The sequence below is a fragment of the Polaromonas sp. P1_F1 genome, from assembly GCF_056405795.1.
In genome coordinates, this window is the sequence record NZ_JBFUBJ010000004.1 from 387,731 (window position 1) to 442,622 (window position 54,892).

At 62.4% G+C, this 54,892-nt stretch carries 56 protein-coding genes (2 of these 56 cut by a window edge); 23 read left to right on the forward strand and 33 right to left on the reverse strand.

Features of this window, described 5'->3' with window-relative positions:
* Together nth and AC1DZE_RS14090 are read right to left on the reverse strand one after the other, a co-directional pair.
* On the reverse strand, positions 1–166 hold the start of the coding sequence (nth, locus tag AC1DZE_RS14085; RefSeq protein WP_477670976.1) for an endonuclease III. Its footprint begins 476 nt before the window's first position; the window shows 166 of its 642 coding nt (coding positions 1–166); it begins with the start codon at positions 164–166; the stop codon falls past the left edge of the window.
* Positions 167–286: 120 nt separating this feature from the next.
* Positions 287–1,333: a BLUF domain-containing protein gene (locus tag AC1DZE_RS14090; RefSeq protein WP_477670975.1), complete on the reverse strand. Its 1,047-nt coding sequence runs from the start codon at positions 1,331–1,333 to the stop codon at positions 287–289.
* Between the two features lie 242 nt (positions 1,334–1,575).
* On the opposite strand from AC1DZE_RS14090, the gene AC1DZE_RS14095 reads away from it, so the two are divergent.
* Positions 1,576–3,240, forward strand: coding sequence for an alkaline phosphatase family protein (locus AC1DZE_RS14095; protein WP_477672956.1), 1,665 nt, complete (start codon positions 1,576–1,578; stop codon positions 3,238–3,240).
* Here AC1DZE_RS14095 and AC1DZE_RS14100 read toward each other — a convergent pair.
* Genes AC1DZE_RS14100 through AC1DZE_RS14115 form a run of 4 tightly spaced genes read right to left on the reverse strand, consistent with a single transcriptional unit; the run spans position 3,235 to position 5,824 of the window.
* A complete protein-coding gene (locus AC1DZE_RS14100) occupies positions 3,235–4,224 on the reverse strand; it encodes an AraC family transcriptional regulator (RefSeq protein WP_477672955.1) in 990 nt (329 codons plus the stop codon). The two genes, AC1DZE_RS14095 and AC1DZE_RS14100, sit on opposite strands and share 6 nt — an antisense overlap.
* A gap of 39 nt (positions 4,225–4,263) precedes the next feature.
* Positions 4,264–4,674, reverse strand: coding sequence for a PaaI family thioesterase (locus AC1DZE_RS14105; RefSeq protein WP_477670972.1), 411 nt, complete (start codon positions 4,672–4,674; stop codon positions 4,264–4,266).
* On the reverse strand, positions 4,664–5,191 hold the full coding sequence (locus AC1DZE_RS14110) for an SRPBCC family protein (protein ID WP_477700205.1): 528 nt from the start codon (positions 5,189–5,191) through the stop codon (positions 4,664–4,666). The genes AC1DZE_RS14105 and AC1DZE_RS14110 overlap by 11 nt, the downstream gene beginning before the upstream one ends.
* 33 nt (positions 5,192–5,224) lie before the next feature.
* Positions 5,225–5,824 (reverse strand): TetR/AcrR family transcriptional regulator, encoded by a 600-nt coding sequence (locus tag AC1DZE_RS14115; RefSeq protein ID WP_477700206.1) that lies wholly within the window; start codon positions 5,822–5,824, stop codon positions 5,225–5,227.
* 132 nt (positions 5,825–5,956) lie between these two features.
* Between AC1DZE_RS14115 and AC1DZE_RS14120 the strand changes: the two genes are divergently transcribed.
* The 6 genes from AC1DZE_RS14120 to AC1DZE_RS14145 all read left to right on the forward strand — a co-directional run bounded on the left by AC1DZE_RS14120 (position 5,957) and on the right by AC1DZE_RS14145 (position 10,274).
* Positions 5,957–7,147 carry an aminotransferase-like domain-containing protein gene (locus AC1DZE_RS14120; protein ID WP_477700219.1) on the forward strand — a complete coding sequence of 397 codons (1,191 nt, stop codon included), beginning with the start codon at positions 5,957–5,959 and terminating at the stop codon, positions 7,145–7,147.
* Positions 7,148–7,265: 118 nt separating this feature from the next.
* Entirely contained in the window at positions 7,266–7,853 is a 588-nt protein-coding gene (locus AC1DZE_RS14125; RefSeq protein WP_477672952.1) for a hypothetical protein, read from the forward strand.
* A gap of 119 nt (positions 7,854–7,972) precedes the next feature.
* Positions 7,973–8,407: a hypothetical protein gene (locus AC1DZE_RS14130; protein ID WP_477688978.1), complete on the forward strand. Its 435-nt coding sequence runs from the start codon at positions 7,973–7,975 to the stop codon at positions 8,405–8,407.
* Between the two features lie 24 nt (positions 8,408–8,431).
* Positions 8,432–9,229, forward strand: coding sequence for an MFS transporter (locus AC1DZE_RS14135; RefSeq protein ID WP_477700207.1), 798 nt, complete (start codon positions 8,432–8,434; stop codon positions 9,227–9,229).
* A 360-nt stretch (positions 9,230–9,589) separates the two neighbouring features.
* On the forward strand, positions 9,590–9,736 hold the full coding sequence (locus AC1DZE_RS14140) for a hypothetical protein (RefSeq protein ID WP_477673130.1): 147 nt from the start codon (positions 9,590–9,592) through the stop codon (positions 9,734–9,736).
* A 97-nt stretch (positions 9,737–9,833) separates the two neighbouring features.
* Positions 9,834–10,274, forward strand: coding sequence for a VOC family protein (locus AC1DZE_RS14145; protein ID WP_477673129.1), 441 nt, complete (start codon positions 9,834–9,836; stop codon positions 10,272–10,274).
* 36 nt (positions 10,275–10,310) lie between these two features.
* Here AC1DZE_RS14145 and AC1DZE_RS14150 read toward each other — a convergent pair whose 3' ends face one another.
* The 4 genes from AC1DZE_RS14150 to msrB all read right to left on the reverse strand — a co-directional run bounded on the left by AC1DZE_RS14150 (position 10,311) and on the right by msrB (position 13,145).
* Entirely contained in the window at positions 10,311–11,411 is a 1,101-nt protein-coding gene (locus tag AC1DZE_RS14150; protein WP_477673128.1) for a Vgb family protein, read from the reverse strand.
* 93 nt (positions 11,412–11,504) lie between these two features.
* Complete coding sequence (locus tag AC1DZE_RS14155) at positions 11,505–11,738, reverse strand: DUF3606 domain-containing protein (RefSeq protein WP_477673127.1); 234 nt, start codon at positions 11,736–11,738, stop codon at positions 11,505–11,507.
* Between the two features lie 190 nt (positions 11,739–11,928).
* On the reverse strand, positions 11,929–12,645 hold the full coding sequence (gene msrA, locus AC1DZE_RS14160; RefSeq protein WP_477673126.1) for a peptide-methionine (S)-S-oxide reductase MsrA: 717 nt from the start codon (positions 12,643–12,645) through the stop codon (positions 11,929–11,931).
* Between the two features lie 2 nt (positions 12,646–12,647).
* Entirely contained in the window at positions 12,648–13,145 is a 498-nt protein-coding gene (gene msrB / locus AC1DZE_RS14165) for a peptide-methionine (R)-S-oxide reductase MsrB (RefSeq protein WP_477673125.1), read from the reverse strand.
* Between the two features lie 525 nt (positions 13,146–13,670).
* Here msrB and AC1DZE_RS14170 point away from each other — a divergent pair.
* Entirely contained in the window at positions 13,671–16,145 is a 2,475-nt protein-coding gene (locus AC1DZE_RS14170) for a penicillin-binding protein 1A (RefSeq protein WP_477700208.1), read from the forward strand.
* 109 nt (positions 16,146–16,254) lie between these two features.
* Here AC1DZE_RS14170 and AC1DZE_RS14175 read toward each other — a convergent pair whose 3' ends face one another.
* A complete protein-coding gene (locus tag AC1DZE_RS14175; RefSeq protein ID WP_477673358.1) occupies positions 16,255–17,376 on the reverse strand; it encodes an ROK family protein in 1,122 nt (373 codons plus the stop codon).
* A 141-nt stretch (positions 17,377–17,517) separates the two neighbouring features.
* A complete protein-coding gene (locus tag AC1DZE_RS14180; protein WP_477673357.1) occupies positions 17,518–17,730 on the reverse strand; it encodes a CsbD family protein in 213 nt (70 codons plus the stop codon).
* 256 nt (positions 17,731–17,986) lie between these two features.
* Here AC1DZE_RS14180 and AC1DZE_RS14185 point away from each other — a divergent pair, with 256 nt between their 5' ends.
* Both AC1DZE_RS14185 and AC1DZE_RS14190 read left to right on the forward strand, forming a co-directional pair.
* Positions 17,987–18,436 carry a surface-adhesin E family protein gene (locus tag AC1DZE_RS14185; protein WP_477673356.1) on the forward strand — a complete coding sequence of 150 codons (450 nt, stop codon included), beginning with the start codon at positions 17,987–17,989 and terminating at the stop codon, positions 18,434–18,436.
* A gap of 117 nt (positions 18,437–18,553) precedes the next feature.
* Complete coding sequence (locus tag AC1DZE_RS14190; protein ID WP_457278741.1) at positions 18,554–19,204, forward strand: FHA domain-containing protein; 651 nt, start codon at positions 18,554–18,556, stop codon at positions 19,202–19,204.
* 27 nt (positions 19,205–19,231) lie between these two features.
* On the opposite strand, the gene AC1DZE_RS14195 is transcribed toward AC1DZE_RS14190, so the two are convergent.
* A complete protein-coding gene (locus AC1DZE_RS14195) occupies positions 19,232–20,002 on the reverse strand; it encodes a PDDEXK family nuclease (RefSeq protein ID WP_477700209.1) in 771 nt (256 codons plus the stop codon).
* A 262-nt stretch (positions 20,003–20,264) separates the two neighbouring features.
* Here AC1DZE_RS14195 and AC1DZE_RS14200 point away from each other — a divergent pair, with 262 nt between their 5' ends.
* Positions 20,265–20,624, forward strand: a complete 360-nt coding sequence (locus AC1DZE_RS14200; protein WP_477672093.1) for a translation initiation factor Sui1 — start codon at positions 20,265–20,267, stop codon at positions 20,622–20,624.
* 2 nt (positions 20,625–20,626) lie between these two features.
* Entirely contained in the window at positions 20,627–20,836 is a 210-nt protein-coding gene (locus tag AC1DZE_RS14205) for a DUF3820 family protein (RefSeq protein ID WP_477667170.1), read from the forward strand.
* Between the two features lie 9 nt (positions 20,837–20,845).
* Here the strand turns inward: AC1DZE_RS14205 and AC1DZE_RS14210 are convergent, their stop codons facing one another.
* Entirely contained in the window at positions 20,846–21,250 is a 405-nt protein-coding gene (locus AC1DZE_RS14210) for a RidA family protein (protein ID WP_477670958.1), read from the reverse strand.
* A 152-nt stretch (positions 21,251–21,402) separates the two neighbouring features.
* On the opposite strand from AC1DZE_RS14210, the gene AC1DZE_RS14215 reads away from it, so the two are divergent.
* A complete protein-coding gene (locus AC1DZE_RS14215) occupies positions 21,403–22,335 on the forward strand; it encodes a LysR family transcriptional regulator (RefSeq protein WP_477670957.1) in 933 nt (310 codons plus the stop codon).
* Positions 22,336–22,389: 54 nt separating this feature from the next.
* The gene (locus AC1DZE_RS14220; protein WP_477670956.1) at positions 22,390–22,626 is read left to right on the forward strand and encodes a hypothetical protein; all 237 of its coding nucleotides are present in this window, start codon (positions 22,390–22,392) and stop codon (positions 22,624–22,626) included.
* 6 nt (positions 22,627–22,632) lie between these two features.
* On the opposite strand, the gene AC1DZE_RS14225 is transcribed toward AC1DZE_RS14220, so the two are convergent.
* On the reverse strand, positions 22,633–24,708 hold the full coding sequence (locus AC1DZE_RS14225) for an oxidoreductase (RefSeq protein ID WP_477672096.1): 2,076 nt from the start codon (positions 24,706–24,708) through the stop codon (positions 22,633–22,635).
* Positions 24,709–25,095: 387 nt separating this feature from the next.
* Here AC1DZE_RS14225 and AC1DZE_RS14230 point away from each other — a divergent pair, with 387 nt between their 5' ends.
* Positions 25,096–25,344, forward strand: a complete 249-nt coding sequence (locus AC1DZE_RS14230) for a hypothetical protein (RefSeq protein ID WP_477670955.1) — start codon at positions 25,096–25,098, stop codon at positions 25,342–25,344.
* A gap of 31 nt (positions 25,345–25,375) precedes the next feature.
* On the forward strand, positions 25,376–26,236 hold the full coding sequence (gene xth / locus AC1DZE_RS14235) for an exodeoxyribonuclease III (protein WP_477670954.1): 861 nt from the start codon (positions 25,376–25,378) through the stop codon (positions 26,234–26,236).
* A gap of 67 nt (positions 26,237–26,303) precedes the next feature.
* Here xth and AC1DZE_RS14240 read toward each other — a convergent pair whose 3' ends face one another.
* Positions 26,304–27,356, reverse strand: coding sequence for a quinone-dependent dihydroorotate dehydrogenase (locus AC1DZE_RS14240; RefSeq protein WP_477672091.1), 1,053 nt, complete (start codon positions 27,354–27,356; stop codon positions 26,304–26,306).
* A 133-nt stretch (positions 27,357–27,489) separates the two neighbouring features.
* Between AC1DZE_RS14240 and rpiA the strand changes: the two genes are divergently transcribed.
* Positions 27,490–28,161 carry a ribose-5-phosphate isomerase RpiA gene (rpiA, locus tag AC1DZE_RS14245; RefSeq protein WP_477672095.1) on the forward strand — a complete coding sequence of 224 codons (672 nt, stop codon included), beginning with the start codon at positions 27,490–27,492 and terminating at the stop codon, positions 28,159–28,161.
* Between the two features lie 67 nt (positions 28,162–28,228).
* Here rpiA and AC1DZE_RS14250 read toward each other — a convergent pair whose 3' ends face one another.
* The 3 genes from AC1DZE_RS14250 to AC1DZE_RS14260 form a co-directional block, all read right to left on the reverse strand.
* Positions 28,229–28,855 carry a glutaredoxin family protein gene (locus AC1DZE_RS14250; protein ID WP_477672094.1) on the reverse strand — a complete coding sequence of 209 codons (627 nt, stop codon included), beginning with the start codon at positions 28,853–28,855 and terminating at the stop codon, positions 28,229–28,231.
* A 100-nt stretch (positions 28,856–28,955) separates the two neighbouring features.
* Positions 28,956–31,025: a M3 family metallopeptidase gene (locus AC1DZE_RS14255; RefSeq protein WP_477670951.1), complete on the reverse strand. Its 2,070-nt coding sequence runs from the start codon at positions 31,023–31,025 to the stop codon at positions 28,956–28,958.
* Between the two features lie 117 nt (positions 31,026–31,142).
* The gene (locus AC1DZE_RS14260) at positions 31,143–31,619 is read right to left on the reverse strand and encodes a YhbY family RNA-binding protein (protein WP_477670950.1); all 477 of its coding nucleotides are present in this window, start codon (positions 31,617–31,619) and stop codon (positions 31,143–31,145) included.
* Positions 31,620–31,661: 42 nt separating this feature from the next.
* On the opposite strand from AC1DZE_RS14260, the gene AC1DZE_RS14265 reads away from it, so the two are divergent.
* The 4 genes from AC1DZE_RS14265 (at position 31,662) to glmM (ending at position 36,971) form a co-directional block, all read left to right on the forward strand.
* Positions 31,662–32,420 (forward strand): RlmE family RNA methyltransferase, encoded by a 759-nt coding sequence (locus AC1DZE_RS14265; RefSeq protein WP_477670949.1) that lies wholly within the window; start codon positions 31,662–31,664, stop codon positions 32,418–32,420.
* Positions 32,421–32,550: 130 nt separating this feature from the next.
* Positions 32,551–34,473 (forward strand): ATP-dependent zinc metalloprotease FtsH, encoded by a 1,923-nt coding sequence (gene ftsH, locus AC1DZE_RS14270; RefSeq protein ID WP_457278727.1) that lies wholly within the window; start codon positions 32,551–32,553, stop codon positions 34,471–34,473.
* Positions 34,474–34,667: 194 nt separating this feature from the next.
* A complete protein-coding gene (gene folP, locus AC1DZE_RS14275) occupies positions 34,668–35,525 on the forward strand; it encodes a dihydropteroate synthase (RefSeq protein WP_477670948.1) in 858 nt (285 codons plus the stop codon).
* A 114-nt stretch (positions 35,526–35,639) separates the two neighbouring features.
* Complete coding sequence (gene glmM, locus AC1DZE_RS14280; protein WP_477674124.1) at positions 35,640–36,971, forward strand: phosphoglucosamine mutase; 1,332 nt, start codon at positions 35,640–35,642, stop codon at positions 36,969–36,971.
* Between the two features lie 86 nt (positions 36,972–37,057).
* On the opposite strand, the gene AC1DZE_RS14285 is transcribed toward glmM, so the two are convergent.
* From AC1DZE_RS14285 to AC1DZE_RS14335, 11 genes are all read right to left on the reverse strand, one after another.
* On the reverse strand, positions 37,058–37,663 hold the full coding sequence (locus AC1DZE_RS14285) for a DUF6151 family protein (RefSeq protein ID WP_477700210.1): 606 nt from the start codon (positions 37,661–37,663) through the stop codon (positions 37,058–37,060).
* 29 nt (positions 37,664–37,692) lie between these two features.
* Positions 37,693–38,247 carry a hypothetical protein gene (locus AC1DZE_RS14290; RefSeq protein ID WP_477674122.1) on the reverse strand — a complete coding sequence of 185 codons (555 nt, stop codon included), beginning with the start codon at positions 38,245–38,247 and terminating at the stop codon, positions 37,693–37,695.
* On the reverse strand, positions 38,195–38,494 hold the full coding sequence (locus AC1DZE_RS14295) for a DUF705 domain-containing protein (protein WP_477670945.1): 300 nt from the start codon (positions 38,492–38,494) through the stop codon (positions 38,195–38,197). Before AC1DZE_RS14295 ends, AC1DZE_RS14290 begins: the two co-directional genes overlap by 53 nt.
* Positions 38,491–38,922 carry a hypothetical protein gene (locus AC1DZE_RS14300; RefSeq protein WP_457278721.1) on the reverse strand — a complete coding sequence of 144 codons (432 nt, stop codon included), beginning with the start codon at positions 38,920–38,922 and terminating at the stop codon, positions 38,491–38,493. Before AC1DZE_RS14300 ends, AC1DZE_RS14295 begins: the two co-directional genes overlap by 4 nt.
* Positions 38,923–39,030: 108 nt before the next feature.
* The gene (locus tag AC1DZE_RS14305) at positions 39,031–40,482 is read right to left on the reverse strand and encodes an aldehyde dehydrogenase family protein (protein ID WP_477673560.1); all 1,452 of its coding nucleotides are present in this window, start codon (positions 40,480–40,482) and stop codon (positions 39,031–39,033) included.
* A 19-nt stretch (positions 40,483–40,501) separates the two neighbouring features.
* On the reverse strand, positions 40,502–41,512 hold the full coding sequence (locus AC1DZE_RS14310) for an amidohydrolase family protein (RefSeq protein WP_477700211.1): 1,011 nt from the start codon (positions 41,510–41,512) through the stop codon (positions 40,502–40,504).
* Between the two features lie 30 nt (positions 41,513–41,542).
* Complete coding sequence (locus AC1DZE_RS14315; RefSeq protein ID WP_477700212.1) at positions 41,543–42,487, reverse strand: YncE family protein; 945 nt, start codon at positions 42,485–42,487, stop codon at positions 41,543–41,545.
* A 79-nt stretch (positions 42,488–42,566) separates the two neighbouring features.
* Positions 42,567–43,484, reverse strand: a complete 918-nt coding sequence (locus AC1DZE_RS14320) for a dihydrodipicolinate synthase family protein (protein WP_477700213.1) — start codon at positions 43,482–43,484, stop codon at positions 42,567–42,569.
* Positions 43,485–43,489: 5 nt separating this feature from the next.
* Positions 43,490–44,662, reverse strand: coding sequence for an L-rhamnonate dehydratase (locus AC1DZE_RS14325; RefSeq protein WP_477700214.1), 1,173 nt, complete (start codon positions 44,660–44,662; stop codon positions 43,490–43,492).
* A gap of 73 nt (positions 44,663–44,735) precedes the next feature.
* On the reverse strand, positions 44,736–45,779 hold the full coding sequence (locus AC1DZE_RS14330) for a 4-hydroxythreonine-4-phosphate dehydrogenase PdxA (RefSeq protein WP_477670938.1): 1,044 nt from the start codon (positions 45,777–45,779) through the stop codon (positions 44,736–44,738).
* A gap of 31 nt (positions 45,780–45,810) precedes the next feature.
* Entirely contained in the window at positions 45,811–46,773 is a 963-nt protein-coding gene (locus tag AC1DZE_RS14335) for a Bug family tripartite tricarboxylate transporter substrate binding protein (protein WP_477672417.1), read from the reverse strand.
* 121 nt (positions 46,774–46,894) lie between these two features.
* Between AC1DZE_RS14335 and AC1DZE_RS14340 the strand changes: the two genes are divergently transcribed.
* Together AC1DZE_RS14340 and AC1DZE_RS14345 are read left to right on the forward strand one after the other, a co-directional pair.
* Entirely contained in the window at positions 46,895–47,818 is a 924-nt protein-coding gene (locus AC1DZE_RS14340; RefSeq protein ID WP_477672418.1) for a LysR family transcriptional regulator, read from the forward strand.
* A gap of 225 nt (positions 47,819–48,043) precedes the next feature.
* A complete protein-coding gene (locus AC1DZE_RS14345; protein ID WP_477670935.1) occupies positions 48,044–48,541 on the forward strand; it encodes a hemerythrin domain-containing protein in 498 nt (165 codons plus the stop codon).
* 36 nt (positions 48,542–48,577) lie between these two features.
* Here AC1DZE_RS14345 and AC1DZE_RS14350 read toward each other — a convergent pair whose 3' ends face one another.
* From AC1DZE_RS14350 to AC1DZE_RS14360, 3 genes are all read right to left on the reverse strand, one after another.
* On the reverse strand, positions 48,578–50,026 hold the full coding sequence (locus AC1DZE_RS14350) for an efflux transporter outer membrane subunit (RefSeq protein ID WP_477672419.1): 1,449 nt from the start codon (positions 50,024–50,026) through the stop codon (positions 48,578–48,580).
* Positions 50,027–50,037: 11 nt separating this feature from the next.
* Positions 50,038–53,328 (reverse strand): efflux RND transporter permease subunit, encoded by a 3,291-nt coding sequence (locus tag AC1DZE_RS14355; protein WP_477700215.1) that lies wholly within the window; start codon positions 53,326–53,328, stop codon positions 50,038–50,040.
* A gap of 673 nt (positions 53,329–54,001) precedes the next feature.
* Positions 54,002–54,892, reverse strand: the final stretch of a protein-coding gene (locus tag AC1DZE_RS14360) for an efflux RND transporter permease subunit (RefSeq protein ID WP_477700216.1). The gene runs 2,214 nt beyond the window's last position; the window shows 891 of its 3,105 coding nt (coding positions 2,215–3,105); its start codon lies beyond the right edge, outside the window — the gene reads right to left on this strand; the stop codon is at positions 54,002–54,004.

The following is a 54,892-nucleotide window of genomic DNA, read 5'->3' on the forward strand; positions in this document are numbered from 1 at the left end:
GAAAAAGCTTGCGCGTCGCCTTGTTCACGCCCACGTCGGTCGCTTGCGCACTCAGCAGCACGGCGGCCAGCAGCTCAAACACGCTGGTGTATTCCAGCTCGGTCACCGGCATTGGGTTGGCCGCCTTCAGCGTGGCAAAGAATGGGGCGATGTCTTCTTTTTTCATGCCTCGCAGTGTATCGGCGTGCGCAGGCCGGCGCGCTAAGACCCGTCGGCGTAGCTAGATGCCGACAAACAAAAACGGGGACGCAGGGAAGCGGGGAAGCAGGGAAATGGGGCAGGGCGCTCAGGCCGCCATGCGCGGCACGTCCCATACCGAGCTGGACGGCGCACCGGCCCGATCCAGCTGGTCGCGCATCGTCTGCCATATGGCGCTGCAGTTGTCGGGCGTGGCAACGCCCCCGACGACATACTCCAGCTGCGCCGCCTGTGCCATGTCCTGCATGCGCTGGTGGGTCGTGGTGTCGCGGGCAACCCCCACCAGCACCGGCTTCGCAGGCAGGCCGTCGCAAGCGGCGATCATGCGGGCCATCAGCGCGTCGTCAAATTTGGCCGAGCCGCAAAAAAGCATCACAAAATGCGGCCACTCCGGAAGGAAAGCCCGGCGCAGCCCGTGCGTGAGGCCGTTGCGCGCCACGGCAATCAGCCGGCATGGGTAGCCGCCTTCCATGAAGTCGACATACTCGCTGCTGCCGTCAAAGTCTGTCTCGCCGGCAAAGCGCCGTTTGGCGACCACCCCGCCGGTTTTTTGGGCCAGCCAGCCCACCATGTCGAAAGCCTCGGTGCCGCTGGCCGAGCAGATGCCCATGCGGTGAAAGGCTTCGGGGTCTGCCAGTGCCTGCGCCTGGGCAAGTTGCATGGGTGCCGACAGGCGGCGAAGCACCGAGGAGGGCGAATACTGTTTGCCCTTTTCAAGTTGCTCCCGCAGTGCCATGACCCGGCGGCCGAAATAAACCGCCGACTCGGTGGCCTGCGACATCGCCATGGACCACGGTGTCGGCAAAAGCCGCCGCCCCTTACTGGTGTGCAGGGTATGGGGTGAATGGTGGCGCGGGTCGTGTTGCACAACATGCTGCAGCAAGTCCCGCACGGCCGCCGAAGGCCCTTCGACCCAATGCACAAACCAGCCGCTTTGGTAATGCAGCACGACGTGCAGGCCGAGGGGCGTGTTGTGGCGCAGCGACTCCGTGCGGATGTTTTCCATCTGCGCGAAGATGCCTTCCCGCATGTTGCACATGCTCGCCGTCACCACGCGTTCAACCTCCGTCTCCCCTGGAGCGGCGACATATGGCGCTACGTTGGGCGCCGTGTCCGGCGCTGCGTTGTTGGTCATGAATGCATCCTGCCCCACAACCGAAACGCACGTCAATCCTTTGGCATTGAAACCAAATGTGAACGAGACAGAAGTAGCAGTCCGGAGAGCCATGGTCCTACACAGGGAACACCAATGGGTACGTGGTGACGCAGTTACCATGCAAGCCTTCCCGGCAACAGGCCGCGACATCCATGCCTGCTACGGGTGACTACTGTTGCCCGCAAACCATGAACTCACCTAGCATCACCCGCATGATCCCCATGAAACTTCACACACCTTTGCGTATTCTGGTTGCCGCGTTCACGGCAGTATTGCTGGCCAGTTGTGCCGCAGCGCCCGGTTCTACCGCGCTATCGCAAGCCGCTGCACCGCGTCCCAAACTCGTTGTCTTCCTGGTAGTAGACGGGCTGCCGCAGCGCCAGGTGCTGGACTACCGCGACCAGCTCGCGCCCGATGGCCTGGCACGCTTCCTTGACCGCGGCGCCTGGTTCGCCAACGCGCATTACGGCCATGCCTTTACCGTCACCGCGGCCGGCCACGCCACCATGCTCACAGGCGCTTATCCGCATCGCACCGGCATCATCGGCAACGACTGGCGCGACCCCATCACCGCAGAGCCGGTGTACTGCACGGGTGACACCACGGCCACTTACATCGGCCACCAGACCAACGCGCTCGACGGCACCAGCCCGAAGAACCTCAAGGCGGAAACGGTGGGTGACGTGCTGCGGCGGGTAGACAGCCGCTCTAAAGTGATCGGCATCTCCGGCAAAGACCGCGGCGCCATTCTGCCCGCCGGCAAAACCGGCACGGCCTATATGTACATGGGCGCCACAGGGCAGTTTGCATCCAGCACGCATTACATGGCCGCGCACCCGGGCTGGGTCAATGCCTTTAACGGCCAGAAGCTGGCCGACCGCTATTTCAAGACTGAATGGAAAGCCGTGCTGCCTGAGGCCGCCTATGCGCGCTCGGTGCCCGACCAGCAAAAATGGTTTGGCCCCGCCGGTGGCGGTTTGCCTGCCATGTACGGAGCGCCCGACGACACGGCGCCCGGCCCGCGGTTTTACAGCTCGTTGCTGCGTGGTCCTTTTGTCGATGCCATGTCGCTGGAGTTTGCCCGCGCGGCCATTGCCGGCGAGCAGCTGGGGCAGGACGACATTCCCGACATTCTGTCGGTCAGCCTGTCGGGCCACGACTACGTGAACCACGCTTTCAGCGCCGAGTCGCGCCTGTCGCACGACCACCTGCTGCAACTCGACCGCATGCTGCAGGCCTTCTTCCAGGACCTGGACGCCCGCGTCGGCAAAGACAACTACCTCGTCATGCTGACGGCCGATCACGGCTTCATGCCGTCACCTGACTACCTCGCCAGCCAGGGCCGTGAGGCCGGTCGCGTCAACAGCAGCCAGGTGCTGTGGCGTGTCAACACCGGCCTGGAAAAACGGTTTGGCGAAGGCAAATGGACGGCGGGGTTCTCCGGCTCCAGCTTGCTGTTCGACAAAAAACTCATCGCGCAAAAGCAGGCAGACCCGAATGCCCTGGCAGAAGAAGCCCGCACCCTGCTGCTGGCAGAGCCCGGCTTTGCCGCGGCCTATACCCGCCGCGAACTGGCAAGCGCAAGCCGTGCCGGTGCGCCATTTTTCGACCAGATCCGAAAATCCTGGCACGCCGATGTATCGGGCGACGTGCAGTATTCACTCAAGCCCGGCTGGATGTTCGGCAACACGGTCGCCACCCACGGTTCCCCGCATCCGTATGACACGCAAGTGCCCATCCTGATGTACGGCCCCGCCTGGATAAAGCCCGGCCGCGTCGATGCACGTGTAGAAGTGGTGGACATCGCGCCCACGCTGTCACGCCTGCTGCGCATTGCGCCGCCTTCCGCGGCCGAAGGCAAGCTGTTGCCTCTACAGGGGCTATAGCGCCTTGACCGGTACACACAGCCAGCAGCTGAAGTTTCCCGTTTTCGGGTCCATTACAAAGTCTTCTTCATACAACTCCAGCGCCGGTTTATTGTCCGGCTGGTAGCCGCTTTGCGGCAGCCACTCGGCAAACATGTGCGTCCAGGCTTCGTGCACCTCGTTGCCCGGCTTGCCGGTGAAGCGGCCGCAGGCGTAGCGCCCGCCGCCAAAGTTTTGCACGCCTGTCTCGCCTTGCGGTTTGAAGGCCTCGTTCACTTCAATGCAGGCGTCGTAGCGGCACTTGTCGGCGGGCGTGATCTCGGGGTTGTCCTGGCTGATGCCGTACATCCTGGGGCGCGGGTTCATGTGGCCGTGCTGGCCGCACCAGGCGACAAAGCGTTGCCATAGCTGCGCCACCTGGTCGCCATAAGGGCCGGTATTGCGCATGTAAGCCAGGCGCATGGCAGGAATGGTCTTCAGTTCAATGTGCATGTTCAAGCCTCTTTCAGATAAAACCGGCCCCACGGGCCAGAGGGTTCTATCTTTAAACAGCGCCATGATGGAGTCTTGATTCGGCTTGTGATGGGCTTGATGATTCTTGCCATGTTCAAGCACGTGGCGCGTTGCCCACTCACGCCAGTCGCCACGCCGCCAGGCCGTGGGCGTTGTGCCGAAGTGGGCGCGAAAGGCCCGGCTGAAGACCTCGGCCGACGCAAAGCCTGTGTCAAGCGCCACCTGCAGCGCGGTCTGCTGCGTAAATATCAGGCGCTGCGCCGCCGACTCCAGCCGCAGGCGGCGCACACAGTCGGCCAGGGTTTCGCCCGTGACCGCCTGGAACACGCGGTGAAAGTGCCAGGGTGAAAAGTGCGCCACATCGGCCAGCGTTTGCAGGTCCAGCGTGCCGTCCAGGTTGGCACTGACGTGGTCTACCACCCGGTTGATGCGGGCGATGTAGGTATGCTGGTGCGGGTTGGGCGCGAGCTCTTGCGTCTGGGTCAAAGGCATGCCGGCAAGTCTAGCGCCAGCGGCCCCGTGTTGCTGTGGCTAGCCCGCTTTGCGTATCGTGCCCTGCGCTGCTGCGCACAAGATGCGCTCCTTCCCGCGTAGCACAAAAATATCGCATCGGCACACCGCCTGCGTCTTGCCGCTGCCTACCACCGTGGCCACGGCCAGCAGGCGCTCGGCATCTTTGGCCGGGCGCAGGTAGTTGATCTTGAACTCTGACGTGACAGAGTCGCCCAGCACCGAGCCCCCCGCAAACGTGAGCGCGTTGTCTGCCAAGTAAGACAACACACCGCCATGCACAAAGCCGTGCTGCTGCAAGAGGCCAGGCACCACAGGCACCGACAGCTCCGCGCCGCCGGGCGCAAAGGCATCCAGCTGCGCGTTCAGCATCGCGCTGAAGGGCTGTTGCCCCAGCACCTGACGGCCCCAGGCCAGCAAGTCAGCGGGCATGCTGGCTGCGCGAAAACGGCGGGGTCAACCGCCTGCCGCCCGACACCAGCCAGCGCAGCAGGCGTATGTAGGCCGGCCAGGGCACCTGCCGTGGCTCATTGCCCAGCGAGAGCTGCGCCTGCGACAGCACGTCTTCCACGCAGACGTCGTGCAGGGGGCCAATCACCAGCGGCCACAAGAGCAGGCCAGTGCCGCGTGTGTTCATCTCAATGCGGTGCTCCAGCACGCAATGCGCGGGCGTGGCCTCAAGCACCTCAAAACCGTGCCAGCCGTCAAAGCCCGCCGGTGCGGTCAGGCGAAACCGCACCGACTGGCCCGGCGTATAGGCTTCCACCACATAGCGGATAGGCCCATGCCCACCGATGGCGCCCACGGCCAGCGGCCTGTCGAACTTCAGGCGCGGCCATGCCTTTCCGGGCCACAGCGTATCGGCCGATGAGCCCAGCGCATCGATCAGCGCGCCTACCTGCTGCGGGCTGGCATGCAGCAAACGTTGATGAACATTGACAACTTTCATGCAGGTACTCCTTGTTGAAGTCGGGAAGGTGTTTCAGGGGGCTACGGCCATCCAGGCGGCGTGTTCCAGTGCGGCCCGCACTTTGGGTGTGACGGCCGGGGTGGGCTGGCTGACCCAGCCCTGCGTAAGCGACATCGCCGGTGAAAACATCAGCGCCATCCACAGGTGAAAAGGCATGGCCCGCATCTCGCCGGCCTCCACCTGCTGCGCTACCCAAGCCTTCAGCGTGGCAAAGGCCTGCTCATTGGCCGCGTCGATCTCGGCGCCGCCTGCCATGTCACCGCCGCGCCGCAGCGTGTGCAGCAGCCGTGCCTGGTCGGGGTGTTGCAGCACCCACTGGATGTACGCGCGCATCAGGCCCTTGACGCCGGCCTGGGCCGAGGCCTTGCCGCTGATGGGCTGCATTAGCGCCGCATGGAAATCGCGCAGCGTGTGCGCATACAGCGCATCGGCCAGCTGTGCCTTGGTGGGAAAGTGGTGGTACAGGCTGCCGTTGCTCACGCCCGCCTCCTGGCGAACCATGTCCATCGAGGCCGCCGTGAAGCCGTGTTCGAGAAACACCTTGGTGGCGGCGTCCAGCAGGCGCTCCCGGGTGGAGAGGGTGGCAGCGGCAGGGGGTGTGGCAGAACTCATGACTAGAGTATTACTCTAGATTGATGCTCTGTCAACTTCCCTGCGACCGCAGGGCAACCGGCAGGCCAGGCCGCAGGAAACCTGCGCGCAAATTGGCGACAATACAAAACAGAAAGCGAGACCCCCATGCCACTGCAATTTGCCGACCGCCTCAACAACGTTGAAACCTCCGCCATCCGCGAACTCTTTAAATTGCTGGGCAAGCCCGGCATCGTCAGCTTTGCCGGCGGTTTTCCGGACCCCGCCATGTTCGACGTGGCCGGCATCCAGGAGGCCAGCAACAAGGCCCTGAACGAAGAACCCGGCGGCACGCTGCAATACGGCGCCACCGAAGGCTACGGCCCGCTGCGCGAACAGCTCAGCGCCTTCATGGCCACCAAGGGCGCCAAAGACGTCGCCCCCGAAAACCTCATCGTCACCACCGGCAGCCAGCAGGCGCTTGATTTGCTGGGCAAAACCATGATCTCCCCCGGCGACAAGGTCATCGTTGAAGGCCCCACCTTCCTCGCCACCATCCAGTGTTTTCGCCTGTACGGCGCAGAACTCATCAGCGCACCGATTGATGCCAACGGCGTCAAAACCGACGAGCTCGAACAACTCATCGCCCAGCACAAGCCCAAGTTCGTCTACCTGATTCCCACCTTCGGCAATCCCAGCGGCGCGCTGCTCAGCCTGGAGCGCCGCAAGAAAGTGCTCGAGATGGCCGTCAAATACCAGACGCTGATCGTCGAAGACGACCCCTACGGCGACCTCTACTTTGGCGAGGCACCACCACCCTCGCTGCTGGCGCTGAGCGCCGGCGTGCCTGGCAGCCCCGAGCTGCTGGCGCACTGCGGCTCACTCAGCAAGGTGCTGAGCCCCGGCCTGCGCGTGGGCTGGATGATCGCCCCCGCCGAGCTGCTGGCGAAAGCCACCATGTGCAAGCAGTTCAGCGACGCCCACACCAGCACCTTCGCCCAGGCCACCGCTGCCCAATACCTCAAGGCCGGCCGCATGCCCGCTACGCTGACGCATGTGCGCAAGGTGTATGGCGAACGCGCCAACGCCATGGGCGCGGCGCTCAAGCGCGAGCTCGGTGACGCGATTGAATTCACCCAGCCGCAAGGCGGCTTGTTCTTCTGGGCACGCCTGACGGGCGCGGGCGGCAAAAGCAAAGACGCCGGCGAGTTCGCCAAAAAAGCGATTGAACAGCTCGTGGCCTTTGTGCCCGGCGCGCCGTTCTACGCCAGCAACCCGGACCTGGCCACGCTGCGGCTGAGCTTTGCCACGGCGGATGTGGCGAAGATTGAAGAGGGTGTGGCGCGGCTGGGCAAGGCCTTGTGACCACCGGCGAATAGATGATCTGCCCGGGCAAGTTCACGCAAACACGTGACCACCGTTGAGCGGAATCACGGCTACGCAAACATTTATTTCAATCCCGTTCTTTTTTTCGAAAGCTTTTATGCGCCTCGTCCGCCTTGTCCTGCCCGTTTGCGTGGCCCTTTTTCTCGCCGCTTGCGGCGCCACTTCCGCTGTAAAACTTTCACCCAAACTGGCAGTGCAGGCGCCTGAGACCACCGGCTTCCGGTTTGTCGATGACCGTGCCGCTGAAACGCGTGTCTCCAGGGCTGTAGACAACAATGGCGGCTTCAACAACTATTTTGGTGACGACAACCTCTCGCCGGACGCACCCGCACTCATGAAGGCCTGGCTGCACAACAACCTGGCAGCCGAACTACAGGGAAGGAAGATCACCTTGAGCGAGTTTGTCGTCAACGTGTACGCTCCCCCTGTCACGTTGAACGAGGCCGGCCTTGCAGCGGCTGGCGGCGGCATATTCACGGCTTTGCTGATCAAGGGCATTGAAAGCTCAAGAAGCGAAAAAGTCGTGCACATCAGCATCCAGGGCATGGTCGATGCCGAGCCATTCTTCGCCATCGGCTCTGAGCGATTCCAGGGCCGGGTCTCAGATGACAATGTGCAGACCACACTGGTCGCCACGCTGGACAAGGTGGTGACCGACGTTCGCCGCGCGGCCGCCGTCAAATAGCAGTTGGAGGCCATGGGTTGAGCGAAGTGACCTGGATAGATTAGAAAAAAGAAAAGTGGGAGTTTATGAACGAAGACCAGCAGGACCCTTTGGCAAACCCCGGGCCACCAGGCGGCGGTATGAACGCAGACGCTTACCCCGCGCCACCCCAATTGCATTGGGCTTTGGTGCTGCTGTTTACGCTCCTCACGCTTGGGGTATTCATGATCGTCTGGATGTTCGTCCAGTCCACCTGGGTGCGAAAAATCAATCCGGCGTCGAATGCGACGACCCAATTCGTCATTTATGTCCCGCTGGCCATCTTTGCCCAGATACTGTTTGAAGGCTCAGACAACCTCAAGGGGGTTGGCTTTCTTTTGATGCTCGTGTCGTATGTGATTTTCTATTTCGGGGCTTATTCCATCCGAAGGTCCATGCTGAACCACTACAACAGCGTTGAACCCATGCAGCTTGAGCTTTCAGCGGCCATGACTTTCCTCTTCAGCACCTTCTATTTGCAGTACCACATGACCCGTATTGCGCAATGGAAAGCCGCTTCGAAGTTGGCCATATAGCAGCTGCCGGGCCTGTTTACCTTCATGACTCCTGCCGACGCGCACAGCGCTTCCCACGCCAGCATTTCTCCCGCCGTCCGGCGCTCCATCCTTCTTCTTTCCTTTGGTACTTTTGCCAGCATGATGGCCCAGCGCATTTGCGACGCCATGCTGCCCGAGCTGTCGCGCGTCTTTGCCGTCAGCCTGGCCCAGGCCGCGCAGGTCGTGTCGATATTTGCCATGACGTATGGCGCGTCGCAGCTGTTTTATGGCCCGCTCGGCGACAGGCTGGGCAAGTTTCGGGTGGTCACTTTTGCCACGCTGGGCTGCAGCGTTGGCAGCCTGCTGGCCGTGTTTGCGCACGGCCTTGATGCGCTGTTGTTTGCCCGCATGCTGATGGCGCTGGGCGCCGCGGCGCTGATTCCGCTGGGCATGGCCTGGGTGGGCGACAACGTGCCCGCCGACCAGCTGCAGGAAATGCTCACGCGCACCGGCCTGGGCAGCACACTGGGCATTGTGTGCGGCCAGCTGATTGGTGGCCTGCTGACCGATGCACTGGGCTGGCGCTGGTCTTTTGTTTTTATGACCGTGCTGTTTGCCGTGGTGGGCACGCTGATGTACCTTGACCTGCGCCGCCAGAATGCCGCGCAGCGCGCCGAGGGCAAAGACCTGGCTGCCGCACCCCGCCAGTCTTCCCTGCTACTTCGGTTTCGACAAACATTCGGCGCTGTCGTTGGAGGTCATACCGCTTTTCAAACAATGATGAATATTCTTTGTCTGGGTAGTACCAACTTCCTTCGTTGTTTTTTAAGTATGTCTTTTGGACCTCACGCGAGGCCGTGAGGTCCGCACTTTTGTCTGCGCAGCTTAAGTAAAGTTCTTCTCTCCATAGATCGGTCAGTTGTGTAGCCGATCTCACGCCGGATGATACGGAGCAACCCGCACCAAAGAGTAGGCTGTAGTTGGGGTTGTTGTCTGTTCGAGTTGCTATGAAACGGGCGAGGTCTTTCACCGTTCTTTTTTTATGGGCTGCGTCTTTAGAAAAGTCTGAATAGTCCATTCCCTCTCCGATCTTTAGTTGATTTTTTTCTAGTGAACCGCAACGTCTACTGCTACAAATACTGACGAGCATTAATCTTTTTTGCAATAACGATTTCCCTCGTCAAGTAACCTTTTAAGTTCCACTTCTCCTCCAATTGAAGGATGACCTTGCGCAAATCTACTTTGCTCGACGCGGGCTACCTGCTGCTGGAGACGCATGCGGTCGCAGCGGTTCCGCTGATGCTCGACTTTATAGAGCGTGCTCAACGGAAGAGGATAAAGCGTGACCTCATCTGGCGTTTGACGTGAGGAGTGTCCGCAGCAAGTCGTGCTGCGACGGTTATCCCAAACGTTTACGCTACGTGCAGCACGTACGCGGCATCAGCAATGAAACGAGGCAAAAGATATGACGCTCAAACGGATGGACAACGTCCTCATCGTGGTCGACGACCTTGAAGCCGTCAAGGCGTTCTTCATCGAACTGGGCCTAAAGCTTGAAGGCGAGACAACCGTCGAAGGGCCTTTGGTGGGCAGCCTGATCGGGCTCAAGGATGTGCGGGCTACCCTCGCGATGATGCGGACGCCCGATGGGCAGGGCATTGAGCTGGACAAGTTCCACACGCCCGACGCGATCCGGTTTGGGCCTGTGGATGCGCCGGTCAACACGCTGGGCTTTCGTCGCGTGATGTTCGCCGTTGATGACATCGATGCGCTCGTTGCGCATATGCGCGCCCATGGGGCCGAGATCATTGGCGAAATGCAGTACGGAGACACCTACCGGCTGGCCTACATCCGTGGGCCTGAGGGCATTATTGTTGCGCTTGCCGAGCAGGGCGGTGTTGACTGAAGTGCGCTAAGGCCTACCCCCCAGGCTTCGTGGCCTTCACGCCGTCTTCACCACCGTCACAAACTCCGTCCCGCTCTCAGGCAACCAAACCTCCCCAGGCCGGCCGAGGATCTGCCGCACGCTCGCCGCAGCACGCGGCATGGTGATCACCTCGAACTTCTCTGTCGCGGGGTCAAAGCGCAAGAGGGCGTTGCTGCTCCACTCTGAGGCCCAGACGATGTCTTTGTGGTCGACATACACGGCATAAATATGCGGCTCGGTGCCGGGTGCCTTCCATGCGCGCCAGCTGCTGGCGGCTGTACCCAGTGCGGGGTCGTGCATTGAGAGGTTGCCGCTGTTCCATTCTGATACCCAGATGCGGCCCCTGCTGTCTGACCAGACGCGGCGGGCGCCCTGGCGTGGGGTGGGTGGTTCGACGATGCGTGACTCGCCTGTCTTGCGGTCGAGCTGCGCGATGAATGAGCCGGCCAGCGAGCACCACCACACGTCGCCCTTGGGTGTGGCGCAGATGCCGTAGGGGCCGCGACCGCGGGGGGACTCTTTCACGGTGACGGTGCCGGCGCGCACCTCTACCTTGCCGACGTAGCCGCTTTGCCCGGTGAACCAGAGGTTGCCGTCGCCGTCGAAGGCGCAGGTGTTGAGGTTGGCATACGGTGTGCCGGCGGGCAGGGGGAAGACTTTCACTTCGCGCGAAGGCCAGGCCACGCGGGCAATCGCGTTTTGCCCGCCATCGGTCAGCCAGGCTGCGCCATCAGGCCCGGCAATCACGCCGTGGGGTGACGAGCCATTGCCCAAAGCCACCAGGTCTGATTTGCCGGTGCGTGGGTCAAACCAGCCGAGGTGGCCGCTGCGCTGGGCCGAGAACCACACGCCGCCGTCGGGTGCGGGTGCGATGTCGTGAATGCCGGTGAAGGTGCGGGCGTTGAGCGGCCACGATTGCAGGCGTACAGTCCCGGGTGTTTGCGCATGCGTGATACCCGGCAGGCCCAGGCCGGCGAGGCCCGCCAAGCCAGGCAATGCCGCCAGCGCGGTGCGCCGGTTGATCTGCGTTGGCTCACTCTGTATTGAGTCAGATGGCGGAGAGGGGTGAAGCGAAGACGAAGAAGAAAACTGATGAGCGGGCGTCTGCAATGCCATGGCAAATACCTCCTGCACATGATGGGCATGCGCTGAACACGGTGAAGGGGTGTGTCTCTGGCATTTTGGCGGCAATGCGCGCCGCCATCAAGCTCACTTGTCTGTACTCAACTCGTGCACGCGGTCTGCATTGGTGGTGCTGCGGGCGCCCTTGAGGTGCATCTCTACGTTGGTGGCCTTGTCGCCCACTGCGGCTACGGCTTCGCGCAGCTGTTCCTGTGTGATGTCCAGCTTCTTGAGCCACTCCGCAGTGGTGGCTTTGTCATTCAGGTTGATGCGCTCAGGCTGTTCGCCTGCATGCGATTGGGGTCTATCGGTATTAGCCATGGTGGTTCACTCCTTGCCTGCTAAGGTAAAAGACCACATTAGCGCGCCCGGGCCACCATGTTTGTAGGCCATTGCCGACTTGATGGGTTTCAGCCGGGGAAAGTCGGTGAATGGGCGCGCATTGGCGCCAAGTCGGGGGTATGGCCTACGCCCTGCGCTACCTATGTTCCCGCCGAACCGGGCTCCCGCCTTACTTGCCGGCCTGCGACACCAGCACGGGCTTTTCGCGGTAGACCTCGGGCATCACGGTCTTCAGGTTGGCAATCTTGGGCAGGTCAAACCTTGCGATGTAGGGCTGGTTCGGGTGCAGGGTGGCGTAGTCCTGGTGGTAGGCCTCGGCGGGGTAGAAGGCGGCCAGCGGCGTCAGCTGCGTGACGATCCTGTTCGGAAAGGCCTTGGCGGCGTCGAGCTGGGCGATGTAGCTTTCGGTGACCTTCTTTTGTTCGGCGTCTTTGTAGAACACGGCTGAGCGGTATTGCGTGCCGCTGTCGGGGCCCTGGCGGTTGAGTGTGGTGGGGTCGTGCGCCACAGAAAAGTAAATCTGCAGCAGCTTGCCGTAGCTGATTTTTTTCGGGTCGTAGGTGATTTGCACGGCCTCGGCGTGGCCGGTGCGGCCCGAGCCGATCTGCTCATAGGTGGCAGTGGCTTTGTCGCCGCCTGAATAGCCCGAGACGGCGTTGAGCACGCCGTCGGTGTGCTGAAACACGGCCTGCACGCCCCAGAAGCAGCCGCCGGCAAACACGGCGGTGGCGGTGCCCGCCTGCGCGGTGGCCGTGGCGTCAACCGTGGGGGCGGGCAGCTTCACGGCTTTTTCTTCCGCGGCGCGGGCGTTGGTGCCCATGCCACTGCCAATGAATGCCCACGCGGCCAATGCCACAGCGCCCAGGGTGAAAAGGTATTTGTTCATTTTTATGCTGCCTTGAAGTTAAGGGCCACGCCGTTCATGCAATAGCGCAGGCCAGTGGGTTTGGGGCCGTCGTCAAACACATGGCCGAGGTGGCCGCCGCAGCGGCGGCACAGCACTTCGGTGCGTTTCATGAAAAGGGTGGTGTCGGTTTCTTCGACCACGGCGTTGTTCATCGCCTGCCAGAAGCTGGGCCAGCCGGTGCCGCTGTCGAATTTGGTGGCGGATGAAAACAGCGGCAGGTCGCAACCGGCGCAGCTGAAAACGCCGGCGCGCTTTTCTTTATTCAGCGGGCTGGTGAAGGGCGTTTCAGTGCCGGCCTTGCGCAGCACGCGGTACTGGTCGGGCCGCAGCAGCTTTTGCCATTCGGCTTCAGTGCGGGTGACTTCATAAGCGCGCTCGGCCGCGTGGGCGGGTGCGGACGCCAGCAGCCCGCGCAGGCCGGCGGCCATGGCGGCGGAGAGGGCGCCCAGTTTGAGCAGGGAGTTTCTGCGGGTCATCATGCGTTGGCCTCTTTCGGTTGGTTGTTGTATGGCTTGCCGTGAACAGGCGGCATGAGGGTTGGTCGGCGTGGTGCGGCGTTTCTTACGGATGACGACGCCCCTGGTGCGAAAGATTGGATGACGCTGTGCCGGTTCAGTTCCGTGCGGCGAAATGGCGGGCAGGCTGAAATTGCTATCAATACAGTAGCTGCTCGCGCCCGTACCTATTGGGCTCAAGGCCGATTTGATGCATAAAAATGGCACTGTGGGCAACGAAATTGGCCCCAAAAGCGCCCGCAGGGCCCACAACGGCTGAAAACAGGCAAAAAAGAGGCAAAACAGACCCAAAATTCCACCAAAACTGCCCTGCAAGCCGCTATTAAAACAGTAGCTGCTCGCGCCCGTTCTAATTGGTCTTGAGGCCGATTTGGTACCTGAAAAAGCCCTCCTGCAAGCCGCCGAGGCGGCGTTTTCCCACGGCGTGCGTTTTCCGCAGCGCCGCAGTCCTACAGGCCCGTTTACGCCTCCCATTTAGACTTGCAGGCAATGATGAAACAGCTCCTGACCCAACTTCGCGACTTTGCGGCCACCATTCCTGACCGCTTGCGCCACCCCACCAAACGCGGCGTGCTGCTGACACTGGCGGCCATTCCGGTGCTGGTGCTGCTGTATGTGCTGATCCTGATTCCGTTCACGCCCAGCATCAACGACCTGCTGAAAGCCAAGACTGCCAAGCCCTCGGTGGTGATGTCGTCTGACGGCCAGGTGCTGGCGGTGTTCAAGCGGGCCAACCGCGACTGGGTGAAGCTCGAAGACATTTCGCCCAGCGTGGTCGATGCGCTGGTCGCCACAGAAGACCACCGCTTCTACGACCACCACGGCCTGGACATCAAGCGCACGGTGTCGGCCGTGCTGCACACGGCCGCCGGCAAGACGCAGGGCGGCTCCACCATCACGCAGCAGCTGGCGCGCAACCTCTACCCGGAAGAGATCGGCCGTTCGTTGTCGATCACGCGCAAGCTGAAGGAGGCCATCACGGCTTTCAAGATAGAGGCGGTTTATTCCAAGGACGAAATCCTGGAGAGCTACCTCAACACAGTGCCCTTTTTGTACAACGCCTACGGCATTGAAATGGCGGCGCGCACCTATTTCGACAAATCCGCCAACGAGCTGGACGTGCTGCAAAGCGCCACGCTGGTGGGCATGCTCAAGGGCACGGCCTACTACAACCCGGTGACCAACCCCGAGCGCGCCATGCAGCGCCGCAACACGGTGCTGGCGCAGATGGTCAAGCATGAGAAGCTGCCCGTAGCCCAGCTGGAGGCGCTGAAAAAGAAGCCGCTGCGCATCGACTTTGAGCGCCAGGACGAAGAACTGGGCTCGGCGCCGCACCTGGCGCAGCAGCTGCGCCGCTGGCTGATTGAATGGGCCGACCGCAACGACTACAACATTTATGCCGACGGCCTGGTGCTGCGCAGCACCATTGATTCACGCCTGCAGGACATGGCCAACAGGGCCCTGGCGGTGCAGGTAGACCGCTTGCAAAAGACGGTGGCCGGTGACTGGCGCTTTAACTCGGGCTGGAAGGCCAAGAGCGGCGCGCCGCGTGAATTGGCCCTTGCCTTCATACGCGACACCGCCGAATACAAGGCCCTGCGCACCAAGGGGCAGGCCGACGACCAGGCCACCAAGGCGCTGCTGGCGGACGCGGAGTTCATGCAAAACCTGAAAGACGACAAGACGCGATTGCAGGCGGGCTTCATGGCGCTGGACCCCACCAACGGGCAGGTCAGGGCATGGGTGGGCAGCCGTGACTTTGCGCGCGACCAGTTCGACCACGTGCAGCAGGCGCGCCGCCAGCCGGGCTCGACCTTCAAGCCCTTTGTGTACGGCGCGGCATTTGAAAACGGCGCCAGGCCGTCCGATGTGTACCTGGACGGCGAGGTGGAGATTCCGCTGGGCAACGGTGCCTTCTGGCGGCCGACCGACGGCGGCGGCCCCAGCGGCGAGATGATGACGCTGCGCCAGGGCCTGATGTTTTCCAAGAACACGATCACCGCGCAGGTCATGCACGCGGTGGGCCCGGCCAATGTGGCCAAACTGGCCAAGGCCATGGGCGTGCGCCAGAGCAGGCTCGAAGAAGTGCCCTCACTTGCGCTGGGCACCAGCCCTGTCACGCTGAGGGAAATGGTGGCGGCCTACGGCACGCTGGCCAACGACGGCCGTTATATAGAGCCCGTGCTCGTTACCCGGGTAGAAGACCGCAACGGCAAGGTGCTGGAAGCGTTTGAGCCCAAGCTGCCCGAAACCGTGATGCCGGCCACCGTGGCGCAGACGCTGCTGGACGTGATGCGCGGCGTGATCGACCAGGGCACGGGCGCTGCCATTCGCAGCCGTTACGGCATACAGGCCGACGTGGCCGGCAAGACCGGCACGACACAGGGCAACACCGACGGCTGGTTCATCATGATGCACCCGCAGCTGGTGGCCGGCGCGTGGGTGGGCTTTAACGACAACCGCGTGACCATGGCTGACAGCTATGGGCAGGGCGCCCGCAGCGCGCTGCCGATGGTAGGTGAGTTTTTTCAGGGCGCGATCAAGGCAAAAGTGGTGGACGTAGCCCTGCGCTTCCCCGCGCCGGAAGGCGCAGGCGTGACGGACCAGGAGCGGCAGCGCATTGAAGCGCTGCTCAATGGCGCCGAGCCGCCGCAGGAAAGCCAGCCAGGCCAGACCGGTGACGGCGGCATGCCCCAGCCTTTGGGGCAACAGAGCATGTCAGGCGCTGCGGGAGGGCCGGCCACCGAGGGCGGCCCGCCGCGCGTGTGGCAGCCGGCGCCGGTGATCAAGTACATCACCGTGAACGGGCCTGCCGCAGATGGCACGCCTGCGCCTAATACGTCTGGTGGTGCGCCGGGCCTGGTGCTGCCACCTGAGCAGCCGCGGCGTGTGCAGCCTGAAGGTACGGTGGAAAGCACCGCCGTGCCGGGCGTGGTGGTGGGTGCGCCCATCGCTCCGCGCTAGCGCTGTGCGCGGGGGCGAGAGATTGCTATTAAATATATAGCTGCTTGCGCCCGCACTGATTGGGCTTCAGGCCTTTTTCTCTTGAATTATTGCAAGGCAGCGCGCGACGTCAGCGTTTCGTTTTGCGCATCGGCTGCGTGCCCGTATTGACAAAGCTGGCATTGCCCAGCCCGGTGCCCACCGTCAGCACGGCCCAGCGCTTCACGCCCTGCATGAAGGGCAGCTCCGACAAGCCCTGCACCACCGCATCGTTGTGCAGCCGCACCTGGGTGGTCTGGCCGTCCTGGCGCGGCAGCAGTTCGCTGAGGTCATGCGCCAGGTTAAAGCGCGGGCTTTCCCAGTTACCGGGCAGGTTCTGCGCGCCGGCGGCGATGGAGCCGTCGTCGCAGATCATGCCGGGGCAGGCCACGCCGACAAACGGCGCCAGGGTGATGCCTTTTTTGTCGGCCAGACGCTTGAGCTTTTTCAGCATGGCGGCAATGCCGCTTACCAGGTGTTCGCGGCGGGTCACATCGTCGTCGCCGCGGTGGCCCCACTTTTCCAGGCCCGCCACGCGCACGTCCGACAGGTCGGGCGACTTGTTCAGGCGTGGCCGCACAATGCCGCAGCGCACGTTGGTGCCGCCAATGTCTACCGCCAGGAAGCCGCCGTATTGCGACAACAGCTCGGGCGGCGCCAGGTGCACCCAGCCGATCAGCCCGCCTTCGTCGGGGTGGTGGCGCAGCGTCATCAAATGCACGCGGGCATTTTGCTGGTAGAGCAGTTCGGCCGCGCGGTCGATGGCCAGCTCTCCCACCAGGCTTTGCTGGAAGCCGCCGCCCACCACGATGCGCTGCACGCCGTGCCATGAGGGGTGCGCCAGAAAACGCCGCACCACACGCACCAGCTGCCAGGCGTAGTCTTCCGATGCCGCGGAAATCACGGCGGCGGCCTTGCCGTCGCGTTGAAGGAGCAGGTCTAACCGCTTTTTGCTGATGGCCGGCGTGGGCTTGGTGCCCAGCACGTCTTCACCGCTGATGCGGCGAAACACCCGGCGCCATACGTCCAGCATTTCGCTGTAGGCGACGCGGCTGACGGTGTCGCCCAGAAAGCGCTCGCCGTCGTGCAGCGCCAGGCTGTAGCCGTTGATCGTCACGGCAGGCAGCTTCAGCTGACCATGCAAAAGGTCGTCGGGCAGGGAAGCGGAGGCTTTGCGTGGCATGGGTGCGTGTGCTGTGGTGGAAGGTTTCATGATGCGGGCACTGCGTGCCGCCGGCTATCAGCCAACGCGCCTGAACGCGTCAGCCAATGGCTGGTGTACGCGGCGATTTGCGCGCAAAAAAACGGCCGGGAAGAGCCGGCCGATGGTGGGTGTGCAGCGTTTTAGTGCTGCTTAGCGACCCAGGGGGTCGCGGTCTTTGTCAAGATCCTTCTGGATGTCTTCTGCGTTCTCACGCGCGTCGCCGGCGGCCTTTTGTGCCTTGCCCTGGAATTCACGGGCATGGCCCTTGGCCTGCTGTTCGGCATTGCCGACCAGCAGGCCGGTGTGTTCCTGCACTTCACCGGCAACTTCCTTGATCTTGCCTTTGACCTGGTCCTTGTTCATGGGATGTACCTTTCAGAGAGTTGCGTCATGGAAAATTCCATGCAGTTCAAGATAGCCCGCCGGCCCAGACCGCGCCGAAGGCATCGGGCCCATAGCCGTGTGGGTGTGTGCCTACAGGGCCTTTCGACGCGCGCCTGCTACGGGTCGGGAAACAGTTGCAACAGAACGTTCGTTGCGTCAGGATTAAACTGGCATTGCAGACAATGGACTGTGCTTTGAAGTGACCGTGCGGTGGAGGAAGGAAGAAAAAAGTCATATGAAGAAATTAGCCATCGTTTTAGGGGCCCTGGTGTCCGGGGCTTCCCTGTGGGGCGCGCCTGTCGCTCCCACCACATGGTTTACCGTGATGGGTGACCCGGCTGACCCGGCCGTCAACACCATTGAGGTAGACCCGACCCCCATTGCCGCCAACGGCGACATGCGGGCCATGCAGGTACGCGTAAGCCGCGCGCTGCAACGCACCAGCTGGGACGGCGTGCCTTACCGTTCGTATGTTTCCACCGTGCTGTTTGACTGCGCCGACAAGAGCGCCAAGTACGTCACGCTGGCGTTTTACGTGCAGCCCTTGTGGAAGGGCGAGCCGTACAAAACAGTGACTTACCCCAACGAAGTGGTGCGTCCCATGGAGTTCCGCGACGTGACGCCCAACCCGACCCAGCGCATCATTCGCGCTGCATGCGAAACCGGCAAAATTACCACCAATTAGCGGCCATGTGGCGGCGCTGGCGGGTTGTGCCCCGCTTGTGCCTTTAGGGCGCTCGGGCTACGATGGTTTGTCGCTTACGCATGGGGCTCCGGCGACTATCTTGAAGAAGGGTCTTGCATGCCGCAACTCATTGCAACGGTCGAAGGCGTCGAAATCAAGCACGTGTACCTGACGAACGACCGCACCACGCTGGGCCGCAGGCCCTACAACGACATCATCTTTGACAACCTGGTGGTCAGCGGCGAGCACTGCGTGTTCCTGCTGAAAGGCCTTGCGGACGTGTACCTTGAAGACCTGGGCAGCACCAACGGCACCTACCTCAACGGCCACATGGTCAAGTCGCGTGAGCTGCTGCACGACAACGACATCATCAATATCGGCAACTTCCGCATCCAGTACCTGGCCACCTCGCGGCACGAAGAAGAGGCTCCGCGCGAACATCAAACCACCGCCATGGCGCTGGACGCGATGGGCCTGCCCGGCACCAGCGGCACGATGCACGCGAGCCTGAAGGTGTTGTCGGGTTCGTCAGCGGGGCTGGAGGTGCCGGTGGTCAAGGCCGTCACCACCTTCGGCCAGCCTGGTGTGGCCGTGGTGTCGATATCGCACCGGCGCGACGGCTACTACGTGGCGCACATGGACGGCGAGAAGCCGCCGACCTGCAACGGCAAACCGATCGGCATGAAAGCGATTCCGCTGGCCCACCACGACATACTGAACCTGGCCGGAACCGAGATGGAGTTTTTACTCAAGAGCGCCGAGGCCTGAGCGGGCCGGGGGTTCGTGCAGGTTCGCTCAGATGGTCGAGCTGCTGATGCTGGTGGTGGGAAAGCCCATGGGCCTGCGTGAACTCCGTGGCCTGTAAGAAGGCGGCTCACCGGCCAGGCGCCAGGCAAAGGCCCGTGCCAGCGCCTTCAGCTTGAGCGTGGACTTCAGATGCAGCGGCGTCATGCCGGTGCGGGTCAGGTCCGATGCGTTGCTGGACACGCGTGACAAGCGTCGCTGCTCCAGCGCGGTGACAGGTTTGCGGGGCATGGCTGAGCGTGGCGTCTTTTTGATCGCCGCCTGCGTGGCGGCAGCACCGGTGAACTTCTCACGCAGCAGCGTGGCCTCGGGCCGCCGCTGGCCGTCCACAATCCAGTAGGGAATGCCGGCGCGGCCCAGCAGCTCGCGCTTGAAAGCATGCTTGCGGTCAGCCAGCTCGCCGCGCCCCAGGACATCGACGCAGCCCAGCACAGCGCCTTTGCGGTCGGCCACGGCGCAGGCAAAGCTCACGGTGCTCAGCAGCGCCTGCCAGTGCGCGTCGCCGCCGCGGCTGTTGGGTTCAATAAAGCCGGTAAAGGGCACCTTGATCAATACATGGTGGTCCGGAAAAATGTCTGCCAGCCAGCGCCACACCGCGAGCTCGTCGCGACTGGTGAGCGGCTTGCGGCGCAGCGCGTGGTTGCGCGCCACCTTCTTGCGGGCCGACACCACATGCGAGAGCCAGCGTTCATAGCCCAGCGCCCCCAGGGCCACGCTGCCCACAAAAATAAAGAAGCCGATCAAAAAAGAGGTGCCGGTCATGGTGCTGTCCTGGTGCTGGTACTGCGTTGATGTGCCGGGCCGATGCGCTGCCTGTTGTGATGTGGGTGTATGACCCTGAGCGGCTGCGCGGCGCTGGCTGAAAATCCCAGCCGTGTTTATAAGGTACATTTTTCATTTTTCGGCAATATGGCCCAGAACATTTGTGAACGTTCGTATTAAGCCGTGCTGCACATCCGAAGTGTGCTGGCCAGAATCGCTTCACGCGCACCCGCCTTCTATCCTTGCTGATCCTTTCTGACTTATGAAGAAGCTCCCTGCCAGCGGCGGCCTTGTGTATTCCACCGATGCCGGAAGAATGTGCCCCGGTTGCCGCCAGCCCGCTTCTGCCTGCACCTGCAAGCAGCAGGCAACACCCAAGGGCGATGGGGTGGTGCGCGTCATGCGTGAAAGCAAAGGCCGCGGCGGCAAAACCGTCACCGTCATCAAGGGCCTGCCGCTGGACGCCCTGGCCCTGGCGCAGCTGGGCAAGCAGCTCAAGGCCGCCTGCGGCTCAGGCGGCACGGCCAAAGACGGCATCATTGAAGTGCAGGGCGACCATTGCGACACCGTCATGCAGGCCCTGCAAAAACAGGGCTACGCGCCCAAGCGGGCAGGCGGTTAGGCATGAACCCCGAAGACCTCCAGCTGCTGGTGACCCGCGAAATGCCTTTCGGCAAACACAAGGGCACCCTGATCGCCGACCTGCCCGGCAACTACCTCAACTGGTTCGCCCGCGAAGGTTTTCCCAAAGGCGAAATCGGCCGCCTGCTGCAGCTGATGCAGGAGATCGACCACAACGGGCTGAAGCCGCTGCTGGATCCGTTGCGGCGGTAGTCAAGTCACTCAATCACCGCGAAACTCTGGAAGCTTGGCAATCACCTTGATCTCAAACTGAAAGCCATAGAGCCAGGTCACGCCGACACCCGTCAGCGTAGGGTGCGGTGCGTTGCCCCAGTAGTCGGGCACCACTTTCCAGGCTGTCTCGAACACCGATTCCGGATCCACCATGAAGACGGTCACGTCGACCACGTCGTCGAAGGTGCAGCCTGCGGCCTTGAGGATGGCGTTCAGGTTGTCGAAGGCGAGCCGGACCTGCGCCTCCAGGTCGGGCTCGGGGGATCCATCTTCGCGGCTGCCAACCTGCCCTGAAACGAACAGGAATCCGTTGGACTTCACCGCCGGCGAATAGCGGTTGCGTTCATAGAGGGCCTGGCGCCCGGGTGGAAAAACGACGTCACGCTTGGTCATAAAAATGTCCTTTTTCATATGGGCCGTCGCCGGCCCGTGGTTAACGATGAAAGAACTTTAGAAGACTGTGCCTTTCGGATAAACAGGCAAGGCTAACCATCACTGTTCGTAGAATCCAAACAATCATCAACGTCAACATATCTGGAGCAGAGATGGACCGTTTCGATGCAATGCAGGCATTCGCCCGCGTGGTGGAAGCAGGCAGCTTCACCAAGGCGGCCGAGACACTCCATATGAGCAAGACCAGCGTGACGCAGCTGGTGCAGCAACTGGAAGCGCGGCTGCGGGTCAAGCTGCTCAACCGGACCACACGGAAGGTCAATGTCACTGCCGATGGCGCTGCCTACTATGACCGGGTGGTGCGCGTCCTGGCCGAGGTTGATGATGCCGAGACCAGCCTGTCCAGCGCGTCGGCGTCGCCCAGGGGCCGGCTGCGGGTCGATGTGCCCAGCCCCCTGGCCCGCATGATCCTGGTGCCGGCCTTGCCGGAATTTCATGCGCGCTACCCTGAGATTCAGCTCGACATGGGTGTCAGCGACCGCATGGTGGACCTGATCGGCGACAACGTGGATTGCGTCGTGCGCGGCGGCGAGCTAACCGATCAGTCGCTGATGGCCCGCAAGGTGGGTGACCTGCAGTTGGGGGTATACGCCGCCCCGGCCTATCTGGAGCGCTCGGGCACACCGTTGCACCCACGAGAGCTGGAAGACACACATCACCGCATCGTGGGTTTTCTGTGGGCGCGCACCGGCAAGGCTTTTCCGTACGCCATGCACTGCAAGGGCGAGAGCATCAAGGTGCAAGGCCGGCACCTGTTCGCATTCGATGACGGCAATGCCTACCTCGCGGCCGGGCTGGCGGGATTGGGAGTCCTCTGGCTGCCGGACTACATGGCGAAGGCGCACCTGGCTGGCGGCGAACTGGTGCGCCTGTTCAAGGGCTGGCGCCTTGACCCGATGCCTTTGTACGTAGCCTTTGCGCCGAACCGGCATGTCAGCGCCAAACTGCGCGTGTTCATCGAGTGGATTGCCGGGCTGATGGCGCAGCATGCGCCTGTTGCTGGCCCGCGTGACGGAAAAACATGACCCCGCCATGGAAATTCCATCGGCGATATATTCATTTCATTCAAGGAGTTTTCGATGGCCAATCTTCGCCAAGCCCTGGTTCACATGCGCTCGGGGCGCTGGACCGAGGCACACACGATTGTGCAGAGTGATGAGTCGCAACTGGCCGCCTGGCTGCACGGCATCCTGCATGTACAGGAGGGCGACCTGGGGAATGCCGAGTACTGGTATGGCCAGGCCAAGCGGGATTTCAACGGCCGCGGAACGCTGGATGAAGAGATGGACCGCTTTGAGGCAGGGCTGCCCAAATAAGCGTGGTCACACCATCGCAGCCAGACGCGTCCCCTGGTCAATAGCGCGTTTCGCATCGAGTTCGCTGGCTTCGTCTGCGCCGCCAATCAGGTGCGTCTTGACGCCGGCCGCGCGCAGTGGCTCCAGCAGTTCGCGCAGGGGTTCCTGTCCGGCGCACAGCACGATGTTGTCGACCGCCAGCACGGTGCCGTCCTGCCGTTTTTCGCCGAAGGTGATGAAGAGGCTGAGGCCTGAGCCTTCTTCGTTTTCACCAATGCGTTCATAGTTGACGCCTGAAAGCATTTCGACGTTTTTCATCTTCAGCGCGGCACGGTGGATCCAGCCGGTGGTCTTGCCCAGGCCCGCGCCCAGCTTGCCGGGCTTGCGCTGCAGCAGGGTGACATGGCGCGCCGGCGGCGTGACCAGCGGGCGTACCACGCCGCCGCGCACTTCACCGGGGTCGGCCACACCCCATTCGGCGAGCCAGGCGGGCAGGTCGAGTGCGGTGGAATGGCCGGTGGGTGTGACGAGGAACTCGGCGACGTCAAAGCCGATGCCGCCTGCGCCTATGAGTGCCACACGTTCGCCAACGGGCTGGCGGCCCAGCAGCACATCGATGTAGCTCAGCACCTTGGGATGGTCTTGCCCGGGAATACGCGGGTTGCGCGGCGTGACGCCGGTGGCCAGCACGACTTCGTCAAACTTCTGCGCAATGAGGTCGGCCGCCGAGACGCGGGTGTTCAGGTGCAGCTTCACGCCGGTGCCGGTGATGCGCTGGCCGAAGTAGCGCAGGGTTTCCTCGAACTCTTCCTTGCCGGGCACGCGCTTGGCCAGGTTGAACTGGCCGCCGATTTTGTCGGCCGCGTCATACAGGTCAACGCTGTGGCCGCGCAGGGCCAAAGTGGTGGCGGCGGCCAGACCCGCGGGGCCTGCGCCTATGACGGCAACGCGTTTTTTGGCGGGGGCGATGCGAATGACGAGTTCGGTTTCATGCCCGGCGCGGGGGTTGACCAGGCAGCTTGCCAGCTTGGCCTGGAAGGCGTGGTCCAGGCAGGCCTGGTTGCAGGCGATGCAGGTGTTGATCTCGTCGCGGCGCCCCTGCGCGGCCTTGTTGACAAACTCGGGGTCGGCCAGGAAAGGGCGGGCCATGCTGACCATGTCAGCCGAGCCGTCGGCCAGCACCTGTTCGGCCACCTCGGGCATGTTCAGGCGGTTGCTGGTGATGACAGGAATCGTGAGGCCGGCGGCACGCAGGTCGGTGCGCAGCTTTTTGGTGACCCAGGTGAAGGCACCACGTGGTACTGACGTCGCGATTGTCGGCACACGCGCCTCATGCCAGCCGATGCCGCTGTTGATGAGCGTGGCACCGGCGGCTTCCACCGCTTGGGCCAGCAGCACGACTTCCTCCCAGCTGCTGCCGCCGGGGATCAGGTCGATCATCGAGAGGCGGTAGATGATGATGAAGTCGCGCCCGACGGCTTCGCGCGTGCGGCGCACGATCTCGACGGCCAGGCGCATGCGGTTGGCGTAGCTGCCGCCCCACTCGTCGGTGCGCTGGTTGGTGTGGGTGACAAGGAACTGGTTAATGAAGTAGCCTTCGCTGCCCATGATCTCGACGCCGTCGTAGCCGGCATCGCGGGCGAGCATGGCGCAGCGGATGAAGGCGCGGATCTGCCGCTCAATGCCGCCGGCGCTGAGCTCGCGCGGGGTGAAGGGCGAGATGGGGCTCTGGATGCGCGAAGGTGCGACGCACAGCGGGTGGTAGCCATAGCGGCCGGTGTGCAAAATTTGCAGCGCAATCTTGCCGCCTTCTGCATGTACTGCGTCTGTGATCTGCTTGTGGCGGCGCGCAGCGCCTGAGCTGGCGAGCATGCCGGCAAACGGTTTGGTCCAGCCGGCGATGTTGGGCGCGAAGCCGCCGGTAACCATCAGGCCCACACCGCCGCGCGCGCGCTCGGCAAAGTAGGCGGCCATGGCGGGGAAGTGTTTGCGGCCGTCTTCGAGGCCGGTGTGCATGCTGCCCATGAGCACGCGGTTCTTCAGCGTGGTGAAGCCCAGGTCCAGCGGCGCGAGCAGGTGGGGGTAGGGGGAGGCGGGGTCCAGGGAAAAAGAAGAAGACGCAAGGGAAGGGGGCGTCGTCGCCGAAGTGGGGGTCGCGGCCAAGGCAGGTCTCCTGTCAAAACTGCCTGCATGGTAGTCGTAACAAGGGGCGCTACAAAGCCTGCCGGGTACTCTAGGGGACAGGCTCTACCCCGTCTTGGGGCTAACCCTGAGCGGCGGCACCCCTACGCCGCCTGCCGTGATGTGCTATTGATTTAATAGCTGCTTGCGCCCATCCTGATTGGCTTACCGGCTGTTTTTCTTGAAGCAGGGGCCTTGGATGCCGGATGCCTGCCGATGTGGGTATACCGGAGTACGACCTTGCGGTGTTGTCTGACACCCGCCCTTAGCCGGTGCTGGTACTTTGAAGCTTCGATTTCTGGAGCACCCATGGCAAAAAGCAACACCAGCCCGACACGCGCCAAGACCGGCGAAGGCGCGACGGTGCCGCATCCTCCGCACAGCGAGCCGGACGATGAAGCAGATGGCAACGATGCCAGTACCTTGATTGAAAACCCGGTGAAGCCCGGAAAGGCCGGCAAGCTCAAGCAGCACAGCTTTCCCGACGGTGGCGGCAGCGGCGGCGCCGAGGCTTTCCGGCGCGGGCCGGGCCGGGGGAAGCCTTCGCCCGGGGTTTGATTGGGGTTGGCCGGCGTTTGATCGGGGCCTGATGAAACTCGCGACCTTTAACGTCAACGGCATCAAGACGCGGTTGCCGCAGTTGCTGGACTGGCTGGCCAAAGAATCGCCGGACGTGGTGTGCCTGCAGGAATTAAAAGCGCTGGACGGTGTGTTTCCCCAGGCCGAGCTGCGGGAAGCGGGTTACGGCGCTTTATGGAAAGGCCAGCGGTCATGGAACGGCGTGGCGATTCTGGCGAAGGGTGAGGCGCCGGTTGAAATACGGCGTGAGCTGCCCGGCGATGCGTCAGATGACCAAAGCCGCTACCTGGAGGCCGCAGTAGACGGAATCATTGTGGCCTGCCTGTACCTGCCCAACGGCAACCCGCAGCCAGGCCCCAAGTTTGACTACAAGCTGGCCTGGTTTGAGCGCCTGCACCGGCATGCGCTGGCGCTCTGCGGTTCGGGCCACCCGGTTGCGCTGGCCGGTGACTTCAACGTGGTGCCGACCGACTTTGATATCTACAACCCCAAGTCCTGGCGCAAGGACGCCTTGTTGCAGCCCGAAAGCCGGGCGGCCTATGAAAAGCTGTTGGGGCAAGGGTGGGTAGACAGCCTGCGGCATTTGCACCCGCAAGAGCGCATCTACACCTTCTGGGATTATTTCCGCCAGCACTGGCAGCGCAACGCGGGCTTGCGCATCGACCATATCCTGTTGAATGCAGAACTGGCGCCGCGCCTGAAGGCCGCCGGGGTAGACAGTTGGGTGCGCGGGCAGGAACATGCCAGCGACCATGCGCCGGTGTGGGTGGAGCTGGGGGTGGCGCGTAAAGCTGTGGGCGCGGTGAAGAAGAAGGTGGCCAAAGTGGCCAGGCCGCGAGCGGCAGCGGTGCCGCGCAAAAAAGCTCCGTAAGCCAATGCCGTACCTTACGGATTCGTTGCTATTAATTCAATAGCTGCTTGCGCAAGTCCCTATTGGTCTAGCGGCTGTTTTTGATCGCAGTCGCGGCGTCGGTGACCAGTTCGGGGCCTTTGTAGATGAGGCCGGTGTAGATCTGCACGACATCGGCGCCAGCCTTGATCTTGGAGACGGCGTCCGCACCGCTCATGATGCCGCCCACGCCGATGATGGGAAAGCCTTTGCCGAGTGCCGCGCGCAGCTGGCCGATGACGCGGTTGCTGGCTTCCAGCACCGGCGCGCCGCTCAGGCCGCCGGCTTCTTCGGCATGGCGCATGCCTTTCACGGCGTCGCGGCTCAGCGTGGTGTTGGTGGCGACGACGCCGTCCATGGCGTGGCGCTTGAGCGTGGCGGCAATCACATCGACCTGGGCTTCATCGAGGTCGGGCGCGATCTTCACAAAAATCGGCACGCGCTTGCCGTGCTGTTTGGCCAGGGTCTCGCGGCGTTCGGCGATGCGGCCGAGCAGGGCGTCCAGGGCTTCGTCGCTTTGCAGGGCGCGCAGGTTTTTGGTGTTGGGGCTGGAGATGTTGACGGTGACGTAGTCGGCGTGCGGGTAGACACCGTCCAGGCAGGTCAGGTAGTCGTCGACGGCGTTTTCAATCGGCGTAGCAGCGTTTTTGCCGATGTTCAGGCCCAGCAGCAGGGTGTTTTGCGCGCCTTGCTTGCGCACGCTGGATCGCTGCACATTGGCCAGAAAAGCGGCCAGCCCTTCATTGTTAAAGCCCAGGCGGTTGATGAGCGCGTTGGCTTCGGTGAGGCGGAACATGCGCGGCTTGGGGTTGCCCGGTTGGCCCAGAGGGGTGACGGTGCCCACTTCGACAAAGCCGAAACCCATGGCGGCCAGGCCGTCGATGCAGCGGGCGTTTTTATCGAGCCCGGCGGCCAGACCCACGCGGTTGGCGAATTTCAGGCCGGCCAGCTCGACGGGATCGCTCACGCGGTTGCCGCAGTAGGCCAGCGACAGCGGCGTGCCCTGGGTGCGCGCCAGCGAAGCCATGGTCAGCTCGTGGGCGGTTTCGGGGTCAAGCCCAAATAAAAAAGGGCGGGCCAGGGAGTAGGGAAGCAGGGACATTGGATAATTCGGCTGTTGGCGATGAGGCGATGAACCACCCGGGCAGGCCGGGCATGAGGCCTGATTGTCGCAAAACCCGTTTCGCCCCGGCCCGCCCCCCCAAACACTCTTTAATACTTCCATGACCCAAGCCATGACCCAAGACGAACTCAAAACCCTGGTTGGCCAGGCAGCCCTGCACTATGTCGAGGAAGGCAGCATTGTGGGAGTGGGCACCGGCTCGACTGTCAACAAATTCATTGACGCGCTGGGCACCATGAAGGGGCGCATTGCCGGTGCGGTGTCGAGCTCGGTTGCCTCGACGGAACGCCTGCAGGCGCTGGGCATCAAGGTGTTTGACGCGACGGAGGTGGACGAGCTGGCGGTGTACATCGACGGCGCCGACGAGATCGACAACGCGGGTTATATGGTCAAGGGCGGCGGTGCGGCGCTGACGCGCGAAAAGATCGTGGCAGCCCAGTCGCGCAAGTTTGTCTGCATTGCCGACGAGTCCAAGCTGGTGCAGGCGCTGGGCAACTTTCCGCTGCCCGTTGAGGTGATTCCGATGGCGGCCAGACGTATTGCGCGGCAGTTTGCGGCCATGGGCGGTACAGCCAACCTGCGGCTCAAGGACGGCAAGCCGCTGGTCACCGACAACGGCCAGCACATCCTGGACGTGACCGGCCTGAAGATCGCCGATCCGCTGGGTTTTGAGTCGCAGGTCAACCAGTGGCCGGGCGTGGTGACGGTGGGGGTGTTCGCCCACCAGAAGGCGCATGTCTGCTTGCTGGGTGCGCCGGGCGGGGTGAAGACACTGGTGTTTTAGGCTGCTCTGGCTCCAGAAAGCAAAACGCCGGGCTGGTACCCGGCGTTTTGCATTTTTCAGAGCCCGCTCAGAATTTGATGCCGGCAGGGTTGTTGGCCGTGGCGGCGGGTGGTGCCGCCGGAGCAGCCTGCTGGGATGGTGCGGCAGGCGCGGCTGGGGCGGTGCCCGCTGCTGGAGATTTGCTCACCGCGACCAGGGGTGTAGGCGCGGGGCGCTGGTAGGTGGCCGGCAATATAGACGCAGCAGGGTAGCCCGCTGCATTCAGGAACTGCGTCCACTCTGCATCCGAATAGCCTTTGAGTTGCTGGGCGGCTATGGTCAGAAGGGGCAGCGATGCATCGCCGCTCAGCCGCTGCAGGGCCGCAATATCTTCGTTGGTGTTGACGGTTTTCTCGCTGAAGGGAATGCCACGGCTTATCAGCATGGCACGAGCGGAACCGCAGGGAATACATTTTTCGTTGGTGTACAAGGTGACCGGGTATTTGCTGACAACCTGTCGCAATTCGAAAGGAAGACCTCCGGATGCTGCTCCACCACCACTTGACGCTGCGTTGGCAGCGCTAACTTTTCCGCTACTTGCCGCCGGCGGTGGCTGGTCGGAAAAGGTTACCTTGCCGTCGGGTCCCACGATGCGGTAGACCTGCGCGTGCGACGGCAGCGCCATAAAAATTAAGCTTCCCCCAAACAGCAGCATGGCCAGCAGGGCGTTGGGAGAGAAGGACCTAACAGCGTTTGATTTCATGGTTTCCCCAGTCAGTCTTGAATTTGAATTGAAGTAGCTTGGCTCAGGTGTTTCAAGCCATACCCTGGTGGCGCATCAGCGCGTCCAGCGTTGGCTCGCGGCCCCGGAAGGCCTTGAATGATTCCATGGCCGGACGGCTGCCCCCTGCTTCCAGGATGGCTTGCCGGTATTTTCGGCCTGTTTCTACATTAACGGTACCCGATCCTGTGCCGGCGTCAGTGTTTGTACCCGGGTCGGCTGCAGGATGGGCGGACTCTTCAAACGCGGCATAAGCGTCTGCAGACAGGACTTCGGCCCATTTGTAGCTGTAATACCCGGCTGCATAACCACCGGAAAAAATGTGACTGAATGTATGCGCAGTACGGCTGTAGGCCGGGGCGACAATCACGGCGACTTCCCGGCGCACCTCGTTCAGGAGATCCATCAGGTCGTCGGCCGGGTTGTGAGAGGTGTGCAGCAGCATGTCGAACAGTGAAAACTCGACCTGGCGCAGCGTCTGCATGCCGCTCTGGAAGTTTTTGGCGGCCAGCATCTTGTCGAACAGCTCACGCGGCAGGGCGGCGCCGGTATCCACGTGGGCGGTCATGTGCTTGAGCACGTCCCACTCCCAGCAAAAGTTTTCCATGAACTGGCTGGGCAGCTCGACGGCGTCCCATTCGACGCCGCTGATGCCGGAAACGTCCCGTTCGTTGACCTGGGTGAGCATGTGGTGCAGCCCGTGGCCGAATTCATGGAACAGCGTGGTCACGTCGTCGTGCGTGAGCAGGGCTGGCTTGCCGCCCACGCCCTCGGCGAAGTTGCAGACGAGGTGCGCCACCGGGGTTTGTAGCTTGCCGTTGTCGGGGCGCAGCCAGCGGGTGCGCACATCATCCATCCAGGCGCCGCCGCGTTTGCCGGTGCGGGCGGGCTGGTCCAGATAGAACTGGCCCACCAGCTGGCCGTTGCGCTCGATACGGAAAAACTCTACGCCAGGCTTCCACACGGGTGCCGAGTCCTTGCGGATGGCAACTTCAAACAGTGTTTCCACGATCCTGAAGAGGCCTGCCAGCACCTTGGGGGCAGTGAAGTACTGTTTGACTTCCTGTTCACTGAAGGCGTAGCGCGCTTCCTTGAGTTTTTCGCCGATGTAGGCGTAGTCCCAGGCTTGCGGGTCGGGCAGGCCCAACTGGGTGGCGGCAAAGGCGCGCAGGTCGGCAACATCCTTTTCGGCATAGGGTCGGGCGCGCCGGGCAAGGTCACGCAAAAACGTGATGACCTCGTCGGGGGACTTGGCCATCTTGGCGACCACCGAGACCTCGCCGAAATTACGGTAGCCCAGCAGCTTTGCCTCTTCGAGGCGCAGCGCAAGGATTTCCTTCATGATGGCGCTGTTGTCGAATTTGCTGAACTCGGGTGCGGCCTGGTCGCTGGCGCGGGTGGTGTAGGCCTTGTAAAAGGTTTCGCGCAGTTTGCTGCTTTTGGCAAACTGCATGACAGGCAGGTAGCTTGGCATTTTCAGGCTGAGGCGGTAGCCGGTCTTGCCTTCGGACTGGGCCTGGTTGCGCGCTGTTTCAAGCACGTCGGCAGGAATGCCCTCAACCTCGGCTTCTGTCGCGTAATAGGCAAATGCGTCGGTGGCATCCAGGGCGTTCTCGCTGAATTTCTGGTTCAGCTCGGCCTGGCGTTCCTGGATCTCGGCAAAACGGTCGCGGTCGGTGCCCTTCAGTTCCGCACCCGACAGCACAAAGTTGCGAATGGCGTTTTTATGGGCCTGGCGCTGCTCGGTGTTCAGGGTGGCCACGTCGATGGCTTTGTATTTGTCGTAAAGGCGCTCATCGGCGCCCAGGCGGGTCCAGAACTCGGTCACGCGCGGCAGGGCGGCGTTGTAGGCCGCGCGCAGCTCCGGCGTGTCGGCCACGCTGTTGAGGTGGCTCACGGCGCCCCAGGCGCGGCCCAGGTTCTCGGTGGCCACGTCCAGCACGCCGGCGATGCCGCTCCAGGAGGCCGGAAAATCCGCTGCCGTGACTTGCTCAAGGGCACTTTCGGCCCTGGCCAGCAGCTCGTCGAGGGCTGGCGCCACATGCTCGGGCTGAATCCGGTCAAACAGGGGAAGGTCGGAGAAGTCGAGAAGGGGATTGGTCATGACGTACAGCTGTGGGCGAAAGTCTCGAATCTAAGGGCCTGGGGCTACCGGGCCAGGAAGAATGTGCCTGTCGGGGCGCTATCGGGGCAATTGCCCCGTGCCTTGCGGGCGGGGAACTCAGCCCTGTGCACTCTTCTTGACACTTTTCAGTTGGGGTTTTTTGGCGCGTTTGACGGTGCCGCCGGGCGTGAGGCGCTGGTTGCCGAGCACGCGCAGGGTTTTGACTTCGGGACGCTGGCCGTAGCGGGAGCTGTTTTTCAGTACCTTGACATCACGGGGGCCGGGCATGCGGTCTTCATTGACCTTCTTTTCCTTTTCCGGCATTGGGCGCCACAGCACCAGCAGCTTGCCGATATGCTGGATGGGGGCGGCATTGAGTTCATCTGCCAGGGTCTGGAAAATCGCTTCTCGGCCGGCGCGGTCGTCTGATTGAACCCGCACCTTGATGAGGCCGTGCGCGTTCAGGGCCGCGTCGGTTTCTTTCTTGACGGCAGCGGTCAGGCCATCGGAGCCGATCATCACCACTGCGTTCAGGTGATGGGCATCGGCGCGGTGATCCTTGCGCTGGGCGGGGGTAAGTTGTATTTGAGCCATGACCCAATTATCGGGGGAGTCGGGAAGAGGACAATAGACCCCATGAAAGTAAATGCCAAGACCGACTTCAAACCCGGCACCCAGACCGACGCGAAGGCCGCTGCCAAAGCCGTATCGAAAGCCAGTGCGAAAGGGAAAAAGGTCAACAAGGCGTGGTTGCACGACCACATCAACGACCCCTACGTCAAATTGGCCCAGAAAGAGGGCTACCGGGCCAGGGCAGCTTACAAATTGAAGGAAATTGACGAAACCTTCGGCCTGATCCGGCCGGGGGACTGTGTGGTCGACCTGGGTAGCACGCCCGGGGCCTGGAGCCAGTACGTGAGGCGCAAGCTGTCACCCACCGGCGCGGCGGCGGGGGAGCTCAACGGCCGCATCATCGGGCTGGACCTGCTGCCCATGGAGCCGATCGAGGGGGTGACCTTTATCCAGGGCGACTTCCGGGAGGCGGAGGTGCTGGAGAAGCTGGAGCAGGCGCTGGCCTCGTCCGAAGGGCAGATCCGGGTCGATCTTGTGATCTCGGACATGGCGCCCAACCTGTCGGGTATTGAATCGGCCGATGCCGCCCGCATTGCCCATCTCATAGAGCTGGCCGTGGAGTTTGCCCAGAACCGGATGAAACCGGACGGCACCCTGGTGGTGAAGCTTTTTCACGGCAGCGGATACGATCAGCTCGTGAAGCTTTTCAAGGACACCTTCAAGACGGTCAAGCCCCTCAAACCCAAGGCATCGCGACCGGGATCGTCCGAGATTTTCCTGATTGGCCGGGGGCTTAAGAGGCGTGCCGAAGCTGCACAATGAGTGTGATACGGTGGCAAAAATCACCTAAACCCGCTTCAAACATGGGGCTGGCAGGGGATTACGCGGTTTTTGCCCTTGAAACGCCTAAAATCAGGCGCATGTGACTTTTGTTCTTATACCGGAGTAGTCCTTGAACAATCAGTGGTTTTCCAAAATTGCAATCTGGCTGGTTATCGCCATGGTGCTGTTTACCGTATTCAAGCAATTTGATCCACGCGGTAGTGCCGGCTCAAACTACCTGGGTTACTCCGAGTTCCTGGAAGAGGTGCGTGGCAAGCGCATCAAGCAGGCCACCATCGCCGAAGGCCAGGGCGGCACCGAGATTTCCGCCACCACGGTGGATGATCGCAAGGTTCGCACCACCGCAACCTACCTTGACCGCGGCCTCGTCGGCGACCTGATCGCCAACGACGTGAAGTTTGACGTCAAGCCCCGCGAAGAAACCTCCCTGCTCACGTCCCTGCTGATCAGCTGGGGTCCCATGCTGCTGCTGATCGGCGTGTGGATTTATTTCATGCGGCAGATGCAGGGCGGCGGCAAGGGCGGGGCTTTCAGCTTCGGTAAATCCAAGGCGCGCCTGCTCGATGAATCCACCAATCCAGTGACTTTTGCCGACGTGGCGGGCTGCGACGAAGCCAAGGAAGAAGTCAAGGAAGTGGTCGACTTCCTGAAAGACCCTGCCAAATTCCAGAAACTGGGTGGCCGCATTCCGCGTGGTTTGCTGCTGGTCGGCCCTCCGGGCACCGGTAAAACCCTGCTGGCCAAGAGTATTGCCGGCGAAGCCAAGGTTCCGTTTTTCTCGATTTCCGGCTCTGACTTCGTTGAAATGTTCGTCGGTGTAGGCGCGTCGCGTGTGCGCGACATGTTCGACAACGCCAAGAAAAATGCGCCTTGCATCATCTTCATCGATGAAATCGACGCAGTCGGCCGCCAGCGCGGTGCGGGCCTGGGCGGCGGCAATGACGAACGCGAGCAGACCCTGAACCAGATGCTGGTCGAGATGGACGGCTTTGAAACCAATGTCGGCGTGATCGTGGTGGCTGCCACCAACCGTCCCGACATCCTGGACGCCGCCTTGCTTCGTCCCGGCCGTTTTGACCGCCAGGTCTATGTGACGCTGCCCGATATCCGCGGCCGCGAGCAGATCCTGAATGTGCACATGCGCAAGGTTCCGCTCGGCCAGGATGTGAGCCCCGGGGTTATTGCCCGCGGCACGCCCGGCATGTCGGGCGCTGACCTGGCCAACCTGTGCAACGAAGCTGCCCTGATGGCTGCACGCCGCAACGCGCGCACCGTCGAGATGCAGGACTTCGAAAAAGCCAAAGACAAGATACTGATGGGCCCCGAGCGCAAGAGCATGGTCATGCCCGAAGAAGAGCGCCGCAACACGGCCTACCATGAGTCCGGTCACGCGCTGCTCGGCAAGATGCTGCCGAAGTGCGATCCGGTTCACAAGGTCACCATCATTCCGCGCGGCCGTGCCCTGGGCGTGACCATGAGCCTGCCGGCGCAAGACCGCTACAGCTATGACCGCGAGTACATGCTCAGCCAGATCAGCATGCTGTTTGGCGGCCGTATTGCCGAAGAAGTCTTCATGAACCAGATGACCACAGGCGCCAGCAACGACTTTGAACGTGCCACAGCGCTGGCCCGCGACATGGTGACCCGTTACGGCATGACCGAGGCCCTGGGCCCCATGGTGTACGCGGAAAATGAAGGCGAAGTGTTTTTGGGCCGTTCGGTCACCAAGACCAACAACATGAGCGAGTCGACCCTGCAAAAGGTGGACGGTGAAGTACGCCGAATCATCGACCAGCAGTACGCCCAGGCGCGCAAGCTGATCGAGGACAACCAGGACAAGATGCATGCCATGGCCAAGGCCCTGCTCGAATGGGAAACCATTGACGGCGACCAGCTGGACGACATCATGGCCGGCAAGGAACCCCGGCCGCCCAAGGACTGGACGCCGCGCAATTCGTCGGTAGGCGGCGGTAGCGGTCCCAGCGGCGGCACGCCGGCTGTCAGTACCGATCCGGCGCCGACGGTAGCCTGATGCCTCCACAAGCATGAAGACGACTGCCAGGCAGTCATCACAACCGGGGCCAGTCCCCGGTTTTTTCATGGTGGAGAACATGGCTCGTGTGCTTGCCACTTTGTGTGGCTTCGGCAATGCACCGTTCCTTGCGCGATATTGCATTGCGTACCGGCCTGTGGTTTAACCCTTCATTCGTTTTGGGACATCCATCCATGATCTGGCAAACCTCCCGCTTTCAGATTGACCTGTCAAAGCCGCGCGTCATGGGTATCGTCAATGTCACGCCCGACTCATTTTCGGATGGGGGCAGGTATTTCACCCTCGGTGGTGGTTTTTCAGGTGTCTTTGCTCATTGCGAGAAATTGATCCGGGATGGCGCCGACATGCTGGACATTGGCGGTGAATCAAGCCGGCCTGGCGCGCCGCCCGTGTCACTGGAGGAAGAGCTTGAACGGGTGCTGCCGGTGGTTCGCCATGCGGTCAGCCTGGGGGTGCCGCTGTCGGTCGACACATACAAACCTGAGGTGATGCAGGCTGTGCTTGACCTGGGCGCCGATGTCATCAACGACATCTGGGCCCTGCGCAAGCCGGGTGCGGTGCAGGTGGTGGCGCAGCACCCGAATTGCGGTGTCTGCCTGATGCACATGCACCGCGAACCGCAGACCATGCAGGTTGCCCCCATGGAGGGCGACGTGGTGCCGCAGGTGAGGGCTTTTCTGGAAAGCGCCGCATCTGGCCTGCAGGCCGCTGGCGTTGATAAAACCCGCATCGTGCTGGATGTGGGTGTGGGCTTTGGCAAAACCGTGGCGCAGAATTTCGCGTTGCTCGCGCGCCAGCAGGAATTCCTCGCTGCCGGCTATCCGTTGCTGGCCGCCTGGTCGCGCAAATCGTCTTTGGCCGCCGTGACCAGCACTTCGCTCGCAACTGTCGCCCAGCTCGACGTGACCGACCGCATGGTGCCCAGTGTGGCGGCCGCCGTGCTGGCGGTGGACCGCGGCGCCCGTATCGTGCGTGCGCATGATGTGCGCGAGACCGTGCAGGCCCTGAAGGTATGGATGGCAGCGCATTAGCAGTTTTATCGCTATCCGGCAAAGATGGCGGCTTTGGCTGACAAAGGGCTGTACGGGGGCACCTAAAATAGGCCCCTGTTTCAAGAACAACAAGCTCCACAGGGACAAAATTCCATGACCAGAAAATACTTCGGCACCGACGGCATTCGCGGAACGGTGGGCCAGCCCCCGATCACGCCCGATTTCGTCTTGCGGCTTGCGCACGCTGTCGGCCGGGTCCTTCGCAAAACCGAATCCCGCCCCACGGTGCTGATCGGCAAGGACACCCGCATTTCGGGCTACATGCTGGAAAGCGCGCTGGAGTCCGGTTTCAACTCCGCCGGCGTCGATGTGGTGCTGCTCGGCCCCTTGCCTACACCGGGTGTGGCCTACCTCACGCGAGCCCAGCGCGCCAGCCTGGGAGTCGTCATCAGCGCGAGCCACAACGCCTACCCCGACAACGGCATCAAGTTTTTCAGCGCGCAGGGCACGAAGCTCGATGATGCCTGGGAATTGGCTGTCGAAGCTGCGCTCGACGAGCCGCCCGTCTGGGCCGATTCTGCGACTTTGGGCAAAGCCCGCCGCCTCGATGATGCGGCAGGGCGTTATACCGAATTTTGCAAAAGCACCTTTGCCAATGACCTGACGCTTCGCGGCCTGAAGATCGTGGTCGACGGCGCCCACGGTGCGGCCTATCACATCGCCCCCATGGTGTTCCATGAGCTGGGCGCTGAAGTCATTGCCATCGGCTGCGCACCCGACGGCCTTAATATCAACCACGAAGTCGGTGCGACGCACCCCGAAGCGCTGATCGCCAAGGTCAAGGCCAGCAAGGCGGATTACGGCATCGCGCTGGACGGCGACGCCGACCGGCTGCAGATTGTGGACGCCGAAGGCCGGCTCTTCAACGGCGACGAGGTGCTGTACCTGATGGTCAACGAACGCCTGGCGCGCGGCGAGAAGGTACCCGGCACCGTGGGCACCCTGATGACCAATATGGCCGTGGAAGTCGCGTTGAAAGCCAAAGGCGTGGAATTTGTACGTGCCAAGGTCGGTGACCGCTACGTGCTCGAGGAGCTTGAAAAACGTGGCTGGCTGCTGGGCGGCGAGGGTTCGGGCCACCTGCTGGCACTCGACAAGCACACCACCGGTGACGGCCTCATCAGCGCGCTGCAGGTGTTGCAGGCCTGTGTGCGCAGCAAGAAAACTCTGGCCCAGCTGCTGAGCGATGTGGTGTTGTTTCCGCAGACGCTGGTCAATGTGCGCCTCAAGCCCGACCAGGACTGGAAGAGCAGCAAACCCCTGGCCGACATGACCAAAACGGTGGAAGCCGAGTTGGGCAACACGGGCCGCCTGTTGATTCGTGCCAGTGGCACCGAGCCGCTGCTGCGTGTGATGGTCGAAGCGCGTGATGCAGCCCAGGCCAAAAGCTGCGCCGAGCGGGTGGCGGATACGGTACGGGTCTGAGCGATTTATTCAGGAAAATAGTGACTGAAACCCTTTAAGGGCGGGCGCAAGCAGCTATCAAATCGATAGCGACCCGTCAAACAGGGCTAGGAAGCCTCTACGGCCTCCATCAAGCGAGCCCGCTCATCCGGCGTGAGCACCTTCGGCAATACGCGTGGCCCTCCATCATCCGGGTTAAAGAAGGGCGTGACCTTGTAGCCGCCATTGAGCCTCGTGCGTATCAGCGTCGCCATGAACCGGAGAATGGACACGCTGGTGCTGACCGGCATGGCTTTGGGACTGCCTTTGGCGCTCTTCATGCCGACTTTCATGCGCACGGGGCCGAAAGCGCTGTCCAGACTGGTTGACGGATCTTTCAGGCAGTTGTGCAGCAGGCCGACGTGCGAGACCTTGAAGTCACGCGAGGTGTTGCCGATCGGTGTGTTGCAACAGCTGGCATACCAGCGCAACATGCCCTTGTCACTGAGCGACATGCAGGCGAGCGCCTCCTGGCCGTGGGTGAAGGTGACGTGCTGGGGCAGCGTGGCGATCACATCCGATCCACCCATCTCATCCAGAATCTCGTCGGCCTTGCCCAGGAAGTGCGCGTAAACCTGACAGTCTTCGCAGTAGCAGACGCCGCGGCATACCGATTCGGTGTGACTGACATGGCCGCGGAGTGTGCCGCATTGGCAGCGCAAGGGGTGATTCATGTGAGAGCCCTGTTTGATGGGTGAGCCATTTAACATTCAGACGCGCGGAACCCCGAGTTCTTGTCTGGCAGGGCAGTCCGGTCATTGCGCGTACGGTGTTTCCTGATGCCGACGAGTGCAATAGCTCCCGCGGTCTGCGTCGTAACCATGACCAGTGGGTAAAGCAGTCCGATACCGAGTGTCGCCACGATAAAACCGGTGCTGGCGTAAAGCGTGGATTCACGTTTGTATTCTGAGCAAAGCGCCAGGACAAGGCCAAGCCCGGCAAGAATGAACGTAAGGCAGGTCAACCAGATAACAGCGTTGGCGTCATTCAGCGCAAAGACGCTGCTTGGCCGAAGTTCGGCAATATAGCTGCGTTCTTGCCGCACCATGCCCAGCCGGTTCAGCGCGTTCAATAGCTTGCCCCCGAAGAGCACACCGCCGGCGCGATGAACGCACCACAACGCAAGAAACAATGAGAAGGCGACGAGGGCCGAGGCAAACGACAGTTTCCCCAAAGACACTCTTTCGCCGGCACCGAGCAATCGCTTAAGCATTCTCAGCGTGCGAAGGGTAGAGATGTTTGCAGAATCGCCACTCATGCACCGGCTGGTCATCAATGTAGGCTGTAGGCTTTGGCAGATAAGCTTCAAAACACTCGCTGATCCCTAGTTCGATGGCTGTGGTTCGGCAGTATTCAGCGCCTCCCGAGCTCCAGAGAAACAAGGTTGCGCCTTCGGATTTCAGCCGCCTGACCTGGGTAATTACCGCAGGCATGGGAATACGCTTCGCACCAACGGACCTGACCATGGTGTCGTCGACATCGATAAAAACGACTTGTGGGGTCATGGGTGTTGAACCTTTGTTTGACCCCGGAATATGTGTGACGCCAGCAGCCACAAGGCTACCGGCAGCAAAAGTGCGGCGGCAAGCACCTCCGAGAGAATTGTGACGTTGGCGATCAGAGGATGAAACTCGATGGGGGCCAACGCATAGTGGCCCAGGCCGTCAAAACCTAACGCCGCGTAAACAGCCATCAGCAGCAGGCCCATAGCCACGAATTTTTTGCGCATGAGCAGCAAGCCAACGGCACCCACCGAAGTGATGGCAGCCCACACCCCATAAACCTGCGCACGTGTTAGCCAGGCCGGCAGGTTCGGATATTCGCAGATGAACTCGGCGTTGTGGCTGAAATGGCCGAGACTGGCGAGGAAGTAGGCTGCTGTCAGGGCGAGCAGCAGTTTGGGAAAGTCGTTGAAGCTGCGAAAGAAACGCATCGTTCAGGCCTGTGGTTAGAGGGGTGAAGCCCGCAGGCATCTGGCCTGTGGGTTACCAGTCTAACCAACCGGGCAGCCGCGCCGCTCGACGGCCTATTGTTCGCTAACTCAAGCCAGCGTATACGCCGTCTTCACCGTCGTGAAGAACTCCTGCGCATACTTGCCTTGCTCACGCGGGCCGTAGCTGGATCCTTTGCGGCCGCCAAACGGTACGTGGTAGTCCACGCCTGCCGTCGGCAGGTTGACCATGACCATGCCGGCCTGGCTGTGGCGCTTGAAGTGGGTCGCGTATTTGAGGCTGGTGGTGGCGATGCCGGCTGACAGGCCGAATGGCGTGTCATTGGCGGTGGCCAGCGCGGCTTCGTAGTCTTTTACCCGGATGATGCTGGCCACCGGGCCAAAAATTTCTTCACGGTTGATGCGCATGCCGGCGGTGCTTTCGCTGAAAAGCGCTGGTGTCATGAAGTAGCCTTCGGCGCCGCTGCCGGTATGGCAGCGCACGCGGTCACCGCCAAACGACAGCGTTGCGCCCTCCTGCTGGCCGATGGCGATGTAGCTTAAGTCCTGCTCCAGCTGGGCTTGTGAAGAAACCGGGCCGATGTCGGTTCCGGCGGTCAGGGCGTCGCCCACCTTGATGCGGGCCATGCGTTCGTGCAGCGCCTTGACAAAAGCAGGGTAGATGCCTTCGGTCACGATGAGGCGGCTTGATGCCGTGCAGCGCTGTCCGGTGGAATAAAAAGCGCTCTGCGCGCTGAGTTCCACGGCCTGGGTCAGGTCGGCGTCATCCAGGATGACCTGCGGGTTCTTGCCGCCCATTTCGAGCTGCACCTTCTTGAGGTTTTTTGCGCAAACCTCTGCAATGCGGCTGCCCACGCCGACCGAGCCCGTAAAGCTGATGGCATTGACGCCCGGATGGTTGACCAGCGCATCGCCGATGACGCGGCCGGGGCCCATCACCAGGTTGAACACGCCCGCCGGAATACCCGAACGCGAAATGATTTCGGCCAGGGCCCAGGCACTGCCCGGAACCAGGTCTGCCGGCTTGAGCACCACGCAGTTGCCGAAGGCCAGCGCCGGCGCAATCTTCCAGGCCGGGATGGCGATGGGGAAATTCCACGGCGTGATCAGGCCGACGACGCCCACGGGTTCGCGCGTGATTTCCACGCCGATGCCGGGGCGAACCGACGGCATGGTTTCGCCACCCAGGCGCAGGCATTCGCCGGCAAAAAATTTGAAGATGTGGCCCGCGCGGGTGGCTTCGCCAATGCCTTCGGGCTTGGTTTTTCCTTCTTCGCGTGAGAGCAGGGTGCCCAGCTCTTCGCGGCGCGCCAGGATTTCAGTGCCGATCTTGTCGAGCGCATCGGAACGGGCCTGGATGCCCGAGGTGGACCAGGCCGGAAAGGCGGCCTGCGCGGCCTGTACGGCGGCATCCAGCCCTGCGGCGTCGGCCTGCGTGTACTCGCCGATCACGTCAGCGAGATTGCTGGGGTTCAGGTTGGGGCTGTAGCTGCTGCCGGCCAGCCATTGGCCGGCGATGAGGTTGTCGTGTTTGGTGGTCATGAGGTGGCTCCAGAAGAAATCAGGGTTGATCAGGGGCGAGAGGGCGCGCAGGTTGTGGGGGTGCCACAGGCGGCGCCACATCAATCGCATAGAAACGCAGGGCGTTATCGCACATCATCGCATGTTGCTGGTTTGCAGGCAGGTGGCCCAGCATGCCGGCCACACTGCCCACCAGGTCCGGATAGTTTATGCGCAGGCCCGCCACCGGAAAGTTGCTGGCAAACATGCAACGCTGCCAGCCGAAAATGGCCACCGTCTCGCGCACGATGCGCGCGTTTTCGTACCGGTCCCAAGGCTGGCCGCGCAGGCCGAACTCGGAAAGCTTGACGTGCACGTTTTCCTGCCGGGCCAGCGTTTCCATCCAGCTGCGCCAGCGTTTAAGGCCTTCTTCGCTGCGGTCCCAGGCAAAGCCGTGGTGGTTCAGGGCGATGGGTACCTTCGGAAACATGGCTGCCACGGTAGCCGCCTCAGGCAGGTGCCAGGCGGGCACGCGCAGGTCCCACCGCAGGCCGAATTTCTCCAGCAACGAAAAGCCGCGCAGCCAGTCTTCGTGTTGCATGGTGCCCGCTTGCCCTTTGACGCTTTGGTCCGCTGCGGCAGATGTGACGGGTTTGCTGCGAATGCCGCGTACCAGTTCAAACTGCGATTGCGCGAGGAGGCATTCTTCGCTATCAGGCCGGTCAAACCAGGCGTGCGCCACGATGGCGTTCGGAAACCCGTGCCTTGCGTGGACCTCATGCAGCCATGCGGTTTCGGCAACCTGCTCAAGGCGGCTGCGCTCGGCTTCCACATGCACGGTTGCGACCACGTCGCCGGGCCCTACAGCCGCCCGGTAGTCGGTTGCCAGGAAGTCCCGGCAAATCGGCCGGTAGTCGCCGAGGAAGAAGGCCCCTGGATCGTACGCTTCCTGCAACCAGGGGTAGTGGCCTTTCGACAGGTCCCACAGGTGGTGATGTGCGTCGACGACGGGCCCTGTAAACGCCTTCACAGGTGCGGGCAGTGAGGTGGGCGATGTGCCTGTGCTCTTCATGAACCGGTAGTGGATACAGACTTTGCCGAATCAATGCCGCCAGACGCAGGACGAATCAGGCTCACGCAGCGTCCTGATTTCCTGCTCGAACGCAAAGCTGTCCAGATTGAGGCGGCGCACCGTCTCGTCCTGAAATGAGATGTAGACCGCCCGATCCACCGGGTGAAACGACAAGGCCAGCGGGTTACTGGGCAAGGCAAAGCAGCGCTGCTCCTGCAGTTCCAGGCCGAATATCGACAGCGAATGCTCGCCCGAGTTGGTGGTGAGCAGCAAGTCCTGGCCTTGCGCGCCCTGGAAGCGGTAGACCCGGTTGGGGTCGCGACGTGTCTTGCCTGAGGCCACGACTTTCATGCTGGCCGTGTCGACGGCGACGATGGTGTCGTCGCCGCGGTTGGCCACATACAGCAGCGACTCGTCACCCGACAGCACATTGCCTTCGGGCACGGGGCCCGGCATCATCGCGACAGGTGCGAAGGTCGGATCGTTCGGCCTGATTTTGGTGACGGTGTTCGACAGCAGGTTCAGTGCATAAGCTGTCTGTGCATCTTTCGTCAGCGCAAACAGGTGCGTTTTGTAGCCGCCCGAAGACACAGCCAGGTCCGGTACATGCACCTTTGCCGGGTTCGAGAATCGCAGCAACACGTTGTGCGCTTCAGACATCACGAACAGGCGTCCCTGGCCGTCCACTGTCAGGCCGTGCGGCCGGTAATACGGCCAGAGGTTCAGCGTGGCCACATGCTCGCGTTTGTCCAGGTCAATCACAAAGACCGAATGCCCGCCTGCGTCTCCCAGATGACTGGCGGTTTCGATGCCATAGTGGCCCACGTAAGCAAGCCGGCGCACTGGATCTACTGTGAACTCATGCGGAAAGTTGGGCAAGACGATGTGTTCTTCCGCCCGGCCGGTGGCCAGGTCGTAAAAGCTGAAGGTATGGGCGCATTTCTGCACCAGCAAGAGTGTTTCCCGAAGGGGCATGGGTGTCCTGAAGATGGGGGAGCCTGAAAGGAAACAGAGAGAAAGAGGGAGAACGCGTGAAGAGGCCGGCCAAAGCCGTTTACCTGTCCCAGCGTAGCACCAGCGGGTCCAGCCGCTGCGCGGTGGCGATCAACCCCTTGCGAACCTCAGGATGCATGGCGGGAAACGGATGGCGCGGCGCCTCGCAGGCGATCACGCCGCCTTCCTTCATCAAGGCCTTGGCCGTCAAGATACCGCCCTGGCGGTTTTCATAGTTGATCAGCGGCAACCAGCGGGTGTACTCGGCAATGGCTTCATCCCGCTTGTCGGCGACCCATGCATCCATGATCTTGCGAATGCCGTCCGGGTAGCCGCCACCCGTCATCGCACCGGTGGCGCCGGCTTCCAGGTCGGGTAGCAGGGTAATGGCTTCTTCGCCGTCCCACGGGCCTTCAATCGCGTCGCCGCCCAGCCGGATCAACTCGCGCAGCTTGGAGGCCGCACCCGGCGTTTCGATCTTGAAGTAGGCCACATTGCGGATCTCTTTGGCCATGCGAGCCAGGAAGGTCGCCGACAGCGCCGTGCCACTGACGGGCGCGTCCTGGACCATGATGGGAATATCAATGGCGGCTGATAGCGTGGCGAAGAACTCATAAGTCTTTTCTTCCGTCACGCGGATGGTGGCGCCGTGGTACGGCGGCATCACCATGACCATGGCCGCGCCCAGGTCCTGCGCGCGGCGGCTGCGCTCGGCGCACACCCGGGTGCCGAAATGCGTGGTCGTCACAATCACCGGCACCCTGCCGGCCACGTGCTTCAGGATGGCGGCCGTCAAAGTCTCACGCTCCTCGTCTGACAGCACAAACTGTTCAGAAAAGTTGGCGAGGATGCACAGGCCCGTCGAACCCGCGTCGATCATGAAATCAACGCAGCGCTTCTGGCTTTGCAGGTCGAGCTCACCCGCATCGGTGAAAGTGGTGGGCACTACCGGGAAAACGCCGGAGTATCTTGCTTTCATGCGGCTCATTCGAGGATGTTGAAGTCTTTGAGGAACTCGGTCTTCATCGTCAGGCCCAGGCCCGGCTTGTTGTCGTCGAGCTGCAGAAAGCCGTTCTCGGCCACAGGTTCGCCGTCGAAGATGTAATAGAACAGCTCGTTGCCGACTTCCACATCGAACATTGGAAAGTATTCGCTCATGGGCGAGGCGAGTGTGCTCATGGTCAGGTGGTAGTTGTGCATCTGCCCGGCGTGCGGAATCACCGGCACGCTGTACGCCTCGCATAGCGCATTGATCTTGTGCGCCGCCGTGATGCCACCCACCCGGTTGGTGTCGTACTGCACGACCGACACGGCCTTTTTGTCGAGCAGCTGCTTGAAGCCGTAGAGGCTGAACTCATGCTCACCGCCCGAGATCGGGATGCTGGTGAGCTGGTTGAGCTCGGCATAGCCGTCAATGTCGTCAGCAATGACAGGTTCTTCCACCCAGCGTGGCTGAAATTTTTCCAGCTTGGGCAGCATGCGTTTGGCGTACTCCAGGTTCCAGCCCATGTAGCACTCCATCATCAGGTCGTTGTCGTAGCCGATGACTTCGCGGATCGCTTCCACGGCTTTCAGGTTTTCAGAAACGCCCTTGGTGCCGTGCGCCGGGCCGTAGCCAAAGCGCGACTTGAACATGGTGAAACCCTGGTCCAGGTATTTCTGCGCTTCGTCCTGCATCGCCTTGAGGTCGGTGCGGTAGAGTTTGGAGTAGTAGCAGGGGATTTTTTCCTTGGTGCGGCCGCCCAGCAGCTTGAACACCGGCTTGTTGACCGACTTGCCCAGGATGTCCCAGATCGCTAGATCCACCGCCGAGATGGCGGCCATGGTCACGCCCTTGCGGCCCCAGGCGTGGGTGCTGCGGTACATGCGCTGCCACAGGTATTCGTAGTCCCACGGGTCCTGGCCCAGCACCAGCGGTGTGAGGTACTGGTCGATGATGGCTTTGGCGATGTGCGGCGCCAGCGCCACGTTGCCCAGGCCGACGATGCCGTCGTCGGTTTCGATCTCGACCACTGTCCACGAATGGAAGCGGAAGGTGCTCATGGATTCTGTCTTTGAGTAGACGAGGTCCATCGCGTTGGAGCAGAAATTGCCTTGGGGTGGAACGGTCTTGCCTTTCCACTCGAACACACGTGCGCGCACTGATTTGATCTTCATTTAAAGGTCCTGTGTGAGATGAATCTTTCGAGCCCTCCCCTGGAAGGGGAGGGTTGGGGTGGGGTGAGCCGTATTACTCCCTTTGGGGAGGCGCCGCCAGGCGTCCTCCCATGCGGCAGGCGATGCGGAAAGCGTTGAGCGTGGCGTTGACATCGGCCACGCCCTGGCCGGCGATGTCATACGCGGTGCCATGCGCCGGCGTGGTGATGGGCACCGGCAGGCCGCCTTGCACAGTGACGCCCTTGCTGAAGCCCATGAGCTTGATGGCGATCTGGCCCTGGTCGTGGTACATGGTGACGATGGCCTGGTACTGGCCGGCCTGCGCTTTCAGGAAGATGGTGTCGGCCGGAAAGGGGCCGTCTACCGGAACGCCGCTGGCGCGCAGCGCTGCCACGGCCGGCTCGATGATGTCGATCTCTTCGCGTCCGCAAACACCGCCGTCGCCGCCATGCGGGTTGAAGGCTGCCACCGCTACTTTGGGGCTGTTGTTGCCGCTGGCCTTGAGTGATGCGTAGATCAACCGGGTGGCGTCCATGATGCGTTCCTTGCTGAGCATGGCTGCGGCGTCTTTCAGCGGAATGTGCGAGGACACACGTGCCGTCCACAAGTCACCCAGCGTGTTGAACTCGCAGAAGTAGCCGGTCACGCCCAGGTATTCGGCAAAGTGGTGCAGCTCGTCTTCATGCTTCAGGCCGCCCAGCTTCATGGCCTGCTTGTTCAGGGGGGCGAAGCAGATGGCATCGACCTCGCCGCGTTTGGCGCCGTCCATGCAGAGGTTGAGCACCTGCAGCACCGCCGCGCCGCAGGCGGCCTGCGCCTGGCTGCGCTGTACTTGCGCTGGCTGAATCGTGTCTGTGGCCAGGAAGGCGGGCAGGCGTGTGTCGGCGCGGCCGCGCACCTCGGCCAGGCTGGCCACGGCTTGCGTTGCGACCTTCTGTTGGGCAATGTCCTGGCCTTGCTGCCAGAGCCAGGCATCACCCACCAGCACGATGTTGGCGCCTGCCGTGATGCCGGGCTGGCTCAGCAGCCGGGCAATCAGCTCGGGGCCTATGCCGGCCGCGTCACCCAGTGTCAGGGCGACGACAGGCACCGGTTCTGTTGTCTGCTGTTTGCTCATGGCGTCTTTTCCTTGTTCTGCATCATCCGGATCAGTCCAGTTTGATGTTTTTCTTGGCGATCAGGTCACCATAGCGCTTGTTCTCGTCATTGTGGAACTGCGCGAACTGCGCCTGCGTCATCGGTGTCAGATCCGCGCCGATCGCGCCCAGCCGGGCTTGTGTTTCCGGCATCGCCAGGACCTTGGTGATCTCGGCGTAAACGCGTTCCTGCACCGCTTTGGGCGTGGCTGCCGGCATGTAGATGCCGTACCAGGCACTCATCTCGACACCCTTCACACCGGCTTCGGCCATTGTGGGCACGTTGGGAAGCTGCGGGTTGCGTTTGGCACTGGCCACCGCCAAAGGTTTGATGCGGCCGTTCTTGATCTGGCCGATCACCGAGGGCATGGTGTCAAAGCTCAGCTGCACCTGGCCGCCGACGAGGTCGATCAACGCCGGGCCGCTGCCGCGGTAGGGGATGTGCGTGATGAAAACGCCGGCCTGGTCCTTGAAGAGCTCCGCCGCGATGTGTTGCGTGCTGCCCGAGCCGCTGGTGGCGTAGTTGAGCTGGCCGGGTTTTGATTTGGCCAGCTTGATGAGCGACTGCACCGAATCGACTGGCAGGGCATTGTTGACCACCAGCACATTGGGCACCGCGCCGACAAACACAACGGGCACCAGGTCCTTGTTGTTGTCGTAGCCGAGTTTCAGCAGGTGCGGGGCAATCGCATGCGCGGTCGAGACGCCCATCAGCAGGGTGTGGCCGTCGGTGGCCTTGGCCGTCAGGTCGGCTGCCAGCGTGTTGGAGGCGCCGGGGCGGTTTTCCACCACCACAGGCTGCTTGAGCAGGGGGCCGAGCCGGTCCGCTACTGCGCGGGCCATCGCGTCGGTGCCGCCGCCCGGGGCGGAGCCCACCAGAATGCGCACGGGCTTGGTCGGCCAGTCTTGTGCAAATAGCGGGGCGTGGGCGGCCACTGTGCAGGCTGCTGCCAGCAAGGCAGGCAAATATTTCATGGTTGTCTCCGTCATCGTTATGAATCAATGCGGTGATAGTAGGCAAGACAACAGTTAACGTAAATTGAAAATTCCTGATTATTTGATAATCTATAGTTATCAATTGAATTGGCCACCCAACATGCCCAACGCCTCACTGATTCCCCAGCTTCTCAACCGCCTGCGCATGCGGCAGGTGGCCCTTATCCTGGCTGTAGGCGAACACGGTACCTTGCGCAAAGCCTCCGCGGAACTGGGCATGACACAGCCGGCCGCCACCAAGATGATCCAGGAGCTGGAGTCTGCGCTGGGCCAGCGCCTGTTCGAGCGGGTGGGGCGCGGGCAGAAGCTCACGCCGGCCGGCGCCAGCGTGCTGCGTTATTTCCGCGGCATGCGCGGTTCGGTCGAGTCCATGACGCGTGAACTGGCCGAACTGCAACTGGGCAGCTCGGGTCGGGTGTCGATCGGCAGCATCATGGCACCTTCTCCGAATTTGCTGACGCACGCGATCATCACGCTCAAGAAAGCCTATCCGCTGCTGTCGGTCGACGTCATGCTGGACACCAGCGACCGGCTGTTCGAGCTGCTGCGCGAAGGCGTGCTGGATGTGGCCATCGGGCGCATCCGCGACGAGCATCGGGCTGACTACGCCTTCACCCCGCTTGAAAACGAGGCGCTGGCGGTGGTGGCGGGTGTGCACCACCCGCTGGGGCAAAAAAAGGCGGTGAAGTTTGCCAGCCTGCTGGACTACCCGTGGATATTGCAGCCCAAGGGCAGCCCGATGCGTGAAGTGCTGGAGCAGGAGTTCCGCATGCTGCAGGCGCCGACACCCAAAGGGCTGATCGAAACCGCGTCCATCCTCACGACAACCAACCTGATTGCCGAAACCGACATGGTGGGCGTCATGCCGCAGTCGATTGCCGACCACTACGCCCGGCACGGCCTGCTCAAGATATTGCCCTGCTTTATCCAGCACAAGATGGAAGCGTTTGGCTCCATCACCCGCAAGGACAGGCCGCTCAGCGACGCCGCGCGGTTTTTCCTGGCGGCGCTGCACCAGAAATAGCTGCCGGAGGCCGATGGCAAGCCACTACAGAGAAATTTTCTGAAAATTTCGGGCCTTGGTCCATGGGATGAGTGCCGGCCGCTGCTAAATATGGCGTCAATGCCGGCGAAGAACAGAAATTGAAGTTGGCGTGTGTAGCGGCGGATGAACACTCCATGACCTGGATCAAGCTTTTGCCCCGTGCCATTGCTTACGCTTGGCGCATTGCCAACATTGGAAGCACACATGCCGAATCTTCAATGGTCTGACGCCCTCGTGCTCGGACTACCCCTGATGGATGACACTCACCGGGAGTTTGTCGAGTTGCTTGCGCAGGCAGAAAACGCGGCGGATGATGCGTTGCCGGGCCACTGGCGAGCGCTGGTGGACCACACCGATGAGCACTTCAGCCGCGAAGACCGGTGGATGCTGGACACGCGGTTTTCATCCTCCAATTGCCACACTGTGCAGCACAAGGTGGTGCTGCAGGTCATGCGAGAAGGCTTGCTCATGGCCCAGGCCGGGGATTTCACGTCTTTGCGCCATATGGCAAGGGAGCTCGCTCTGTGGTTTCCGCAGCATGCGCAGACCATGGATGCCGCGCTGGCCCTGCATCTACGCGGTATTGGCTACGACCCGCTCACGGGGGTGGTGAGCATGCCGCAAGCTTTGCCCAAGGACACCATACACGGTTGCGGGGGCCTGAGCTGTTCCGATGGCCAGGCGCTTGAACACACCGCATAAACGCGGCACGCTGTTGGGTCCGCTGGGTGATGCAATTTATTGCCCCGTTTGCCAACCCCCGCCCAGCGACTGGATCAGCGCCACCGCCGTGGTCTGGCGGTCGGCCATGGCTTGCACCAGTGCACGGCGCGCGCTCAGCGCGGTGGCCTGGGCGGTGATGACTTCGGTGTAGCTCACCTGGCCGCTGCGGTAGCGGTTGAGTACCTGCTGCTCGACCTGGTCGGCTGCCTGCGACGCCTGGCGGCGCAGCTCCTGCTGGGTCAGCAGTACACGGGTTGCCGACAACTGATCTTCCACGTCCTGAAAGGCCGCCAGCACAGCCTGGCGGTAACGCGCCACTGCCTGCTGGTGGGATGCCTCGGCGCCTTCCACGCGGGCGCCTGTGGCTCCGGCGTTGAAGAGCACCTGCGCGGCCGAGATACCGATGGACCAGACGCTGCTGGAAGCCTTGAAGAGGTCCGCCACCCGGCTGGCGCCCTGGCCGGCCGAGGCGCTCAGCGACAGGCTGGGGTAATAAGCGCTCTTGGCGATGCCGATCTGTTCATTGGCAGAGGCCACGCGGCGTTCGGCGGCGGCAATGTCGGGGCGGCGCTGCAGCAGCTCGGACGGTATGCCGACCGGCACGTCAGGCACTGAAGGATTCCAGGCCACAGGGGCAATCGAGAAATTGCCGGGTGCTTCGCCCACCAGCACCGCTATGGCGTGCTCCAGCTGGGCGCGCTGGCGCACCAGGCCGGCGTCGTCGGCCTGCGCGTTGGCCAGCTGTGTTTGCGCCTGCAGCACATCGGTTTTGGCCGCGATGCCGGCGTTGTAGCGGTTCTGCGTGATGTCCAGCGCGCGCTTGTAGCCGTCAATCGTGTCCTTGAGTAGCACTTTTTGTGCGTCTGTCTGGCGCAAGGATAAATAATTGGTCGCCAGTTCACCCTGCGCCGACAGTTTGGCCGAAGCCAGGTCGGCGGCGCTGGCCTGTTCGCTGGCTTTCGCGCCGTCCACGGTGCGGCCTAGACGGCCCCATACATCGGGTTCCCAACTGCCACCAATGCTGAGCTGGTAGTTGTTGCCCACGCGGCCACCGACATTGTTGCCCGCCGTGCTGCTGCTACTGCTGCCCGAACGGCTGGCACTGCCATCGAGCGAAACCGTCGGGAACAGCGATGCCCGTTGCTCGCGCACCAGGGCTCGCGCCTGCGCATAGGCTGCAACAGCCACCGCCACGTTCTGGTTGGACACCTCCACACGCGATGCCAGCTGGTCCAGTACCGGGTCCTTGAAGAGCGACCACCACGGGCCACGCTCCAGCGTATCGGCGGGCGCGGCCGGAACCCAGCCTTGCGCTTCCTTGTAGGTGCTCACGTCGACCGTGGCCGGGCGCTGGTAGTCGGGGCCGACTGCGCAGCCGCCAACGGCAAGCACCAGCGCAGCGCACAGCAGGCGAAGCTGAAAGCGTGAACGGTACGCGGGGTGGGCATTGGAAAAGTGGTTCATGGCGTTGTCAGTCATTGCAGTTGGAGCGGGGCGCTGGGCGGCGGCGCGTCGGTCTCGTCAGGGTGGCGGCTGAGCTGACGCTCGGAAGGGCTGCGCCGGCGGAGCTTGTCCATCAGCACATAGACCACCGGCGTGGTGAGCAATGTCAGCAACTGGCTGGCGATCAGCCCGCCGATGATGGCGATGCCCAGCGGACGGCGCAGCTCGGCGCCTTCGCCAAAGCCGATGGCCAGCGGCAGCGCGCCCAGAATGGCCGCCAGTGTGGTCATCAGGATGGGGCGAAAGCGCAGCAGACAGGCTTCGCGCACGGCCTCAATCGCGGAAAGGCCACGCGCCCGCTCGGCTTCCAGCGCGAAGTCGATGATCAGGATGGCGTTCTTCTTGACGATGCCGATCAGCAGGAACAGGCCGATCAGCGCGATGATGGAAAAATCCAGCTTGAACAGCAGCAAGGCCAGCACAGCGCCCACACCGGCCGAGGGCAAGGTGGACAGCACCGTGATGGGATGCACCAGGCTTTCGTACAGGATGCCCAGCACAATGTAGATCACCACCAGCGCCGCCAGGATCAGCAGCGGTTGCTCATTTTGCGATTGCTGTGCATTGAGCGCTGTGCCGGAAAAGCTGCCGCGCACGTTGTTGGGCAGCCGGATGTCGGCTTCCGCCTGGTGCACCGCGGCTTGGCCGTCGCTCAGCGTGCTGCCATCGGCGAGGTTGTAGGAAACCGTGGTGGAAAGCTCGCCGTCTTCGTGGCTGACCGAAGCGGCGGTGGGGTTTTCGCTGAAGGTGGCAATGGCCGACAGGGGCACCATGGTGCTGGCCGAGGCGCTCAGGACCTGGCCCGACGAAGAATCACGCAGGGATGGATTGGCCACAGAGGTGCCGGTGGCCACCGTGGTTGCAGCCGGGGTGCCGGTGCTTCCGGTATTGTTGGTTGTGTTGCTTGTGTTGCCTCCAGCCCCCTTGGCCGGTACGTAAATATCTTTCAGCGACTCGGGGCTGCGGGTGTAGCGCGGCGCCACTTCCATGATTACGTGGTACTGGTTGAGTTCGGCGTATATCGTGGCCACCTGGCGCTGGCCGAAGCCGTCATAGAGCGCGTTGTCCACGTCGCGTGAGCTGATGCCCATGCGTGCCGCGCTTTCCTTGTCCACCGTGACCATGGTTTCCACGCCGTTTTCCTGCTGGTCGGTGTCCACGTCGGTCAGGGCGGGCTGCAGTTTCATCTGGTCCGCCAGGCGTGTGGCCCATACACGCAAGTCGGCCGCGTTGTCGCTTTTGAGCGTGTACTGGTAGGTCGAATTGGTCTGGCGGCCGCCGCCGCGCAGGTCCTGCACGGGGTTCAGGAAAAGGCTGACCCCGGTCACCCGTGCCAGCTGCGGGCGCAGCCTCGCAATCACGGCCTGGCCGGCCACGTCGCGTTGCCCCACTGGTTTGAGGTTGATGAACATGAAACCCCCGCCCGCTCGGGAACCACCGGTAAAACCCACCACGGTGTCCACGGCCGGGTCGGCGCGGATGATGTCGACCAGCTGCTTGAGCTTGGCCTGGAGGGCCTGAAATGAGATGCTGCGGTCGGCACGCAGGCCGCCGTTGATCTGCCCGGTGTCCTGTTGCGGAAAGAAGCCCTTGGGCGCCTTCACGAAGAGAAAACCGTTGAGCCCGATCACGGCCACCAAAATCAGCATCACCAGCAACTTGCTGTGCAGGGCCCAGTCCAGGCTCACTTCGTAGCTGCGGTGCACGCGGTTGAAGGCACGCTCGAACCAGCGCCCCACAAAAGCAAAACGCCCGGGCTTCTTCTCGTGCGCGTCAGGCCTCAGAAGCCAGGCGCACATCATGGGCGTGGTGGTCAGCGAGATGACCAGCGAGATCATCACCGCAGCAGACAGCGTGACCGCGAATTCGCGGAACAGCCGGCCCACCTGTCCGCCCATGAAGAGTAGCGGTATAAACACGGCCACGAGCGACAGGCTGATCGACAGCACCGTGAAGCCGACCTCCCGCGCCCCCAGCAGCGCGGCCTTGAAACGGTCCATGCCGGCCTCGATGTGCCGGCTGGTGTTTTCCAGCACCACGATGGCGTCGTCCACCACAAAACCGGTAGCCACGGTGAGCGCCATCAGGCTCAGGTTGTTCAGTGAAAAGCCCAGCAGGTACATCACGCCGAAGGTGCCCAGCAAGGAGACGACGGTGGCCACGGCCGGGATGATGGTGGCACGGGCGCTGCGCAGGAAGGCGCTTACCACCAGCACCACCAGCACGATGGAAATCAGCAGCGTGACTTCGATCTCGTGCAGCGAGGCACGGATGGAGTTGGTGCTGTCGGATGCCACCTGCAACTGCACGTCCTGCGGCAAGGCGGCCTGCAGCTCGGGAATCAGGGCGCGCACGCCGTCGACAGTGGCAATCACATTGGCATCGGGCTGGCGCGTGACCAGCACGATCACCGCCGGCTCGCCGTTGAAAAGACCGAGCGTGTTGATGTTCTCCACACCGTCCTGCACCTCGGCCACGTCTTGCAGCCGGATGGCGGCATTGTTGCGCCAGGCTACGACGAGATTGCGGTAGTCGGCGGCCTTGAGTCCGCCGCTGGCGGTGTTGGAGCCTGAGTAAATCTGGAAGCGCTGGCCGTTGCCTTCGATCGCCCCCTTGGGCCGGTTGGCGTTCGACGCCTGCAGGGCTGCGCGCACGTCTTCCATGGCGACGCCATAGCGGTTGAGTGCAAACGGCAGCAGTTCCACGCGCACCGCCGGCAACGAACCGCCGCCAAGCTCCACGTCGCCGACCCCGGGCACCTGGGCGATTTTTTGCTGCACGAGGTTGGAGACTTCGTCGTAAATCTGGCCCGGTGAGCGCGTCCTGGACGTGAGCGCCAGGATGATGACCGGCGCCGAAGCCGGGTTCGCCTTGCGGTAGGTCGGGTTGCTGCGCAGGGTGGCCGGCAGGTCGGCACGTGAGGCGTTGATGGCGGCCTGCACCTCGCGCGCTGCCGCGTCGATCTTGCGATTCAGGTCAAACTGCAGGCTGACGCGGGTGGAGCCGTTGCTGCTGTTGGACGTCATCTCGTTGACGCCCGCGATCACGCCGAGGCGCCGCTCCAGCGGCGTCGCCACACTGCTGGCCATGGTGGAGGGACTGGCCCCCGGCAACGAGGCGCTGACCGAGATCACCGGGAAATCCACTTGCGGCAGCGGTGAGACCGGCAGCACGAAGAATGCGGCGATGCCTGCGAGGGCCAAGCCTATGGTGAGGAGGACGGTGGCTACCGGGCGGCGGACGAAGGGTTCGGAGAGGTTCATGGCCTTGTTCCTCTTCCGCCATCCGGCCTAGGCCTGTCCTGGGTTGATTTGATTGGTGTTCTCTTTGCTGAGGATGGCTGGCCGGGGGTTGCCCGGCAGCAAGTAACTTTCTTTTGCTTCGCCAAAAGAAAGTCACCAAAGAAAAGGCGACCCTGCTGTCTGCGTCCCTCCGCTTCGCTACGGGCAACCTGCGGTGCTCGGTCCAGGCGGGGTCTCGCTCGAACTCGCCTTCGGCTCAGACAATCGCGATCCCTGATCCGTCTGGCCCTGCGCTCCTCGGCGCATACAGAAGGGGCGATCGGGAACGGGGACCGAAGACAAATACCAACAAGGACACGCCATGGCGTGTCCTTGTTTCTTCTGGTGTTCGGGTTCCGGCATTCGGCAGTTGGCTGTTCGGTATTTCTGTTTCCACCCCCTTGTGGATGCGCCGAGGAGCGCAGGGCCAGACGGATCAGGGCAAAAACTTGTTTGAGCCGAAGGCGAGTTGTTTTTGACCCCGGCTGGACAGAGTACCGCAGGTTGCCCCGGAGCGAAGCGCAGGGGACGCAGGAACCAGGGTCGCCTTTTCTTTGCTTACTTTCTTTTGGCGAAGCAAAAGAAAGTGAGTTGCCGCCGGCAACCCCGGCCCCGGGACAAAGCACACCCCGAAAGAACGAAAGAGCAACAGGCCTCACGCGGAAACCTCCTCAACTTTCCCTTTCCCCCGAAACCTCCGCCCCAACCGATCAAACGCCAGATAAATCACCGGCGTCGTAAACAGCGTCAACACCTGGCTGACAATCAATCCCCCAAAAATCGCCAACCCCAGAGGCCTCCGCAATTCAGCGCCTTCGCCGAAGCCCAGCATCAGAGGCACAGCAGCAAACAGCGCCGCCAGCGTGGTCATCAGGATGGGCCGAAAGCGCAGCAGCGCGGCCTGGTGAATGGCGTCCTGCGGGGATTTGCCCTGGTTGCGTTCGGCGTCGATTGCAAAGTCGATCATCATGATGGCGTTCTTCTTCACGATGCCGATCAGCAGGATGATGCCGATGATGCCTATCACCCCGAGGCCTGACCCGCTGATCATCAGCGCCAGCAGCGCGCCCACGCCGGCGGAGGGCAGGGTCGAGAGGATCGTCAGCGGGTGGATGTAGCTTTCATACAGCACACCCAGCACGATGTAGACGCAGATCACAGCCGCCAGGATGAGCCAGAGCTGGTTGGACAGCGAGGCCTGGTAGGCGCCCGCCGCACCCAGAAAGGTCATGGTCACGCTGGCGGGCATGGCGATGTCCTTGGCCGCTTCCCGGATCTCGTCGACCGCCTTGCCCAGCGAGACGCCGGGCGCCGTGTCAAAACCCAGCGTGGTGGCCGGGTACTGGGCCACGCGGGTAACCTGCAGCGGGGCCGCTTGCTCCGTGATGGTGGCGATGGCCGACAGCGGTGTTGGCGTGCCGGAGCCGGTTTTGAGTTGCAGGCTGCCCAGCGATGCCGGCGTGCGCAAGGAGTCGGGCATGGCTTCGAGGATCACGCGGTACTGGTTGGTTTCGGTGAAGATGGTCGAGACAATGCGCTGGCCGAA

Excerpts from the sequence above, each read along its gene's own strand:
- AC1DZE_RS14090 (WP_477670975.1), bottom strand. The coding sequence starts at position 1,333 with ATGACCAACAACGCAGCGCCGGACACGGCGCCCAACGTAGCGCCATAT.
- AC1DZE_RS14095 (WP_477672956.1), top strand. The coding sequence starts at position 1,576 with ATGAAACTTCACACACCTTTGCGTATTCTGGTTGCCGCGTTCACGGCA.
- AC1DZE_RS14100 (WP_477672955.1), bottom strand. The coding sequence starts at position 4,224 with ATGCCTTTGACCCAGACGCAAGAGCTCGCGCCCAACCCGCACCAGCAT.
- AC1DZE_RS14105 (WP_477670972.1), bottom strand. The coding sequence starts at position 4,674 with ATGCCCGCTGACTTGCTGGCCTGGGGCCGTCAGGTGCTGGGGCAACAG.
- AC1DZE_RS14110 (WP_477700205.1), bottom strand. The coding sequence starts at position 5,191 with ATGAAAGTTGTCAATGTTCATCAACGTTTGCTGCATGCCAGCCCGCAG.
- AC1DZE_RS14115 (WP_477700206.1), bottom strand. The coding sequence starts at position 5,824 with ATGAGTTCTGCCACACCCCCTGCCGCTGCCACCCTCTCCACCCGGGAG.
- AC1DZE_RS14125 (WP_477672952.1), top strand. The coding sequence starts at position 7,266 with ATGCGCCTCGTCCGCCTTGTCCTGCCCGTTTGCGTGGCCCTTTTTCTC.
- AC1DZE_RS14130 (WP_477688978.1), top strand. The coding sequence starts at position 7,973 with ATGAACGCAGACGCTTACCCCGCGCCACCCCAATTGCATTGGGCTTTG.
- AC1DZE_RS14135 (WP_477700207.1), top strand. The coding sequence starts at position 8,432 with ATGACTCCTGCCGACGCGCACAGCGCTTCCCACGCCAGCATTTCTCCC.
- AC1DZE_RS14140 (WP_477673130.1), top strand. The coding sequence starts at position 9,590 with ATGACCTTGCGCAAATCTACTTTGCTCGACGCGGGCTACCTGCTGCTG.
- AC1DZE_RS14145 (WP_477673129.1), top strand. The coding sequence starts at position 9,834 with ATGACGCTCAAACGGATGGACAACGTCCTCATCGTGGTCGACGACCTT.
- AC1DZE_RS14150 (WP_477673128.1), bottom strand. The coding sequence starts at position 11,411 with ATGGCATTGCAGACGCCCGCTCATCAGTTTTCTTCTTCGTCTTCGCTT.
- AC1DZE_RS14155 (WP_477673127.1), bottom strand. The coding sequence starts at position 11,738 with ATGGCTAATACCGATAGACCCCAATCGCATGCAGGCGAACAGCCTGAG.
- msrA (WP_477673126.1), bottom strand. The coding sequence starts at position 12,645 with ATGAACAAATACCTTTTCACCCTGGGCGCTGTGGCATTGGCCGCGTGG.
- msrB (WP_477673125.1), bottom strand. The coding sequence starts at position 13,145 with ATGATGACCCGCAGAAACTCCCTGCTCAAACTGGGCGCCCTCTCCGCC.
- AC1DZE_RS14170 (WP_477700208.1), top strand. The coding sequence starts at position 13,671 with ATGATGAAACAGCTCCTGACCCAACTTCGCGACTTTGCGGCCACCATT.
- AC1DZE_RS14175 (WP_477673358.1), bottom strand. The coding sequence starts at position 17,376 with ATGAAACCTTCCACCACAGCACACGCACCCATGCCACGCAAAGCCTCC.
- AC1DZE_RS14180 (WP_477673357.1), bottom strand. The coding sequence starts at position 17,730 with ATGAACAAGGACCAGGTCAAAGGCAAGATCAAGGAAGTTGCCGGTGAA.
- AC1DZE_RS14185 (WP_477673356.1), top strand. The coding sequence starts at position 17,987 with ATGAAGAAATTAGCCATCGTTTTAGGGGCCCTGGTGTCCGGGGCTTCC.
- AC1DZE_RS14190 (WP_457278741.1), top strand. The coding sequence starts at position 18,554 with ATGCCGCAACTCATTGCAACGGTCGAAGGCGTCGAAATCAAGCACGTG.
- AC1DZE_RS14195 (WP_477700209.1), bottom strand. The coding sequence starts at position 20,002 with ATGACCGGCACCTCTTTTTTGATCGGCTTCTTTATTTTTGTGGGCAGC.
- AC1DZE_RS14200 (WP_477672093.1), top strand. The coding sequence starts at position 20,265 with ATGAAGAAGCTCCCTGCCAGCGGCGGCCTTGTGTATTCCACCGATGCC.
- AC1DZE_RS14205 (WP_477667170.1), top strand. The coding sequence starts at position 20,627 with ATGAACCCCGAAGACCTCCAGCTGCTGGTGACCCGCGAAATGCCTTTC.
- AC1DZE_RS14210 (WP_477670958.1), bottom strand. The coding sequence starts at position 21,250 with ATGACCAAGCGTGACGTCGTTTTTCCACCCGGGCGCCAGGCCCTCTAT.
- AC1DZE_RS14215 (WP_477670957.1), top strand. The coding sequence starts at position 21,403 with ATGGACCGTTTCGATGCAATGCAGGCATTCGCCCGCGTGGTGGAAGCA.
- AC1DZE_RS14220 (WP_477670956.1), top strand. The coding sequence starts at position 22,390 with ATGGCCAATCTTCGCCAAGCCCTGGTTCACATGCGCTCGGGGCGCTGG.
- AC1DZE_RS14230 (WP_477670955.1), top strand. The coding sequence starts at position 25,096 with ATGGCAAAAAGCAACACCAGCCCGACACGCGCCAAGACCGGCGAAGGC.
- xth (WP_477670954.1), top strand. The coding sequence starts at position 25,376 with ATGAAACTCGCGACCTTTAACGTCAACGGCATCAAGACGCGGTTGCCG.
- AC1DZE_RS14240 (WP_477672091.1), bottom strand. The coding sequence starts at position 27,356 with ATGTCCCTGCTTCCCTACTCCCTGGCCCGCCCTTTTTTATTTGGGCTT.
- rpiA (WP_477672095.1), top strand. The coding sequence starts at position 27,490 with ATGACCCAAGACGAACTCAAAACCCTGGTTGGCCAGGCAGCCCTGCAC.
- AC1DZE_RS14250 (WP_477672094.1), bottom strand. The coding sequence starts at position 28,855 with ATGCTGCTGTTTGGGGGAAGCTTAATTTTTATGGCGCTGCCGTCGCAC.
- AC1DZE_RS14255 (WP_477670951.1), bottom strand. The coding sequence starts at position 31,025 with ATGACCAATCCCCTTCTCGACTTCTCCGACCTTCCCCTGTTTGACCGG.
- AC1DZE_RS14260 (WP_477670950.1), bottom strand. The coding sequence starts at position 31,619 with ATGGCTCAAATACAACTTACCCCCGCCCAGCGCAAGGATCACCGCGCC.
- AC1DZE_RS14265 (WP_477670949.1), top strand. The coding sequence starts at position 31,662 with ATGAAAGTAAATGCCAAGACCGACTTCAAACCCGGCACCCAGACCGAC.
- folP (WP_477670948.1), top strand. The coding sequence starts at position 34,668 with ATGATCTGGCAAACCTCCCGCTTTCAGATTGACCTGTCAAAGCCGCGC.
- glmM (WP_477674124.1), top strand. The coding sequence starts at position 35,640 with ATGACCAGAAAATACTTCGGCACCGACGGCATTCGCGGAACGGTGGGC.
- AC1DZE_RS14285 (WP_477700210.1), bottom strand. The coding sequence starts at position 37,663 with ATGAATCACCCCTTGCGCTGCCAATGCGGCACACTCCGCGGCCATGTC.
- AC1DZE_RS14290 (WP_477674122.1), bottom strand. The coding sequence starts at position 38,247 with ATGAGTGGCGATTCTGCAAACATCTCTACCCTTCGCACGCTGAGAATG.
- AC1DZE_RS14295 (WP_477670945.1), bottom strand. The coding sequence starts at position 38,494 with ATGACCCCACAAGTCGTTTTTATCGATGTCGACGACACCATGGTCAGG.
- AC1DZE_RS14300 (WP_457278721.1), bottom strand. The coding sequence starts at position 38,922 with ATGCGTTTCTTTCGCAGCTTCAACGACTTTCCCAAACTGCTGCTCGCC.
- AC1DZE_RS14305 (WP_477673560.1), bottom strand. The coding sequence starts at position 40,482 with ATGACCACCAAACACGACAACCTCATCGCCGGCCAATGGCTGGCCGGC.
- AC1DZE_RS14310 (WP_477700211.1), bottom strand. The coding sequence starts at position 41,512 with ATGAAGAGCACAGGCACATCGCCCACCTCACTGCCCGCACCTGTGAAG.
- AC1DZE_RS14315 (WP_477700212.1), bottom strand. The coding sequence starts at position 42,487 with ATGCCCCTTCGGGAAACACTCTTGCTGGTGCAGAAATGCGCCCATACC.
- AC1DZE_RS14320 (WP_477700213.1), bottom strand. The coding sequence starts at position 43,484 with ATGAAAGCAAGATACTCCGGCGTTTTCCCGGTAGTGCCCACCACTTTC.
- AC1DZE_RS14325 (WP_477700214.1), bottom strand. The coding sequence starts at position 44,662 with ATGAAGATCAAATCAGTGCGCGCACGTGTGTTCGAGTGGAAAGGCAAG.
- AC1DZE_RS14330 (WP_477670938.1), bottom strand. The coding sequence starts at position 45,779 with ATGAGCAAACAGCAGACAACAGAACCGGTGCCTGTCGTCGCCCTGACA.
- AC1DZE_RS14335 (WP_477672417.1), bottom strand. The coding sequence starts at position 46,773 with ATGAAATATTTGCCTGCCTTGCTGGCAGCAGCCTGCACAGTGGCCGCC.
- AC1DZE_RS14340 (WP_477672418.1), top strand. The coding sequence starts at position 46,895 with ATGCCCAACGCCTCACTGATTCCCCAGCTTCTCAACCGCCTGCGCATG.
- AC1DZE_RS14345 (WP_477670935.1), top strand. The coding sequence starts at position 48,044 with ATGCCGAATCTTCAATGGTCTGACGCCCTCGTGCTCGGACTACCCCTG.
- AC1DZE_RS14350 (WP_477672419.1), bottom strand. The coding sequence starts at position 50,026 with ATGAACCACTTTTCCAATGCCCACCCCGCGTACCGTTCACGCTTTCAG.
- AC1DZE_RS14355 (WP_477700215.1), bottom strand. The coding sequence starts at position 53,328 with ATGAACCTCTCCGAACCCTTCGTCCGCCGCCCGGTAGCCACCGTCCTC.